The organism is Acidimicrobiia bacterium (assembly GCA_040880805.1).
GTDB lineage: Bacteria > Actinomycetota > Acidimicrobiia > IMCC26256 > DASPTH01 > DASPTH01.
Genome location: JBBDHW010000002.1, coordinates 1 through 52,125, shown reverse-complemented (window position 1 = coordinate 52,125; position 52,125 = coordinate 1). Strand labels below are relative to the sequence as shown.

The window sequence follows — 52,125 nt, the reverse complement described above, 5'->3', positions numbered from 1 at the left end:
CGAGGCAAGGATCCGCCAGCTCGATCAGATGCTCAAGACGGCCGTCGTGGTCGAGAGCGCACCGGGTGAGGTCGTCGGGCCGGGCACGATCGTCGAGATCCGCATGGAGGGCGACGACGAGTCCACGAGCTATCTCGTCGGCTCGATCGAAGAGCGCCACGAGACGCTCGACGTGCTGTCGACATCGTCACCGCTCGGCCGGGCGTTGCTCGGCCACGGCCCCGGAGCCACCGTCGGCTACGAGGGCCCGCGCCGCACCTTCCAGGTCGAGGTCCTGAGCGTGCGCCCGGCCGACTGATCGGGCCGACTGATCGGGCCCCGACTCATCCGGCTTTGGGTGCGCGTCCGTACCCGCCGCCACCCGGCGTCCTGATCCGCAGCACGTCGCCCGCGCGAAGCTGAAGCGTGCACTTGTCGGGCACGCGCCGGGCCTCGAACTCCTCGCCGCCGGGAAGGAGCCAGTTCTCGCCCGTCGCGCCGGGCGCGCCGCCGTCGAGCCCCCACGGTGCCCGGTCGCGTCGTTCGGTCACCAGCGACACCGTCACGTCGTCGAGCATCTCGATCTCGCGGTCGATGCCGTCGCCTCCGATGTACGCCCCGGCACCACCGCTCCCGCGGCGGAGCGAGTAGCGCCGGATACGGAGCGGCAACTCGCGTTCGAGCGCCTCCACCGGAGTGTCCCGCGTATTCGTCATCGCAGTGTGTACGCCGCTCATGCCGTCGGCCCACGGACGCGCACCTTGCCCGCCGCCGATGGTCTCGTAATACACCCATCCATCTCCACCGAGCAGCACGTTGTTCATCGTGCCCTGGTTCGCGGCGCCGACGTGCCCCGGGAGAACCTGCGCGAGCGCGCCGAGGCACACATCGGCGACGCGCTGGCTCACCTCGACGTTCCCGGCGCCGACGGCCACCGGCGCGATGGCCGCCACGACGGTGCCCGGTGGCGCGATCACGCGCACGGGCCGCATCGCGCCCCCATTCGCGGGGATCGTCGGATCCGTCGCGGCGCGCAGCGCAAATGCGACGGCGCTCACAGTCACGGCCTCGACCGCGTTCACGTTTCCCGCGCGCTGAGTATCGGTGCCCGTGAAGTCGAACGACGCGCGATCGCCACGCACCGACAACGCGACCACGATGCGCGTCGGGGACTGCTGCGCCGGCCGGGGGCCGGCCGAGTCGAGCACGTCCTCGAAGCGCCATTCGCCGTCCGGCAAGGCAGCCAGCGCCGCCCGCATCCGGCGTTCGCCGTAGGCGACGATCTCGTCGAGCGGCTCGGCCAAACCCGGCCCTTCGACGCTCAATGCTTCGAGGCCCAATGCTTCGAGAACGGCGCGCATGCGCTCGACGCCGACACGGTTGGCGCCCCGCTGCGCGTCGAGGTCGCCGGAACGCTCGGTTGGTGTGCGCGAGCTCGCGACCAGGATCTCGATGACCGAGTCGTCGAGGCGGACGGGTGGGATGCGAAGCCCCTCCTGATAGATCTCGGTTGCCTCGGGCGGCATCGATCCGGGGGCCATCCCTCCCAGATCGGCGTGGTGTGCACGGTTCGCCACCCAACCGACAAGCTCGCCGTGCACGAAGCACGGGGAGACGAGGGTGACGTCGTTGAGGTGCGTTCCCCCAGCAAACGGGTCGTTGAGCACGATCTCGTCGCCGGGTCGCGGTTCACCGCCGACCGCCGCGATCGCAGCCGCTACCGACGCGGGCATCGAACCGAGATGCACCGGGATGTGCTCCGCCTGCACCAGCAGCTCCCCGGCTGCGGTGAACAATGCTGCGGAGCAGTCGGCGCGCTCCTTGATGTTCGGGCTGTAGGCGGCGCGTCGCAGGACCGCGCCCATCTCCTCCGCAACGCCGGTGAGCCGCGAGATCAGGATCTGGAGCTCGGCGGCGTTCATGCGCGCACCATCACCCACGCGCCGAGCGCGCCAGGCTCGGCGACCCAGCCGTCGGGAACCCACACACTGCAGTCGGGCTCGATCACAACCTCGGGCCCTTTGACGCGCGGGCGCACGACTGCGGGGAGTTGTTCGACGGTCAGCGGCGCGGCGCGCGACGCGCGCGCTCGGAGCGCGACGACCTCCACCGGCGCGTCGGGCCGCGCGAAGCCGTTCCGCCGCTCGTGTTCCGCGGGGAATCCGGCCGGGCGGTGCACGGTGAGCTCGTGGCTCTGACCCTCGTACCGGCAGTCGACGAAGGTCTCGACGAGCTCGGCGCCACCGACCGCCGCCGACGCGTCGCGCCCGAGCGTATCAAGGGCACCGTCGAGACCTGCCACCGACGCGGGAGTCGCCCACGTCTTGACCAGCTCGCGTCGCCGGGGCGCGGACACGAGCCCCACCGCCGAGAACACGCCGGCGTGGGGCGGAATGATCACTGTGCGCATCCCGAGAGCATCGGCCACCCCGCACGCGTGCAGCGGGCCGGCGCCGCCGAAGGCAACGAGCGCGAGGTCGCGCGGATCGACGCCCTGCTCGACCGTCACGACGCGGACGGCGCGCTCCATCGACGCGTCCACCACGGCCACGACACCCTCCGCGGCTACTCCGGCGCCGTCGAGCGCCCGTCGCGCGGCGACGGCATCGATACGGCCGAGCGCGGCAAAGGCGGTCTCGGCCGGAATCCGGCCCAGCACGACGTCGGCGTCGGTCACCGTCGCGTGCTCACCACCAAGCCCGTAGCAAGCCGGACCCGGCCGCGCGCCGGCGCTGCGCGGGCCGACCACGAGCGCGCCGCCGTTGTCGAGCCGCGCGATCGAGCCGCCTCCCGCGCCGATCGTGTGCACCGCGACCGCGGGCAGCCGGATCGGGTACCCGGCGATAGCGAGCGCCGGCGCGGGGTCCGGCGCACCGTCGCGAACGAGGCACACGTCGGTGCTCGTCCCGCCCATGTCGAACGACACCGCATCGGGAAAGCCGCACGCCTCCGCGACGACGGCCGCCGCACGCACGCCGGCAACGGGACCCGACAACAACAGTGAAGCCGGCCGCGTCACCGCGTCCTCGAGCGGTACGAGCCCGCCCGCCGACGTCATCACCAAGACCTCACTTGCCAGCGACCCGAGCCCGAGGAGGTACGCGCGGCAGACCGGGCGGAGCGCGGCGTCCACAACGGTTGTGACCATACGTTCGTACTCGCGGAACTCGGGTGAGACCTCGTGTGAGCACACAACGTCGAGTCCCTGCGCCACAAGCGCTCGCGCGACCGCGCGCTCGTGCGACGAATCGAGATCGGCGTGCAGCAGACACACCGCCACCGCATCGACACCATCGATATCGGGAACGTGGCCGTCGAACGCCTCCACTTCGGAACCCGATCCGTCGAGTCGCCCGCCCACCTCGAAACGCGACTCGCGCGGAACGAGCGGTGGTGATCGATCGACGTGTTGGTCGTAGAGCGAGGGCCGCGCCTGCCGCGCGATCTCGATCACATCCGAGAAGCCTCGCGTCGCGACGAGCGCCACGCGCCCAACATTGTGCTCGAGCAACGCGTTGGTGGCCACCGTCGTCCCGTGCGCCAACAGCTCGTGCTGAAGCCGCGACCCGCGAGATGGCTTCACCGATCGCAAGGGCAGGATCGGCCGGCGTCGACGCGACCTTCACGACCGACCCGTCGTCACCGACCAGGTCGGTAAACGTCCCGCCCGCGTCCACCCCGATGCGCACGGACCAAGGTTCGCACGCGGAGCCAGTCCGCGGAGCCAGTCCGCGGAGCCAGTCCGCGGAGCCAGTCCGCGGAGCAGGTCAGCGGCGCAAGCTCGGAAGGCGCCGGCGGCGCACGCCTTCACGGATCGCGCGGACCACCATGGCCTCCATCGCGTCGTCGAGCTTGCGGCCGTTCCGGTCGGTGAGCTCGAAGCGGTCGACCGCGTTCCCCGCGATGGTGGCGAGCCGCGCCATGTGCACGTTGGCGCGCGCCGACGAGATCCCCGCGGCCAGGTCGTGCAGCAGCCCCCGGTGGTCGGGGCTACGGACCTCGCAGAGCGTGTACCACGGCGACGAGTGGTCGTCGAAGTACAACTCCGCGTCGGGGTTGGGCGGCGACTCGAGAGGCGCATCGAATGCGGTGACGATCGACGACTCGAGCCCCTCCGAATTTGGTGGCGTGGTGCGCGACGACGTCCCGCGCACGCGGAACGAATCGAGTGCGCCGCCGTCGCCCCAGGTCGCGACGACCGCGTCCAGGATGTCGAGGCCGTGGTGCGAGAGCACGCCCGCGACGGTCGCGAGCAAGCCCGGACGATCACGGGACGCAACGTCGATCCCCCACTCACCGTCGTCGAGCGGACGTACGGCGACGCGCGCTCGCCCACGTGCGGGAAGCGGCTCGAGCAGCTTCGCCTGTCGCGCGATGTCGCGTGCTTCCTGCATGAGCAGAAGCTCACGCGGCGCGTGCTGGATCCGCTCGGCCACGGCGCGGCCGTCCTGCGCGAGCCGGAGCGCCTCGGCGCGGCGCCGCTCGATCAGGTTGCGCGCCTCGAGCCCCGTGACTTCAGGTTGCTCGAGCAGGTCGAGCACGAGCTTGTACAGCTCGTCGAGGCGCTCGCGGTCCCACGGTTCGAGGTCACCGAGTGCGAGCGTGAGCAGGTAGAGCGCGCGGGCACGCTCGGGACGCTCGAGGTGCGTGGCGATCGGGTACACCCGCTCCTCGACGAGCCCGTCGACCTCGCGCGCGGCTCCCCGCAGCAGAACCGAATCGCCCACGAGCAACGCGATCTCCTGTTCCGCAGCCGCACCGAGGTCGAGACGGTGAACAATTCGGCGCGCAAGCTCTACCGGTGACGAGTCGTCGCCGGCAGTCTCGAGGATGAGCGCTGCGAGCAACAGCCACTCCGGATGTTCGAGGCGCGCGTGCTCCTCCGCGGCCACGGGATCGGCGTCGATGAGCTCGCGGATGCGTTCGACGAGCGCAAACCGCAGGACATGCGCGGGATCGAGAAGGAACGGATCGTCGCGACGGCGGCGAACCGCGTCGGCAAGCTCGGGAAGCGCACGCTCCAGCACTCCCGTAGTCTCGAGGAACCGCCAGGCACGCGGGTCGCCGTCGACCAGAACGGAGAAGAGCTTCTTCGTGGCCGCGGCATCGAACCGCAACGGCGTGTCACTCCACACTCCGAGCCAATCGAGCAGCTTCGACCCCGGACGGGCACCGCTCGCGATGGCGAGCGCGGCGTCGAACGCGACATGCAACGCGAGCTGCGCCGGAGGATCCGCCGCAAGGTCGATGGCGCCGTCATGGCGCCGCAACCATCCCCCCTCGGGCTCGGGCGCGCTGCTGTCGGCGCGTGCGCTCTGCCCGGCACGGAGTTGGAGGAGACGCCAGCGCAGCAGCGGGGGCGTCACCAAGGTGGTCGCGAGCACCACGAGCAGCAGCGCGGCATAGAGGTTGCCGCCGAGAATGCCCTCGCGCAGGCCGATGGTGGCGAAGATCAGCCCTACCTCACCGCGCGGGATCATCCCGATGCCGATGAGGCGCTTGTCGCCGGGCGCTCCGAGGGCGCCCACCGCAGCCACCACCTTGGCGATCACCGCCACTGCGAGCAGCGCGCCCGCGATCCGGAGCACCTCGGGACGAATGAAGTCGTCCACATTCACGTCGATCCCGATCTGAAGGAAGAACACGGGAATGAAGAGGTGGCCGACAGGCGCGAGCTCGCGCTGGATCCGCTCGGCGGCAGAGCTCCCGGAGAGCGCGAGCCCGGCGACGAACGCGCCCACGATCGGGGCAAGCTGCGCGGCATCGGCCAGCTCCGCCAACGCCAGGGTGAAGGCCAGCGCGAGCGCGACGAGCGTGCCCGCCGACCGCGCGTGCCGGTCGAGGAACTGGAACAATCCCGGTGCGAATCGCGACCCGAGTGCCACGGTGAGCACGAGGAACGCGATCGCGACGAGCAGGATTCCCGCGACGTCGAGCACCGACACGGAACCTTCCGAGACAAGGCGCACGACGACGGTGAGGATCACGAGGCCGAGCACGTCGTCCGCCACCGCGGCGCCGAGCACCGTCCGCGCCTCTACGGTCGCGAGCGCGCGCAGGTCGCTGAACACGCGCGCGGTGATGCCGACGCTCGTCGCCGAGAGCGCGGCGCCGATGAAGAGCGACTGGTTGTCGCTGTGCCCCAGTGCGCTCGCAACGACGAACCCGCCCACCATCGGGACGATCACGCCGATCACGGCGACCGACATCGACGCACGACCGACCGCGCCGAGCTCGCCCAGATCCATCTCCATACCGACCGCGAGCAGGAGCAGGATCACGCCCAGCTCGCCGAGGACGCTCAACGTCTCGTTGGACGAGACGAGAGCGAGCACCGAGGGGCCGATGATCACACCGGCGACGATCTCGCCGACCACCGCAGGCACGTTGATGCGCTCGGCGATCTCCGCCGCGAGCTTCGCCGCGATGAGCACGACGAGGATGTCGAGGAGAACCCCGGTGACGTCCATCGACTACGCCTGATTCAGGCGCCGGCGGGCTCGCGCCCCTCGACCTCTTGCAGTAGGTACCCCCGGGCACGGACGGTGCGCACCTCGAGTCCCAGGGACGAGATGCGACGGCGGAGACGCAGCATGTGCACGTCGAGTGCGTTTCGAGTGGGGCTGGCGCCCGGCCATGCCCGGCGCACGAGCGTGTCACGGCCGACCACCGCGCCGAACCGGTCGACCATCGCTGCAACGAGGGCTCGCTCGACGGGCGATAGCGTCACCCAACGTTTGCGATGCCGGAGCAGCCCGTCGGCGTCGACCGTCGGTGCGGTGACTGCTTTGCCGCGGGCCTGGAGCGTGGCCACGCGCGCACGAAGGTCGCCGTCCGCGGCCGGCAGCCGAATCCAATCCTCGAGGGGATCGATCGAGGAGGGCGCCGCGAGACTCTCGCCCACGAGCAGCAGCCGGGGAGCACCCGTTGCCCGAAGGCTCTCGAGACGCGCCCCTTCTTCGGGCCATCGGATCAACACGACGTCGGCTCGGGGCTGCGCGTTCGCCACCCCGAGACCGTACGGAGCGGTTGTTTCGTGTTCGTTACAGGGAGGTGAAACGGGGCTGTCGTCTGGGAACGAGCGTGAAGCGAGCCGGGGTATCCCCGGCTCGTAGCGAGCGACCAAAGAGAGGAAGGTAACAGTTAGCTTCCCGAACTGTTCGCTATGCTCTCAGCGTGAGCGAGCACACGGAGCAAGACCGGGACATCCTCACCCTGGTTTGGGTCGTGCGTGAGCTGGAACGGGCGTGCGCCGACCTGACCCTTCCCCAGTACCGCCTGCTCGCGCTGATCGTTCGCGGTGAGGAGCGCGCCAGCAGCCTCGCCGGGCAGCTGGCGCTGGCCCGCCCCACGGTGTCGGCCGCGGTCGAGACGCTGGTCACCAACGGCATGGTCGACCGCACGTCGGTCGACGGCGACCGTCGGGCGGTTCGGCTCACCATCACTTCGGCGGGACGCGCGGCGCTCCAGGTCGCGGAGCGCGCGATGCGCGAGAAGCTCGACGCCCTCCTGGCCGACGTCCGCGACACGTCGGTGATCGAGGACGCCCTCGACCAGCTCGCCGGCGCCCTCACCGCGCAAGGCGAACGAGCTCACACCAAGCGAGCCGATGGTATGGGAGTCAGCGCCACACGATGAAGGCGGCGATCGAACCGGGCTGGATCCGGAAGTTGTGGCCATTCCTGGTACGCCACAAGCGTGGAGTCTTGATCGCCTTCGGTGTCGCGATCCTCGGCCAGGTCATCACATCGATCCTGCCGCTCGTACAGCGCGCGATCTTCGACAACACGATCACCACACAGACCGAGCCGGTCGGACCGCTGCTGGTCCTGCTCGTCGGGCTCGCTGCAGTGAACTTCCTCTTCCAGTACATCCGGCGGTACTACGGCGGGCGCTACGGCATCGACGTGCAGAACGACCTGCGCAACGCGTTGTTCGAACGCCTCCAGCGCCTCGACTTCGCACGGCACGACGAACTGCCAACCGGCCAGCTCGTGTCGCGCGCGAGCTCCGACCTCCAGCTCGTGCAGCAACTCCTCAACTTCATGCCGATGCTCACCGGCAACGTCGTCCTCCTCCTGCTGTCGCTGTTCTTCATGCTCTGGATGTCGCCGCTGCTCACCCTGGTGACCGTCTTGACCGTGCCTGCGCTGCTCTTCGTGTCGCTGCGGTTGCGCAAGAAGATGTACCCGGCGCAGTGGGACGCACTCCAGCGTGCCGGTGAGGTTGCCGGCGTGGTCGACGAAGCCGTCAGCGGTGTCCGAGTCGTGAAGGGATTCGGTCAGGAGGACCGCGAGATCGATTCGCTCGCCGACGTCGCCGAGAATCTCTACCAGTCACGCGTCCGCAACATCCGGATCCAGGCGAAGTACTCGTCGCTCCTCGCTGCCATCCCGTCGTTCGGCCAAGTCGGCGTACTGGCGTTCGGCGGTTACCTCGCCATCCAGGGCGAGATCACTCTCGGTACCTTCCTCGCTTTCGCCACCTATCTCGCGCAGTTGCTCGCACCGGTGCGCATGATGGCCAACATCATCGCGGTGTCCCAGCAGACGCGCGCCGCGGCGGAGCGGATCTTCGAGATCCTCGACTCGAACCCGGTGGTGAAGGAGAAGCCGGGCGCGCCGCGGCTCGTCGCCGCAGCGGGCGAGGTCGTCGTCGAGCACGTCAACTACGGCTACCTGCGCTCGGAACCAGTGCTCTCCGACTTCTCGCTGCGTGTCGCCCCCGGCGAGACCGTCGCACTCGTCGGTGTGTCGGGTTCGGGCAAGTCGACGGTGAGCCTGCTGCTCCCGCGCTTCTACGACGTGCAAGAGGGTGCGATCAAGATCGACGGCGTGGATGTGCGCGACGTCACGCTCGATTCGCTCCGGCGAGAGGTCGGGGTCGTCTTCGAGGACGCCTTCCTGTTCTCCGACTCGGTGCGGAACAACATCGCGTACGGGCGCCCCGACGCCACCGACGACGACGTCCGACGCGCTGCGCAGGTCGCCGGCGCGTCCGACTTCATCGCCGCGTTGCCCGACGGATACGACACGGTGGTCGGTGAACGCGGGCTCACACTCTCGGGCGGGCAACGGCAACGCATCGCGATCGCGCGCGCCGTGCTCACCGATCCGCGCGTCCTCGTTCTCGATGACGCGACGTCGTCGATCGACGCGCGCACCGAGGAGCAGATCCACGCAACATTGCGCGAGATCATGGAGCACCGCACCACCATCCTCATTGCGCACCGGCGCTCCACACTTCGCCTCGCCGAGCGGATCGTCGTGATGGAGCGCGGTCACGCGGTCGAGGACGGTACGCACGAGGAGCTCATGGCCACCTCGGCGCGCTACCGCGCCCTGCTTTCGGGACCGGGCGAAGACGCCGAGGCCGACGCGATCGAGGAGCTCGTCGCTGCGGGCGGCGTCACCCCCGACCTCTGGCGCCGCGACGATTCCAACGGCAACGGCGCCCGGGCCTTCGTCTCCGTCGCCCCCGTCCTCGGCGGCGGCGGGCGGGGCGGAGGCGGGGGCGGGGGGGGCGGTGGCATGGGCGCGGGCCGGGCGGGCGCGCTCCAGATCACGCCCGAACTCCTGGCCGCGGTGGAGGCGCTCCCGCCTGCCGACGACCTTCCCGACGTCGACGTCGCGGCGGAGGCGAACAAGCACGAGACCTTCCGGCTCCGGCGCTTCGTTCGCCCCTACCGCAAACAGCTGCTCATCGGCTTCGGCCTCATCGTGGCCGACACGCTCGTCACGCTCGCCGGCCCCCTGCTCGTCCAGCGCGGCCTGCAGAACGGCGTGCTCCAGGGTTCGGAAAAGGTGCTGTTCATCGCGTCCGCGTTCTTCTTCCTCACCGTCACTGCCGACTGGCTGCTCACGTGGACGTACACGCGCTACACGGGCCGCACCGCGGAGCGGCTGCTCTACGCGTTGCGCATCCGGATCTTCTCGCATCTGCAACGGCTCGCGCTCGACTACTACGACCGGGAGATGGCGGGTCGCATCATGACCCGTATGACCACCGACGTCGACGCGTTCTCCAACCTCCTCCAGACCGGCATCATCCAGGCGCTGGTCAGCATCATGAGCTTCGTCGGGGTGCTGATCGTCCTGGCGATCCTGTCGTGGCAGCTCACCCTCGCGGTGATGGCGATCCTTCCACCGCTCATCATCGCGACCGTGTGGTTCCGTCGCGTGTCCTCTCGCGCGTATACGCGTGCGCGCGAAGCCATCTCGAGCGTCAATGCAGAGTTCCAGGAGAACATCTCAGGCGTGCGGGTCGCGCAGGCGTATGTGCGCGAAGACAAGAACATCGACTCGTTCCGCAGCACCACCGGCGAGTACCTGAACGCCCGTGTCACCACGCAGCGAATCCAGTCGTTCTACTTCCCGCTTATCATGTTCCTCTCTACATGCGCGGACGCGATCGTGTTCGGGTACGGCGGCACGCTCGTACAAGACGGCGTTATCACCAGTGCCACCGTGCTCACATTCATCCTGTTCCTCGACCAGTTCTTCGCGCCGATCCAGCAGCTGTCGCAAGTGTTCGACCAATGGCAGTCGGCCCTCGCGTCGATGACGAAGATCAACGAGCTCATGCACACCGAGGTGTCCACGCCCGACGCCGAGCAACCGATCGAGCCTGGCCGCGTCGCCGGCGCGATCACCCTCGAAAACGTGCACTTCGGCTATCCGAACACCGGCGTCGAGATCATGCACGGCATCGACCTCACCGTCACACCGGGCGAGACCGTGGCGCTGGTGGGCGAGACCGGCGCAGGGAAGTCGACGATCGTGAAGCTCGTGGCGCGCTTCTACGACGTCACGTCAGGCCGGGTCCTGATCGACGGCACGCCGATTACCGAGCTCGACCTGCGCGCCTACCGCCGGCGGCTCGGGTACGTGCCGCAGGAACCGTTCCTGTTCTCCGGCACGATCCGCGACAACATCGCCTACGGGCGGCCTGACGCGACCGACGCCGAGGTGGAGCAGGCAGCGACGGCGGTGGGCGCTCACGACTTCGTGGCCGAGTTGCCCGGCGGCTACGTGCATCCGGTCACCGAGCGCGGACGATCACTTTCGGCCGGGCAACGCCAGCTCATCTGCCTGGCGCGCGCGCTGCTCGTCGACCCGTCGATCCTGCTGCTCGACGAGGCAACCGCGAACCTCGACCTGAGCACCGAAGCCCGGGTCCAGCGGGCGATGGGTCTCGTCGCGTCCGGTCGAACCACGTTGCTCATCGCCCACCGGCTTCCCACCGCGCGCGGCGCCGATCGGATCATCGTGGTCGACGGCGGGCAGATCATCGAGCAGGGCGGCCACGACGAGCTGATCGAGCTCGGCGGACGCTACGCCGAGCTCTGGTCTGCGTTCAGCGTGGAACCCACCACCGTCTGAGCGCTCGCAGGTCGTACCAAGCCCGGGATCGCGCTGCCCTCACGGTCGAACGACGCGCCGACGAGACAAGCCACCGTCGACGCGAAGTCGAGGACCGACGCCGGCTCGTCGAGGATCCCGTGCGCGATACCCGGACCGGAAGCAGCCAGCCAACCGCCGTCGCGGTGCTCACCGGGGCGCCACGCGTCGGGCACGACATGGAGCTCGCCGACCCGGGGCGAGCTCGCCGACGCGAGCGCCTGCGTACGGTCCCAGACGACGGAGAGGTCGGCGAAGTCTTCCGGGGCGCCGCCCGGGTACGCCTCGCGAGCGACGATCACGTCCCGCACGAGCCGCCGGCCGGTCCCAGGTTCGACGAGAGCGAGGAACTCGGAGCGCAGCTCGTCGCGCAACGCGTCGAGCTCTGCGCCGGGCGCGACCTTCCCGTAGGGCTCCCGTCCGATCACGTTGACCCGGATCGGCGTGTGGGGCAGGTCGGTGGGGACGCGCCAGAACCGTCGTTGACCGAACTCGCGGTCGCGCGAGTTCGACGCCACGCGCCGGACCCGTGCCGGGATGCGGTCGCGTACCGCGCGCGGGATGCGCGCACGCACCGCGTCGAGGCCGCGCCGCGTCAACGGTAGTTCCGCTCGGGTTGATGCCGGCTCGAGGCGCTCGAGCACCGCGTCGGCGAGTTGCGCACTCGAGTAGTGCCGCCCCATGCCGAGCAATGAAAACGCGATCACGGTGCTCGCGGCGCCTGCCGCGTCGAGAAGCCTGCCCAGTTGCGCGTCGACCGCGCGGTACACGTCTTCGACTCGGTCGAACCGGTCCCAGAGGAGATGTCCTGAGCAATGCGTCTCGGAGAAGACAACGACGATCGCGTCCCAGTGCGCGCGCTGGAGCACATCGATCGCGAAGTCAGTACGAAGTGCAGCGTGCTGGCGGAGGCTCGAGACGAAGTCGTCGTCGGAGCCGGCGTCGTGACAGTCCCACGTGGTCTCGTCACGATCCAGCCAACCGGCGAGTTGCTCGCCCCAGATCGGAGCGGGATGACACGTGGCGAGCAGTTCGTGGGCACCGTGGCTCATCCAATCGGCGACGACGAGGTTCTCCGCGTGTCTGCCGATCGGCGCCTTCGGGACGTCGAGCACGGCGAATCGGTGACCGCGCGCCGCGAGCGTGTCCCAGAACGGATCCCCCCGAATGTCGTCGCGGCTGGACGGCACCCAGTCGTACGTACCCGGGCGGTAGTGACGGTAGAAGTGTCGTCCGTGGCGACCGGGCGTCGTGCCCGTGGCGAACGACGACCACGCGGCGTCGTCGCCCAGGCCGTCGAACGCGTTCACGCTGCCCCACCGCCCCTGCGCACGCAGGCCGGCGATCACGGGCAGGTGACCCTCGTCGGCGAGGCGCGCGACCTCGGTGCGATCCGCGCCGTCGAGACCTACGAGAACGACGTCTGCTCCCACGCTGGACACCTCCTGCGCCGTCGAGATGGTACCGGCGTCGATCGTGGTCGGTGCCCAGCGCTCTTGTTGCGACCCACGCTCTCCCGGCCTGGCAGAATCGACGCATGCAGCAGACGCTTTCCGAGAAGGTCTGGGAGCGCCACGTCGTCCATCGCGCCGACGGCGAGCCCGATCTCCTCTACGTCGACCTGCACCTGGTGCACGAGGTGACGTCGCCGCAAGCCTTCGACGGTCTCCGGATGGCGGGCCGCACGGTGCGCCGTCCCGACCTGACCGTCGCGACGATGGACCACAACGTGCCCACCACCGACATCCACCAACCGGTGCGCGACCCGATCTCGGCGAAGCAGATGCAGGTGCTGGCGCGCAACTGCGAGGAGTTCGGCATCCGGCTGTACGCGATGGGCCAGCCGGGCCAGGGGATCGTGCACGTGATCGGTCCCGAACAGGGCCTCACGCAGCCCGGGATGACGATCGTGTGCGGCGACAGCCACACGTCCACGCACGGCGCGTTCGGCGCGCTCGCGGTCGGAATCGGCACGAGCGAGGTCGAGCACGTGCTCGCCACGCAGACACTCCCGCAATCGCGGCCGTCGACGCTGGCGGTCACCGTCGAGGGTTCGCTGGCGGCAGGTGTCACGGCGAAGGACGTCGTGCTCGCGATCATCAACCGCCTCGGCACGGCCGGCGGTATCGGTTCGGTGATCGAGTACCGGGGTTCTGCGATCCGCGCCTTGTCGATGGAAGGCCGGATGACGGTCTGCAACATGTCGATCGAGGCAGGGGCGCGCGCGGGATTGGTTGCACCCGACGACACGACCTTCGCCTACCTCGAAGGTCGCGACTTCGCGCCGAAGGGCGCCGACTGGGAACGGGCGCTCGACGACTGGCGGTCGCTCGTCACCGATGTCGACGCCACCTTCGACAAGGAGATCGTGCTCGACGCCGCCGGAATCCGGCCGACGGTCACGTGGGGAACGAACCCCGCGCAGTCCGTCGACATCGACGACGTCGTGCCGGCTCCCGAATCGTTCGCCGATCCCGACGCGCGCGAGTCGGCAGTTCGTGCGCTCCGGTACATGGGACTGAAGGCGGGCACCCCCATCCGCGGGATCGAAGTCGATACCGTGTTCATCGGTTCGTGCACCAACTCGCGCATCGAAGACCTGCGTGCCGCGGCGGCAGTGGCGCGCGACCGTACGGTGCGCCCGGGGTTGCGCGCGCTCGTCGTGCCCGGCTCGATGGCGGTGAAAGCTGCCGCAGAGGCCGAGGGGCTCGACGTGGTCTTCCGTGCCGCCGGGTTCGAGTGGCGTGAAGCCGGATGCTCGATGTGCCTGGCGATGAACCCCGACAAGCTCGAGCCGGGCGAACGCTGCGCGTCAACGTCGAACCGCAACTTCGAGGGCCGCCAGGGCAAGGGCGGGCGCACGCATCTCGTATCGCCGGCGATCGCCGCAGCCACCGCGATCGCCGGTCGCTTCACCACGCCGGCCGACCTGGACTGACCATGGAAGCAGTGCGAGAGATCATCGGGCGAGCGGTGCCGCTGGATCGTGCGAACGTCGACACGGACCAGATCATCCCGAGCGATTGGCTGAAGCGCGTCGAGCGCACCGGCTTCGGCGAGGGCCTGTTCTCCGAGTGGCGCGAGAGCTCCGACTTCGTGTTGAACCAGGACCACTACGACGGGGCGCAGGTCCTGGTCGCGGGGCCCAACTTCGGGTGCGGCTCGTCGCGCGAGCACGCACCATGGGCGCTCGAGGACTATGGGTTTCGCGCGGTCATCGCGCCGAGCTTCGCCGACATCTTCCGCAACAACTGCCTGAAGATCGGGCTGCTACCCGTTGCGCTGGCGGCTGACGCCGTTACGCGCATCATGCGTGCGGTGGAGGACGACCCCACGATCGAGATCGTGATCGACGTCCTCGACCGGCGTGTCGCCGTCCCCGCCATCGACCTCGACGAGCCCTTCGAGCTCGAGGACTTCCATCACCACCGCCTCCTCGAAGGCCTCGACGACATCGGCCTGACGTTGCGCCAACACTCCGAGATCTCCGCCTACGAATCGCGCAGGGCGAGCTGGCTCCCGACCTCCTAGCACCGAACCTGCGTCGTTCAGGGTCGTAGAGCGCCCACAGACGACGCAGGTTCGTGTGTGATGATCCGCCGATTCGATCGTCTTCCTCCATGTATGAACACGCACGTCGACGCCGCAATCGCCCGGACCTCCGAAGCGCACCACGGCATCTTCGGACATCACCATCTCGAGGAACTCGGGGTCTCGTTCGGTGAACGTAAGCACCGGTTGCGAACCGGCCGGTGGGAGTCTCTCTATGACTTGGTGTATCGGATCGCGGGCGCCCCAGTGTCGTGGAGAGGTGATCTCCTCGCGGCGTGCTGGGCGGGCGGAACCCGCGCGGTCGCGTCGCATCGGTCGGCGGCGGCGCTCTGGGAGCTACCTGGACGACGCAGAGAGATCGCGGAGATCACGTGTCCTCGCTGGCGCCGAGCCCGGCACGACGGCGTCGAAGTGCACGAGACCACAGCACTCAGCAGTCGTGACGTCTCAACCGTTGATGGCATCCCGGTGACGACGGTCGAACGCACCATCTTCGACCTCGCTGGAGTGTGCAGCCGTTTCACCGTCGACCTGGCCATCGACTCCGCCCTGCGCCGCGACCTGACCGACTTCGACAAGCTGTGCGCAATGCTCCGTCGAGTCGGCAAACGCGGACGCAAGGGAACCAAGGTGCTTCGCGAGTTGCTCGCCGAGCGGGATGCGCAGTACCTCCCCACCGAGAGTGAACGCGAGCAGATGCTCCTGCGCGTCCTGCGCGCTCACGGACTCCCCGAACCCGAGCGTCAATACTCGATCCATAATGACTCCGGACACTTCCTCGCGCGGCCCGATCTCGTCTACAGAGACCTCAAGATCGCCATGGAGTACGACAGCTACCAGTATCACGTCGGTAACCAGGCGCACGTTCGCGACAACAGGCGCCGCAATGCCATCGTCGGTATCGGGTGGCTTCCACTGGTCGCCACCGCCGAAGACGTCCGCTACGGCAGAGGAGACCAGTTCGCCCGGAATGTCAAGAACGCCCGCCGCACCCGCGAACGGGCGTCGCTGAAGGTCGTATAGCGCCCACAGACGACGCAAGTTCGTGGTGGGTTAGGGCTGGAGCATCCTCGTGAGGCGGCGGGTGGCGACGCGGAGGCCGAGCCACGCCATGATCACGAGGTACGCCGCGTTCAGGAACAGCGACCATTCCACGTGGCCGAGGACGAACGACCGCTCGAGCACCACACCCTGGTACAGCGGCGTGACGCGCACGATCACCTGGACCGCGTCGGGATACTGCGACAGCGGGAAGAACACCCCCGAGAACAGGAACATAGGGATGAGCGCGAGGTTCACGTAGTCGAAGTCGATCCACGACCGCATGAACGTCGTACCGCCGATGCCCGCGCCCGCGAACGCGGCAGCGATGAGCAATCCCGCGGGCACGGCAAGCAGTGCCCACCACGAATGCACCAGACCGACGATCACCATCGTCACGAGGAACGCGGCGGAGTAGAGCGCGCCGCGGAGCAGCGCCCAGGTCATCTCCCCGTACGCGACGTCGCGCACTCGTAGCGGCGTCGCCAGCATCGCGTCGAACGTGTGCGCGTACTTGAACTTGAGGAAGAAGTTGAAGGTGGTGTCGAGCACGGCGCCGTTCATCGCCGCGGCTGCCATCAGCCCGGGCGCGACGAACGTCTTGTAGTCGATCGGCTCGCCACCCGGCCCCGGCACCTTCCCCACGAGCCCACCAACGCCGATGCCGATCGACAGGAGATAGAGCGCGGGCTCGATGAGGCCGGTCAAGAAGAGGTACCACTGGCGCCGATACGCGGTGGTGTTGCGCTCCACGACGCGGAGCGCGCCACGCCCGATCCCGCCGGGAACGAGTCGACGCGCCCAGGCCCCCCGAACGGGCGGCACCTCGAGGTCGACGCCGGCGGTCACAGGGTGAGCGTCCGCTTGAAGGTGCGTTGCCCCCGCCACACGCCCCACGCGATGAACAGGAGCAGGACGACGACATGACCGAGGACCGCAGCCCAGCTGTCGACGGTACCTGTGGTCGCGTCCCGGCACAGTTCGACCGCGTGATACAGCGGCGACAGCAGCGCGAACGGCTCGAGCCAGTCGGGGAGCCGACTGATCGGAAAGAACGTTCCCGAGAACAGGAACAGCGGGAACACGACGATGCGCATGACGACGGCGAACGCCGCGTCGCTCTCGCGCTCGATCGCCCATGCGGAGAGAGGCCCCGCGACGGCGAGCGCGCCGAGCACCGTCGCGGGGATCGCGAAGACGCCCCAGAACGATGGCACGCCGCCGAGCATTGCGGCGATCGCGAGGAAGACCGTCGCTGACATCACCGTGCGGACGCCGGTCCACGAGAGCTGTCCGAGATAGACGTCGCCCGACTCGACGGGGGTGGACACCGCCGCGTGGTACGTGCCCATCCACTTCACGCCGCCCATCACGGGCCACAACGACTCGCCCGCGGCCTGCATCACCGCGCTCGCGGCCATCAGGCCGGGCGTGATGAACTCGAGGTAATCGAGGCCGTCGACCGATCCGTGGTGCTTGTTCACGAGATCACCGAGCCCGATACCCATCGCGCCCAAGAAGAGCAGTGGCGCGAACACGTACGAGAACACCGAGCCGCGCCAGAGCCGTCGCCACACCACCCACTCGCGCTCGACCACGCGCACGACGCGCTTCGTCTCCACGTCAGTCCTCGAGCGTCCGGCCGGTGAGGATCAAGAAGACGTCTTCGAGCGTGCCGCGCCGCGCGTACATCGAGTCGGGATGCACGCCGTCGGACGCGACCAGCTCGGAGATTGCATCACCGTCATCGGTGTAGACGAGCACACGATCCGGAAGCGCCTCCACGCGGTGCCCCGCGGCGGTGATGCGCGGGAGCACCTTGTCGCGCGCGTCGCGGTCGAGAAAGCGCAGCTCCACCACCTCTCGCGTCGAGTAACGCGCGACGAGCTCGCGCGGTGAGCCCTCGGCGACGATGCGACCGCCGTCCATGATCACGAGCCGGTCGCAGAGCTGCTCGGCCTCTTCCATGTAGTGCGTCGTGAGCACGGTGGTGACGCCCTGCCGCTTCAGTTGGTAGAAACGCTCCCACAGCAGATGGCGCGCCTGCGGGTCGAGACCCGTCGTCGGCTCGTCGAGGAGCAGTAGCTCCGGCTGGTTCACCAACGCCCGCGCGATCGTGAGCCGGCGCTTCATGCCACCGGACAACGGATCGACACGGTCGCCGCGCCGGTCCGACAGCTGCATGAAGGCGAGCAGCTCCTCGGTCCGCTCGCGGATCACCGCACGCGGCAGGTCGAAGTAGCGCCCATAGATGAGGAGGTTGTCGAACACGGTGAGCTCGGTGTCGAGGCTGTCCTCCTGGGGCACCACACCGAGCCGCGCCCGGATCTTCGACCCATCAACGCTCGGATCGAGCCCGAACACCCGCAGTTCGCCGTCAGTCACGGGTGAGACGCACCCGATCATGCGCATCGTCGACGTCTTCCCGGCCCCGTTCGGCCCGAGGAACCCGAAACACTCCCCTTCCTCCACCGCGAAGTCGACGGCGTCGACCGCGACGAAGTCGTCGAAGCGCTTGGTCAGACCCTTGCCCTCGATCAGCGGTGGCACGAGGCGAGACGCTACCGGCCGCGTGCGCGGGTCCGCCGCTCTGATTCCGTAGTCACCTCGCCGACCAGCCCCGCCACGCCTCGACCGCGATCTCGAGCACCGGGCCCTCCGGACGAAGGGCGCGGTACTGCGCGTACTTCGCGGCAAGCAGGTCGATCGCGCGCGCGCGCGCGGTGCCCGCCTCGAGCACCCTCGCGGTCCCGTCGACGCGGACCCACCAGAGCTGCGTCCAGTCGTCGTCGTAGTGGTCGACCAGCAGGCTGACGGCCGGATACGCGCGCACGTTGTCGAGACGTCGCAGCTGCATCGTGCGCTTCGGCTTGTCGTCGACTGCAGAGACGATCGTGTCGCCGTCGAGGGTGAAGCAGATGGGCACCAAGTGCGGACGGCCGTCGGGTCGCACCGAGCCCAGTCGAGCGAGGGACGCCGACGCGAACCGCCGACGCATCTCGTCGGCGTCCATCAGCCGGCGCGGCGCGCGAGGTAGAGATCCGTGACGTACCGGACCGTCATGGTCCCGCCAGAAGCCTCGATCGTGTCGCGGATCCCGTCGTACAGCCGGGCGCGCACCTCGGTCGGGAGCATCCGGTGACCGGATTGCGTGTCGAGCAGCTCGACATACGTACGAGCGTCGTAGGCGGCATCCCAAGCGCGGTCGACAGCAGTGACGTCGCCGAAGAGCGGTGACGACGCGAGCTCGTCGATGCCGAGTCCACGGGCATCGAGCAGCGGTGACTTCCCCGGCGTGCGGTCGCCGAAACCGGGAGCGACCCGACCGTATACGGCGTCGATGGCCTGGTGTAGCGGCGAGTCGGGCCAGTCGGGTTGGTTCCAGAACAACGCAATCGCCCCACCCGGGTCGAGCAGCGCGTGGGCCTTGGGCAGCCGCACGTCCGCGCGCATCCAGTGCCACGACTGCGCGGCGAGGAGCGCGCGAAACGTCCGGCCTGGTTCGGTCCAGCTCTCGAAGGACGTGGTCTCGACCGTCACCGGTAACGTGACGCAGTTCCGGCGCGCGACGGCGGCCATGCCGGGGTCAGGCTCCAACGCCACTACGCGGAAGCCCCGCGCCGAGAACAGCACGGTGGCCTTGCCCGTCCCACAGCCCACCTCGAGCAGTCGATCACCATCCTGGAGCCCTGCGTAGGCGACGACGTCGTCGACCAGCGAAGCGGGATAGGTCGGACGAGCGCGGTCGTACTGCTCTGCGACCTCGCCGAACACGAGCCGCTGTTCACGGGCCATCAGTCGATCACCGGGCAGTTGCTCACGCGGGCCGCTTGGTCGCCACGATCACACCGCTCGCGAAGTCGAGCTCGGCGGCAACGAGCGCCGGATCGCCCAAGAGCCGCTCGCGCACCGCGGCGAGCGGTTCCAGGTAGCCGTCGTCGGCGTGCAGCGACGGATCCATGTCGTCGACGACGAGCACGCCACCGGGCGCGAGCGCGGCGATCGTGGCGTCGAGCCCGTCGAGTTTGCCTCCAGGCGCGTCGGCGAACACGAGGTCGAGGGGGGCGAATTCCTGTACTGCGTGCGCCCCGTCGTCGCAGACGAATTCGACGTACCCGGGCCACCCTGCCGTCGCGACCGTCGCGAGCATCTCCTGGTTCGTGTCCACCGTGTACACCAAGGCATCAGCGCGCTCACCGAGCCCGTGCACGATCCACGCGAGTCCGACGCCCGCGCCGGTTCCGAGCTCGCAGACCCGTGCATCCGACGGCGCGGCGGCGGCGAGTGCCGCCAGCAGCGCGCCCACGCCGGGCTCACTCGACAGGTCGAAGCCGAGCTCGGTCGCTCGCCGGCGGGCCTGGCCGACGATCGCCGGCTCGTCGGTCAGGGTCCCACCTCTTCGACCTGGCGACGGTCCGGCCGCTCGCGCAACCGCACGATCTTGTTGACCGCGCTGAGGTAGGCGCGCGCCGAGGCCTCGACAACATCGGTGGCGACACCACGGCCGGAGGCCTTGATCCCGTCGGTCTCGAGCTGTATCACCACGTCGCCGAGCGCATCCCCGCCGCCGGTGACCGACGACACCTTGAAATCGAGCACTGTCCCCGAGATGCCGGTTGCGCGTGAGATGGCGTCGATGGCGGCGTCGATCATCCCGTTGCCCGAACCCTCGCTCTCGATCTTTTCGCTACCATCGGTGAGCACGACGGTCGCGCTCGGCGTGGCGACAGTCCCGCCGCGCAACTCGAGACTCACGATGGTGTACCGGTGCACGACGCCCAGTCCGAGCTCCTCGGCGACGATCGCCTCGAGGTCGGCCTCCGTAATCTGCACCTTGCGGTCGGCTAGCTCCTTGAACCGCACGAAGGCCTGGTTCAGCGCGTCGCCCTGTACGTGCAGACCGATCTTCTCGAGCGTGTCCGTGAACGCGTGACGGCCCGAGTGCTTGCCGAGCACGATCTGCGCCGCCTCCTGCCCGACCGTGGACGCGTCGATGATCTCGTAGGTCTCGCGATCCTCGAGCACGCCGTGCTGATGGATACCGGCTTCGTGCGCGAACGCGTTGCGGCCGATGATCGCCTTGTTGTACTGCACTGGGTATCCGGTGAGCCGCGCGACGAGGCGCGACGTACGCGCCAGCTCTTCGGTACAGACGGTCGTCTCGACGTTGCCGAAGTAGTCACTGCGCGTGCGCAACGCCATCACGACTTCCTCGAGCGCGGCGTTGCCGGCGCGCTCGCCAAGGCCGTTGATCGCACACTCAACCTGGCGCGCACCGGCTGCGACGCCCGCCAACGAGTTCGCGACCGCGAGGCCGAGATCATTGTGGCAATGCGTCGACACAATGAACTCGCCGCGGACGCGCTCGATCACGTAGCGGATGAGCTCGGCGTACTCCTCGGGTACGCCGTATCCGACGGTGTCAGGGATGTTCAGGGTGGTCGCGCCGTTGTCGACAGCGAGCTGGCACACCTCGACGAGAAAGTCGGCGTCGGAGCGACTGCCGTCCTCGGGTGAGAACTCGACGTCCTTGCAGTAGCCGGAGGCGCGCCCGACCGCCGCCGCCGTCTCCTTCTTCACCTGGTCCTCGGTCATTCGGAGCTTCTTCTTCATGTGGATCGCCGACGTCGCGATGAAGATGTGGATACGGGGCTTCTCCGCGTGGCGCACGGCCTCCCAGGCCCGGTCGACGTCTTGGAAAGCGGTGCGCGAGAGACCCGCGATCGTGGTGGCCTGCACGGCCTTGGCGATGGCCTCGACCGCCTCGAAGTCACCCTGGCTCGCGATCGGGAAGCCGGCCTCGATCACGTCGGCCCCGAGTCGGGCGAGCTGCTCTGCGATCTCGAGCTTCTCCCCCACGTCGAGGGAGATCCCCGGCGACTGCTCGCCGTCTCGCAGGGTCGTATCGAAGATCTTCACATGCTCGGGCATGAGACGCTCGCTTCCTCGTGTTCTCGGGCAACGAAAAGCCTCCCCGGCCCAAAAGGCACGAGGAGGCGTCCGCGAGCACTGGGGGGTGCTCGCAGCTAGATAAGGAGCAGGCTCTGGGTGCGCAGTTCTTTCGTCATGGAATAGTCAGTCTGCCAGGCGCGAGCGCGTCGAGTCAACTCATTCGGCGATCACGTGGGAGAATCATGGCGATGAAGACCTTCCTCAAGCGTCTGCTCGGTCTCGGCGCGCTCAGCGCCGCCGGCTATGCCGTGTGGCGCGCCTACGAGCGCCGCAAGATCGACACCGGCGTCACGTGGGACCCCCAGCCCTTCCCGTACCCGCCGCAACCGCACAACGCGGTTCCCACTCCGAGCAACGAGCCCCCGAAACCGGATACTTCGTGGGTCGAGGCTGACGGCGGTACGTGCCCGGCCTCGCATCCCGTGAAGGCGAAGCTGGCGAGCGGGATCTTCCACGTGCCGGGCGGAGCGAACTACGACCGCACGAACGCCGATCGTTGCTACATCTCCCCGGAAGCCGCGGAGATCGACGGCCTGCGCCCCGCCAAGCGCTGACGTCGCTAGGTCAGTTCGATCGCCTGCGCGTCGACGACGCCGTCCTGCGCCCGCACCTGTTCCACGACCTCTGCCGACACCGGCGTGGACGTAGAGAGCACCATCAACGCCGCGTCTCCCGTAGGCCCGCGGCCCACCTTGAGCTCGTCGATGTTGATGCCGTTGTCGATGCCGACGATCGTCGTAACGCGGCCGATCATGCCGGGCTTGTCGGCATTGTGGACCACGAGCATGTAACTGGACGGCGGGATGTCGACGATGTGGTCGTCGATCGCGACGATCCGCGGCGCGTCCTGCTTGCCGTACAGCGTGCCCGCGACGTGCGTGCTCCGGTTGGCGGTGTGCCCGCGGAGCTCGATGAGGTTCACGTAGTCGCGTGCCTCCGACGAAGTCGTCTCGCGCACGACCAGACCGCGCTCAGACGCGAGTTGCGGCGCATTCACGAACGTCACCGGTTCGTCGGTGGCGGGGCCGAGCACGCCCTTCAGGATCGCGAGCGTCAGGACGCGACAGTCGTACCCGGCGATCTCCCCCTCGTAGCTGATCTCGAGGGTGTCGACGAGCCCCCCGGCCAACGCGGTGAACAGCCCTCCGAGCCGCTCCGCCAGCGGCATGAACGGCTGCACCGTCGCGCTCGCTTCCGCCGCAGCGAGGTTCACCGCGAACGGAACGAACTCTCCGCGCAGCGCAAGCAGGACCTGCTCGGCAATGGTCTGACCCGCCTTGTCCTGCGCCTCGCTCGTCGACGCGCCGAGGTGGGGTGTGACCACCACGGAGTCGAGCTCGAACAGCGGCGAGGTGGTGAGTGGTTCCGTCTCGAACACGTCGAGCGCGGCACCGGCGACTCTCCCCTCGCGGATCGCGTCGGTGAGCGCGTTCTCGTCGATGAGCCCGCCGCGGGCGGTGTTGATGATGCGCAACGTGGGCTTGGCGTGACGGAGGACGTCGCCCGAGATCAGCCCGATCGTCTCGGGGGTCTTGCGTTCGAGCACCGTCACGAAGTCGGCTTGGCGGAACAGCTCCTCCAGCGAGCCGACCAGCGTGACCCCGAGCTGCCGGGCGCGCTCCTCGCTCACGTAGTTCTCGCGGGCGATGATCTGCATGCCGAACGCGTGAGCGCGCTGGGCGACGAGCACGCCGATCCGACCCAGCCCGACGATGCCGAGCGTCTTGCCGTTCAGCTCGACGCCCTCCCACTTGTCCTTGTTCCACTCACCGTGGTGGAGATCGCGGTTGGCCTGCGGGATGTTGCGGGCAATCGCGAGGAGCATCGCCATCGTGTGTTCCGCGTTCGCGAGGGCGATGGAGTTCGGCGCGTTCACCACCATGACGCCGCGGCGGGTGGCGGTTTCGATGTCGATGTTGTCGACACCGATCCCGGCCCTGCCGACCACGATCAGCTCGTCGCCGGCCTCGAGCACCTCCGCCGTCACCTGCGTGGCGCTGCGGATCACCAGCGCCGACGCCCCACGTACCGCGTCGAGCACCTCCTTCGGCGAAAGCCCGAGCCGCACGTCGACCTCCAGCCCTGCGGCCGACATCGCTTCCAGCCCGCTCTCCGCGAGCCGTTCGGTAACGAGAACGCGTTGCATCAAACCGACACTAGACGTCGGTGCTGCGCCCACCGAGCAGCTTGGCGATGCGCTCGACTCCCTCCACCAGCGCGGCGTCGCCCAACGCGAACGAGAGCCGGGCGTACCCCGGCGCACCGAACGCCTCTCCGGGCACCACCGCGACCTTGGCCTCATCGAGCAGGAGCTCACACAGTTCGAGGCTGGAGGTGGGCGTGCCACCCGCGAGCTCGCGCCCGAGCACCCCTTCGAACGACGGGAAGCAGTAGAAGGCACCTTCCGGTTCGAGGCAGGTGACGCCGGGAATCGCCACGAGCATCTCGTGCATGACGCGGCCGCGCCGCTCGAAGGCGGCCCGCATCTCCGCCACGGCCGCGAGGTCGCCGCCCACCGCCGCGAGCGCGGCGCGCTGCGAGACGTTGGCGACATTCGATGTCTGGTGCGACTGCAGGTTCACCGCGGCGACGCTCACGTCGGGCGGCGCGATGAGCCAGCCGACACGCCACCCGGTCATCGCGTACGTCTTGGCGACGCCGTTGAGCACCACGCACGTGTCGGCGAGCTCGGGGACGAGGACCGGCATCGACGTGAATCGATGGTTGCCGTACGTGAGGTGCTCGTAGATCTCGTCGGTGATCACCCAGACACCGCGTTCGACGGCCCACCGACCGATCGCATCGACTTCTTCGGGTGGGTATACCGCGCCGGTCGGGTTGCTCGGTGAAACGAACAGCAGCGCCTTGGTGCGGGGCGTCCATGCCGCGTCGAGCTGCTCGACGGCGACACGGAACCCCGTGGCTTCCGTGGTGGGCAACACCACCGGAATGCCGTCTGCGAGCGCGATCGACTCCGGATAGGTCGTCCAGTAGGGCGCCGGAAGCAACACTTCGTCGCCGGGGTCGAGGAGCGTCTGGAACGCGTTGTACACCGCGTGCTTCCCGCCGTTCGTGACGACGACCTGCTGCGGCTCGACGACATACCCCGAGTCGCGCAGCGTCTTGGCCGCGATCGCGGCACGGAGTTGCGGCAAACCGCCCGTGGGCGTGTAGTGATGGTCGCTGATACGCCGACACGCAGCGAGCGCGGCGTCCACGATGTGCGCGGGCGTGGGGAAGTCGGGCTCCCCGGCACCGAACCCGATCACGTCCTCGCCTGCTGCCTGGAGCGCCTTGGCCTTCGCGTCGACCGCGAGCGTGGCGGACTCGGTGATGGCGGCGACACGACGCGAGATTCGGCTCATGCACCCATCGTGGCACGCGGGTCGACGATTCCCCACCCGTTTTGTGCCGAATCGGACGCGGCGACGAGCGAGCGGAGCGAGCCGAGTCGCTCGCCAGGAGCGAGCGTGCGCGGCGCAGGTACCCTGCGCCGCAGCGAGCGACGAATGATCAGGACGCCAGGACGGCGGCGGGATCCCAGTTCGCGAGATCAGCGAGGCGCGGGTCGTTGGAGAAGACCTCCACCACCGGGATCTGGAGCCCGAGGCGACGCTGGACGACCCGCGTGTCGTTCTCCTGGTTCCAGAGTTGCAGCGTGACCGCGACCCCGCTCTCCCCCGCGCGCGCCGTGCGGCCCGAGCGGTGGAGGTACGCCTTGTGATCCTCGGCGGGGTCGTAGTGCACCACCACGTCGACCGCATCGACATGAATGCCGCGCGCGGCAACATCGGTGGCGACGAGCACGGAAACCTTGCCGGCGATGAAGTCGGCCAGCGCCCGCTCGCGCGCCCCCTGGCGCAGGTCGCCGTGGATTGCCAGCGAGCGCACACCTTCGCGCTGGAGCTGGGTCACGAGCCGGTCGGCGCCGCGCTTCGTGCGCACGAAGACGAGCGTGCGTTCCACGCCGCGTGCGATCGACGCGAGAACCTTGACCTTGTCCATCTGGTGGACGAGGAGGAACCGGTGCTCCATCTCTTCGACCGTGGGTTCGGTCTCCGCGACCGAGTGCTGCACGGGATCGTCCATGTAGCGCTCGACGAGCCGCTTGACCGCGCCGTCGAGCGTGGCGGAGAAGAGCATCGTCTGATGCGGCTGCTGCATCCGGTAGAGGATCTTCTGCACTTGCGGCATGAAACCCATGTCGGCCATCCGGTCGGCCTCGTCGATGACGAGCACCTCGACTTCGCCGACCGAGAGCTCGCCCCGCTCCATCAGGTCGATCAGCCGGCCCGGCGTGCCGACGACGACGTCGACGCCCTTGCGCAACGCCTCGACCTGTGGGTCCATCGACACGCCGCCGTACACGGCCTTGACCTTGCGGTCGCTCACCTTTCCGAGCACGCGCAGCGCGGTGGTTACCTGGTTGGCCAGCTCACGAGTCGGCACGAGCACGAGCGCACGGGGGTGACCCGGTCCGGCCTGGCCGATACGGCAGAGGAGCGGCAGCCCGAAAGCCAGGGTCTTGCCCGAGCCGGTCTTGGCCTTGCCGCAGATGTCGAGCCCCGCGAGGGCGTCGGTGATCGTGAGCGACTGAATCGGGAATGGTTCGTCGATACCCTCACGCGCGAGGGCGGTGACGAGGTCGGCCGGGAGGCCGAGCCCCGCAAAGGTCGTGCTCATCGGGGAAGTGCTCGCTTTCGTCGTCGTTGTGGGGGTCTTGATGGTGCCCGCCGCGGCTGATCGCAAGGGCGGTGGGTCGATACTCGGTGCTGCACCATCGAGACGGCATCGACGCGAAGGACGAAGCGGTGAGGATTGACCCGCGAGCGAAGGTCTTGGCTCGCTGTTGTCAGGATAGCCGCTGTTTGGCGCCCCTGAGAGACACCTGAGGGGTCGCGCCGCGGCACATGGCGCCACCCGGCACAATTCAGCCTATGCGCCTCCTGGTCGTCGAGGACGAGGAACACCTCGCGGCTGCGATCGCCGACGGCCTCACTGCCGAAGGCTTCGACGTCGACGTCGTGCACAACGGTCATGACGGACTCTGGCGCGGCCGGGAAGGGTCGTACGACGCGATCGTGCTCGACGTGCTCCTGCCCGGGATGCACGGCTACAAGGTATGTCGAACGTTGCGCGACGAAGGTGTGTGGACGCCGATCCTGATCCTCACCGCGAAGGACGGCGAGTACGACGAAGCTGAGGCGCTCGACACCGGCGCCGACGATTTCCTCTCGAAGCCCTTCTCGTTCGTCGTGCTGCTGGCTCGGTTGCGCGCACTCATCCGCCGTGGCGCGCCACCTCGACCCAACGTGCTGAGGGTCGGGACGCTCGAGCTCGATCCCGGCTCCCGGCGCGCGCGACGGAACGGCACCGACATCCGGCTGACCGCGCGCGAGTTCGCGCTGCTCGAGTTCCTGATGCGCAAGGACGGCAACGTCGCGTCGAAAGCCGACATCCTCGACCACGTGTGGGGTATCGACTTCCAGGGCGATCCAAACGTCGTCGAGGTCTATGTCGGCTACTTGCGCAAGAAGATCGACCAGCCGTTCGGCACCGAGAGCATCGAGACCGTCCGCGGCGCCGGATACCGCCTGGTCGGCGACGAATGATGGCCATCGAAGTCACGGCCACCCGCCGCGCATGGTGGCCACGTACCGTGCGCGTGCGCCTCACGTTCGTGGCGACGCTCGTGTTCGCGATCGCGTTGAGCGCCGCTGCGTTCGGCCTTGTGAAGGTCGTCCACAGCAATCTGGTGAACAAGATCGAATCGACACAGGACGCGCAACTCGAGGAGCTCGCGGCAGCACTCGAACAGAACGATGCGCAAGCCAACGAGTACCAGCGCGCCTATGTACTCGGTATCGACGGCCGATTCCACCCGGTCCGGGTTCCGCCGCCTCATCGCGAGGGCTACCTCGATTCGCGTGTGGTGATCCAGACCGCCGCCGGGAACGTCACGGTCGTCGCGCAACGGTCACTGGCCGAAGTGGACAGCACCACCGAGAAGCTCACGCACATCATGTGGTTCGCGGTGCCGGCACTCGTTGCCCTTGTGGCTCTGGCCGTGTGGTACCTCGCGGGGCGCGCGTTGCGACCGGTCGAAGCGATCCGCGTGGAGGCCGAGTCGATCACGGGCTCCACGATCCATCGGCGCGTGCCCGAACCCGATACCGACGACGAAGTCGGCCGCCTTGCGCGCACGATGAATGCGATGCTCGGACGACTCGAGGAATCATCGCAACGCCAGCGTCAGTTCGTGTCGGACGCGTCCCATGAGCTGCGCAGCCCGCTCGCGTCGATCCGAACGAACGTGGAAGTCGCGCTGCGCAACACGGATCGCGCCGACTGGGCCGCCGTCGCCGGGCGAGTGCTTGCCGAAGACGCGCGGATGGAAGACACCGTGTCCGAGCTGCTCGAGCTCGCGCGCATCGACGAGATCGAAGGCGGGACCCCGGTCGAGTCATTGCCCGAGGTAGACCTCGACGAGCTGGTGCTCGACGAGGCCCTGCGCGGCCACCACGTGCCGATCGACACAACCCGGGTGTCCGCGGGGCGCGTCCATGGGCGTCGGGAGCAGCTGTCGCGGATGACGCGGAACGTGCTCGACAACGCCGATCGGCACGCTCGCACGCAGGTCGCGATCGAGCTCCACAACGACAGCGAGTCGGGCATCGTCGAGCTCGTCGTCGACGACGACGGACCCGGCATCCCGCCCGAAGACCGCGAGCGCGTGTTCGACCGCTTCACCCGTCTCGACGACGGCCGCGCACGCGATTCCGGTGGCCTGGGTCTCGGGCTCTCGATGGTCAGGGCCATCGCCGAGCAGCACGGCGGCACAATCACGATCGACGATGCACCGCTCGGCGGCGCGCGGGTCACGGTGAGATTGCCCGCGGTCTGAGAGACTGCGCTTCCCCATGCCGACCTTCACGCTCGTCAGCTTCAACGCGCATGGGGGGCTCCGACCGAGGCGCCACGGGGTATGCGCACCGTACGACCTGACGGCGGTGCTCCGCGGCTTCGACGCCGACGTCATCGTGGTGCAGGAGACGTGGTGGCCCGACGACGGCCCGGCGGACGTCCACGTCGCGGCCGCCGACCTCGGCGCCGAGGTGTTCGAGCTCCCGTTCGGGCGGGGCACGTTGCACCCGTGGCCGCACGTGCCGCGCGACGGGAGCGGTCAGGGAACCGTGGGGCTCTCGATCATCAGCAAGCTGCCCGCGCGTTTGGTCGCGCGTCTGCCCGTCGGGCGCGTGGTGGCCGACCCCGCGCCCGAGCGGGGCGCCCTCCATATCGAGCTCGATGTCGCGGGCAACGCGGTCGAGCTCGTCGGGCTGCATCTGACCTCGCGATTGCCCCACGGCCCACCCATCCAGCTCCGTAACCTGGCGCGCCAGCTCCCCGTGCCGGGCCGGCCGGCCGTCGTCGCGGGTGACTGCAACTTCTGGGGCCCCGCGGTGCGCACGTTCCTGCCGGGATGGCATCGCGCCGTGCGCGGGCGCACATGGCCGGCGAGCATGCCGCACAGCCAGATCGACCACATCCTCGTGCGCCCCGAGATCGGCGTCGTGGACAGCGCAGTGCTCGCAGACGTCGGCTCCGACCACCGCCCCGTGCGAGCAACGCTTTCTGTCGGCTAGAGGCGAGCGACCGCGGCGCAGGTACCTGAACATGGTTCGCTCACTGCGGACCGGGATACCCGGTCCGCAGCCGTTCGCTCGCGTGCGGCGCAGCGGCGAAGTCGGGTAGACCTAGCTCCATGCCGACAACTGTGCGAGGAGTGGTGTCGCTCGCGAAGGGCGCGCCGGTCGAGATCCGAGATGTCGTCGTACCCGATCCCGGTTCGGGCGAAGCACGCGTGCGCGTGCAGGCGTGCGGTGTGTGCCACACCGACCTGCACTACCGCGAGGGCACGATCAACGACGAGTTCCCGTTTCTCCTCGGTCACGAGGCGGCGGGGATCGTCGAAGCGGTCGGACCCGATGTGCGCGATCTCGCGCCCGGCGACTTCGTGATCCTGAACTGGCGCGCGGTGTGTGGTGCGTGCCGTGCGTGCCGCCGTGGCCGCCCGTGGTACTGCTTCGCGACCCACAACGCCACGCAGAAGATGACGCTCGGCGACGGCACTCCGCTCACGCCCGCGCTCGGCATCGGCGCGTTCGCGGAGCAGACCCTCGTCGCGGCGGGCCAAGCCACCAAGGTCGACTCCCGCGCACGGCCAGAGGCCGCCGGATTGCTGGGCTGCGGGGTGATGGCCGGCCTCGGCGCGGCGATGTACACCGGCGGCGTCGGACGCGGCGACACCGTCGCGGTGTTCGGATGCGGCGGCGTCGGCAATGCCGCCGTTGCGGGTGCCCGGCTCGCGGGCGCGACCGTCGTCATCGGCGTCGACGTGGACGACCGCAAGCTCGCGCTGGCGCGCGCGTTCGGCGCGACGCACACCGTCAACTCGCGTGAGACCAATGCAGTCGAAGCGATCCAGGCGCTCACCGACGGCAACGGTGCCGACGTGTGCATCGAGGCAGTCGGGCGCCCGGAGGTACTCGAGCAGGCGTTCTACGCGCGCGACCTCGCGGGGACCGTCGTGCAGGTTGGTGTGCCCGACCCGGCGATGCGCATCGAGCTGCCGATGATCGACTTCTTCGGGCGGGGCGGGGCGCTCAAGCCGTCGTGGTACGGCGATTGCCTACCGTCGCGCGACTTTCCGATGCTGATCGATCTCTATCTGGCGGGTCGGCTCGACCTCGATCGGTTCGTGAGCGAGACGATCGCGCTCGACGAAGTGGAGGAGGCGTTCCACAAGATGGAGCGCGGCGAGGTGCTCCGCTCGGTCGTCGTCCTCTAGGAGCGAACGGCCGCGAGCCGCGTATCCCGGCTCGTAATGAGCGACCCGTCGTCAGGCACTCATGGGCAACGGGGATCAGCCGGGAACGCCCGCAGCCGTCGTGCCGTCGTTGCGCACCATGAACGGCTTGCCGCCGATGATGGTGACTGCCCGCCAACGGTCGGCGAAGAGCTGCCCTCTCGGATTGCGGTACCACGGAAGCTGTTGCGTCGACCAGACGCCCCCCCACGCGTCGGCCACGAAGTACCCGAAGCCGGTTCCCCAACCCGAGAGGATCACGATGTCGCGCGCCACATCGAGATCGAAGTGGGGAGTGGTGCCCGACCCCACGCGTCCCGTCGTCGCGCTGCCGTACTTGTACACGGTCCCCATGCCGTCGAGGACCAAGTAACCGGCGCCGTCGGGCATCGCCGCGATGGCGCGCGCATTGTCGGGCAACGCCGGCGATCCGAGGTCGGCGAGCGCGCCGCTCGCTGCGCTCCCCCACTTCGACACGGTCCCGTCGGCAAGGAGCACGAGGTAGCCCTTCCCGTCGGGCGTGATCGCGATCGAGCGCGAACGGTCGTTGCCGGGCGAGTACGGGAAACCGAGCGTCCCGAGCGTCGACGGGGCGGCGGCCGACCCGTACTTGTGCACCGTGCCGACACCGGTGAGCACGACGTATCCGTTGTCGTCGGGCATCACCGCAATGTCACGCGCGAGATCCCAGTCGAAGCGCGGCGCACCGAAGGAGGGCGCACGGTTGTACGCGAGCACCGTTCCGTCGCCGTTCAGCACGTAGTAGCCACCCCACGAGTTTCCCGCGACCGCGCGACCGGGTTGGCGGAGCCCCACTGGGCACGGACCGACCTCGGTGAGCCGACCGAACAGCAGCCCGTCGGGTGGGCACTGGCCGGGTTGCCCGCTCGACGTCAGCATCTCGTTGTAGACCCGCAGCACGACGGTGGCGTAGTTGGGCGCGCTCGCCCAGTTCCCGTTCCCCATGTTGTTCCAGAGCGGCGCGCGGCCCTTCGCGAAGAAGTGGTCGAAGTTGTACGCCGCGGTTGTGGGATTACTGCCCCACAGCTCGGGTACGGGCGCATCGGGGATCGTGGTCGTGCGCGACAGAATGTCGGCGTAGTTCCGCAGGAGTTGTATCTGCGCGCGTACGCCGCTCGACGCACTACTGAATTGGAAGCCGTTGCCGCACGAGTTGCACGCGCCGATTCCCGCGAAATTGTTGTTCCACGGCTTCACGATCCCGTAGTCCGGGAAGTTGAACCATCCGGTCTCGACGATCGACTGCGCGAACGCGATGTCGGCTCGCACCGCGTACCGGTTGCCCTCGTCGACGAAGATCTGCGCGAGCTGCTCCAGCGTCGCGCCCTCAGCCCGGTACGGGAGGCTCGCGGGTGCGTGAGACCGGTAGAACGCGACCAGTTCGCCGGCGGTCAGGCGCGATTGCCCCATCATCGGGACACCCGGCGATCCCGGCGAGCCGTCGGACGGCACACAACCGGCGAGCGCGACGACCGCGACGAGAACAAGGGCAGTGAGGGGGCGGAACCGCATCTCGCGAGTCATCGGAACACCTGTACGAATAGTTGAGGCGAGAGCAGTTGAGGCTCAAGGTACCCTCGGTCGATCGTGAACGAGAGGGCCAGCGTGATCGACGTGATCGACTACCGGGCCGGGAACGCGCCGAGCGTGATGTACGCGCTCGAGCACCTCGGCCTGCCGTGCCGTCTCGCGGGAACCGCTGGCGATTTGAGGCGGTCTGACCGTTTGATCCTTCCCGGCGTCGGCGCGGCCCGCGCGACGCTGGCGTCACTCGTTGAACAAGACCTCGTCGACGCGCTGTCGGCCCGCGTGCTCGGCGATCGGGTGCCGTTCCTCGGCATCTGCATCGGTCTTCAGGTGCTCTTCGAGTACAGCGAGGAGGGCGACACGCCGTGCCTCGGTTGGGTGCCGGGCGCGGTGCGGCGGTTCCCCGACGATCGCCGCGTCCCCCAGATCGGCTGGAACTCGGTGCGCTTCGCGCGTGAGCACCCGGTGACGCGTGGACTGTCCGACGGCGGGTACTTCTACTTCGTGAACTCGTACTACTGCGCGCCGACCGACTCGAACGACGTGCTCGGGATCACCGACTACGGCGACGAGTTCTGCTCGGTGGTCGCACGCGACAACGTCTTCGCGACACAGTTCCACGCGGAGAAGAGTGGCCCGCTGGGGCTCGCCCTCCTTCGCGGCTTCGCGCAGTGGGATCCCCCGTGCTGACGAAGCGACTCATCGCGTGCTTCGACGTGATCGCGGGTCGCGTCACGAAGGCACAACAATTCCAGGACAACATCGACGTCGCTCCGGCCGAGGACCTCGCGGCGCGTCTCTACGACGACCAGATCGACGAGATCGTCTTCTACGACATCACGGCCAGCGCCGAGAAGCGCAAGATCGATCTCGAGACCGTGCGCCGCGTCGCCCACCATGTGTTCGTGCCGTTCACGGTAGGCGGAGGGATCCGGTCGGTCGACGACATGTTCGAGGTGCTGAAGGCGGGCGCGGAGAAGATCAGCGTCGACTCCATGGCGGTCCGCAATCCGGAGATCCTGCGCGAGGGCGCGGAAGCCTTCGGCCGGCAGTGCATCGTGCTCAGCACCCAGGTGAAGCACGTCGGCGTACGCGCGGGGTTCCCGAGCAGGTACGAGGTGTTCATCGACGGCGCCCGGCTCGCCACGGGGCTCGACGCGCTCGACTGGGTCCGCCGCGGTGAGGAGCTCGGGGCGGGCGAGATCGTGGTGAACAGCATCGACCGCGACGGCACCGCGTCGGGCTACGACCTCGACATCACGAGCGCGGTGGCCAATTCGGTGAACGTGCCGGTGATCGCGTCCGGCGGGGCAGGCACCGTCGACCACATCGCCGAGGGCCTCACCGCGGGCGGCGCGTCGGCGGCCATCATCAGCTCGATCCTCTACTCGCCGCGGTTCGAGCGCAACCTCGGAGTCCGCGAGCTGAAGGACGGCCTGCGCGAGCGCGGCGTGCTGATTCGCCCCTACCTCGACTGAGCCGCGGCGTTCTCTTCCCATTCGACAACCGGGGCGTCTGCCCAGAGGCGGTCGAGGTCGTAGTACTCGCGCGTCTCGGTCTGGAACACGTGGACGATCACGTCGCCGAAATCCATCAGGACCCACGTGGCGTCGTCGAGACCCTCGATCGAGCGTGGTCCAACGCTGCCCGACGCCTTGAGCGCGACCTCCACCTCCTCGGCGATCGTCTTCACCTGGCGAGGGTTGGTCGCGCTGACGAGCACGAACATCTCGGTGATGGAGATGATCTCGCCGATGTCGAGCACGACGATCTCCGTGCCCTTCTTGTCGGAGGCGGCCCGAGCCGCGATCGCCGCTCGCCGGGACGCGTCGGGAGCCTGCGCGGTCAACCGGCGGGCATCCGGGTCGTCATCGGTCGCCAGTGTAGAGCCCGTGCGCGTCGATGGCATGCACGACGGCCGGCGGGATCAGGCCGTCGACCGGCCGGCCGCTCGCCAACCGATCGCGTAGGTCCGTCGACGACACGTCGAGGCGTGGGATCGGGACGCGCTCGACCTTCCATCCCGAGCCGGGTGGCTCCGCGTACGCGTCACCCAGGCGTTCGACGACCACGATCGTCGCAAGCTTGCGCGTGTCGTCGAGCCGTCGCCACGTCGACATGTTGGCAACCGCGTCGGCGCCGAGCACGAGGAACAGTTCGCGGTGCGCGCCCGCAAGAGCTTCAAGTGTGTCGGCGGTGACCGATGCACCCTCCCGCTCCACCTCGATCGCGGAGGCTTCGACGCCGTTGACGCCATCAGCGGCTGCCTCCACGAGCATCAGGCGGTCGCGCGCGGAGGCGATCACGTTGCCGCGCTTCTGCCACGGGTCGCCGGCGACGACGAGCAGTACCCGGTCGAGTCCGAGCGCGGCGCGCGTTTCCGTCGCGACGACGATGTGCGCGACATGCACGGGATCGAACGTGCCACCGAACACTCCCAGCCGTTCCACACGGGGAGTGTACGGGTATGCCGTGTCTTCACCGGCCCGAAACATGCACGTCATCTCGGTCCGTACCATCGTGTCGTGCACACGCTCCACGTCCTCGTTCGGGTCTGGCTCCCCGACCGCCCCGGCGCGCTCGGGCTCGTCGCGTCGCGGATCGGATCGGTCGACGGCGACATCGTCGGGATCGACGTGCTCGAGCACGGAAACGGCGTGGCAGTCGACGAGTTCGCGGTGGAACTGGCCGATCCGGCCGCCGTCCCGATCCTCGTTCGCGAGATCGAAGAGGTCGACGGGGTCAGCGTCGAGGAGGTGCGCGAGGTCGAGCACTTCCCGGATCCGCGGCTCGACGCGCTGGAGTCGGCCGCGCGGCTCTGCTCGGCGCCCACGGTCACCGTGTTGCACGAAACGCTGGTCGTGGAGATCCGCGCCGAGTTTCTCGCCGACTGGAGCGCGCTCCTCACGACCGGCACCGTGCTCGCGTCGAGCGGTGATTACGTGCCCGATTCGTGCGTGCTCGAGGCGCTCCACAGCGGCACCGCCGCGTCGCCGCTGGTCGCGGGCGGCACCACGGGACCCGACGACCTCGCGGTGGCAACGCTCGCCAACCATGGGGTCACGCTGCTCGTGGGACGCGACGGTCATCCCTTCCGTCGGCGCGAGCGCGCCCAGCTCCTCGCGCTCGCAGGGATCGCCGATCGAGCCTGGACGATGCTCGACGGATAGCGAACTTGCGTCGCTCGTGGTTGCTCTACGACCTTGAACGACGCAGGTTCGGGGGGGGTCAGCCTTCGGCGACGGTTTCTACGAACTTCTGGAGCTGGCGGAGGTTGCGACACTCGAAGACGCCGTCGCAGTAGCGCCCGTACTCCGACACGATCGAGTCGCCGGTGTCCCAGTAGCTACGCGGTTCGGGATCGAGCCAGTAGACGTGGCGGCCGCGCTTGCGCAACTCGTCGACCACCCAGGTCTGCGACGCGTGGTAGTTGTTGCGCGCGTCGCCGAGCAGGATGATCGACGTCTTCGGCGTGATCTCCGAGTAGTGCCGCTGGTGGAACACCTCGAAGGCGTGTCCGTAGTCGGAGTGGCCGTCGACCCACACCACGTCGGCCTCGGTGTTGACCCGGTGCACCGCTTCCAACACGTCGTCGGACTCGTGGAAGAAGCGGGTGACCTCGTCGATGCCGTCTATGAACACCCACGACCGGACTTTGGAGAACTGGGCCGCCATCGCGTACACGAACATGAGCGTGAAGCGGGCAAAGCTTGCCACCGAGCCCGAGATGTCGGCCACCACCATCACTTCGGGCTTCGACGGGTGGGGGTTCCGGAACTTTGGCTCGGCCGGAACGCCTCCGTACGAGAGCGACGCGCGCACCGTCTTGCGGAAGTCGAGGTGCCCGCGGTTCCGTCGACGGCGGCGCTGCGCGAGCCGCGCCGCCAACGCGCGCGTGAGCGGGTACACCGCGTGCTGCAACGCCAGCATCTCGTCGCGTGAGGCGTGCATGAATTCGATGTCTTCAGGGAGTGGCTTGCGCAGTGTGCGGGCCATCGCCTCCACGCCACGGTCGGCGACGAGCAAACGGCGGATCTCCTCCTCGACGAGCTCGCGCAGCTCCTTCAAGCGCGAGTCGACCTCCTCGCGGGCGAGTCGCTCGGCAAGTTGCCCCTCGCCGACCTCTCCTTGGTCGCGCGACAACCCCATGAGCTTCATCGCGAGGTCGTCGAGGTCGAGCATACGAAGCGTGCGATACAGGTAGTAGGTGCCGCCGACGGGGCGGCCGGGTTCCATACCCGCGAATTGCTGCACGGCGATCGCGGCCAACCGGCGCAGCTCGTCGCGATCCATGTTCATCAGCGCGGCGAGGAGCATCGCCGCGAGCTCCTCACGCGACACCGGCGAACCAGAGCCGTCGCCCGCGCCCATCTGGCCCTCGCCCGACATGTCGATCTCCTCGCCGCCGCCCTCCGCGCCGTCCCCGTCCTCGTCGGGGATGCCGTGACTGAACAGCGAGAAGTAGACGTCGAAGACGGTGTCGAAGGCCTTCTGGTGACGATGGTGCTTGACCAGCGTCGTGCTGAGCACGCCCTTGAAGAGCTCGCGGTCGTCGATGTGCACGTGCTCGATCGCGCGCATCGCGTCGAGGTTCTCGGTCATCGAGACCGGGAGCCCGGCGGCGCGCAGCTCGTGGACGAATCCCTGGAGGACGTCGAGGAGCGTGGGGGCAGCAGTCGGCGGCATGGGCGTCAGACGGCTGCCTCGGGCTCGGGGACCTCGAGCTCCTTGCGCGCCTTGGCGATGTCGGACTGGTACTTGAGCAGCACGTGCAGCGTCTCGCCGATCACTGCGGGATCGATCTGCGGCTTGCCGAGATAGAGCAGCGTGCGCGCCCAGTCGATCGTCTCCGAGATCGACGGCGCTTTCTTGAGCTCGAGCGATCGGATCGACCGTACGACGCGCGCGATCTGTTCGGCGAGCGCCTCGTCGACTTCGGGTACGCGCACGCGCACGATGTCCTTCTCGCGCTCGAGGCTCGGGTAGTCGATGTGCAGATAGAGGCAGCGACGCTTCAAGGCTTCCGACAGCTCGCGCGTGTTGTTCGACGTGAGGATCACGATCGGCCGCTCTTGCGCGCCCACGATCGTGCCCAGCTCGGGGATCGACACCTGGAAGTCGGACAGCACCTCGAGGAGGAGCGCCTCGGTCTCGATCTCAACCCGGTCGACCTCGTCGATGAGGAGCACGACCGGCTCCTCCGACCGGATTGCCTCGAGCAGCGGCCGCGTGAGGAGGAACGGCTCGCTGAAGATGTCGGACTCCACCTCTGACCAGTCGGTCTCGTGCTCGCGATCGACCTGGATCCGCAGGAGCTGCTTCTTGTAGTTCCACTCGTAGAGCGCCTTCGCCTCGTCGAGCCCCTCGTAGCACTGGAGACGGATGAGCCGCGCGTGGGTGACGGTTGCGATCGCCTTCGCCAGCTCGGTCTTGCCGACACCGGCGGGCCCCTCGACGAGCACCGGCTTCTCGAGGCGGTCGGCGAGGAAAACCACGCCGGCGATGCCCGCGTCGCACAGATAGTCGGCCCCGCGCAGCCGTGTGATCACGTCATCGACACTCTCGAAACGCTCTGCCATCTCTCCCGCTCTACTGCTCTCTCGCTACGAGCCGGGGTACCCGGCTCGCTCACGCTCGTTCGCGTGTTTCTAGTTCCTGATCTGGCCGTCGCCCCAAACGACGTACTTGTAAGTGGTGAGCTCGCGGAGCGCCATCGGGCCGCGCGCATGCAGCTTCTGGGTGGAGATCCCGATCTCGGCACCGAAACCGAACTCGGCGCCGTCGGCAAAGCGAGTGGACGCGTTCACCATCACCGTGCCCGCGTCGACCTCGTTGGTGAACCGCCGCGCCGCGCCGAGGTCGCGAGTGAGGATCGCCTCCGTGTGCCCCGAGCCGAATCGATTCACGTGGTCGATCGCCGCGTCGAGCGAGGGCACCACCGCGACGGCAAGCTTCAGCGCGAGGAACTCGGTCGCGTAGTCGTCGTCGGTGGCTTCGCCCATGGCGGACCAGCGGCGGCGCGCGCCCGCGTCGCCTACGAGCTCGACGTTCTGTTCCGCGAGCACCTCGCACACGCGTGGCAAGAACGCATCGGCCGCGGACTCGTGGACGATCAGTGACTCGGCAGCATTGCAGACACTCGGGCGGCTCGTCTTCGCGTTCACGACGATGTCGAGAGCGCGATCGAGATCGGCTGACGCATCCACATAGATCTGGCAGTTGCCGTCACCGTCGATGATCACCGGGACCGTCGCGTGCTCGCGAACGCTCTGGATGAGCGCGTGGCCTCCACGCGGAATGAGACAATCGACCGTGTCGAGCTGCATCAAGTCGACGGCCGTCTCGTGGCGCACGTCGTCGACCAGTACGACACAGTCGGCCGGGAGCCCGGCCTTGGTGGCCGCGTCGCGCAGTACCTCGACGATCGTGATGTTCGACCGCAAGGCGGTCGCGGAGCCGCGCAAGAGCGCCGCGTTGCCCGACTTGAGACAGATGCCGGCCGCATCACTCGTGACGTTCGGCCTGTTCTCGAAAATGATCGCGACCACACCCAGCGGTACGCGGACCCGTTCGATCTGCAGCCCGTTCGGGCGCTGCCAGCCGTCGAGCACCTCGCCCACCGGGTCAGGGAGCAGCGCGACGCCACGAAGGCCCTCGGCCATCCCCGCCAGACGCGCGTCGGTGAGGCGAAGACGATCGAGCGGTCCGGACTCCATGCCGGCTGCGGCCGCGTCATCGAGATCGGCGGCGTTGGCGGTGAGGATCTCGCCGGCGCGATCGATGAGCAGATCGGCCGCTGCGGCGAGGGCCGCGTTCTTCTCGGCCGTGGACGCGCGAGCAAGACGCGTCGCCGCGGTCTTCGCTCGCCGCCCCAACTCCGACACGACGGCGGGCACGGACATCGCAGGCAGTGTAATCGGGGCGTATTTCGCGCCGTTCCGCAAAGGAGACGCGCGAGGAGGGGAAGCTTGGAGACCTTCGGGAGGGGCGAGACCGCGCCGCCAACTCGAGCCGCGCTGCCGAACGGCGCAGCGGCCGGAGGCGACCCAGTCTCGCCTTCTCCCGCTCCTCGCCGGCCGCCGAAGCCCTCGCCCGAGGACTCTCCCCCCGTCGGTCGGCGACGAGTTACGGGGGTGAGTGTGACGGACGCCACCGCCGCGCGCAAGAGCACGCGTGCGCGTTTCCCTCTCGCGAGCAGTGGGGCGCACGCTCGGTGGCGGATGAGCCCCTCCTCGTGGCGGAGACGGAGGCGAGCGAGTGTCAGCGAGCCGGGTATCCCGGCTCGCTGCGAGCGAGCAATAGTGCAGGAGATCAGGGCAGAACGACAAGGTCGTCACGGTGCACGACCTCGTGCGGAAGTCCCTCCTGCAGCTCGCCGGTGTGGCGGCCGGCGACCGACCGCAGCGACGCCGCCGAGTAGCGAACGAGTCCCTTCGCGAACGGCCGGCCGTCGGCGCCGACGATCTCGACCGCGTCGTCGGCATCGAACGCGCCTTCAACCTCGCGCACGCCGGCGGGCAGGAGCGACCGGTTGTCCGCGCACAGCGCCCGGCGCGCGCCGTCGTCGACGACGATGCGCCCGGCCGCGTCGCGCGCGAACGCGATCCACAACTTGCGGCTCGGGAGTCGCTCCGGCTTCGGACGGACTGCAGTGCCGACCGCGCGGCCTTCGATCGCGTCGACAACCACGTCGGGTACGTCGGCGCCCGCGATCACCGCGCGCACACCGGACCATGCGGCGATCTTCGCCGCGGCGAGCTTGCTCGCCATCCCGCCGCTGCCGCGCTCGGTACCGGTGCCGCCGGCAACCGCCTCCAACGCGGAGTCGACCTCGACGATCTCCTCGATCAGCGACGCGCCCTCGTCCAAACGCGGATCGGCGGTGAAGAGCCCGGGCGTGTCGGTGAGCAACACGAGCACGTCGGCTTGCACGAGGTGGGACACGAGCGCGGCGAGCCGGTCATTGTCGCCGTAGCGGATCTCGTCGTCGGCGACCGTGTCGTTCTCGTTGACCACCGGGACAACACCGAGGTCGAGTAGCCGTCGCAGCGTGTCGCGGGCATGGAGATACTGCGACCGCACACCGAAGTCGTGTGGAGTGAGGAGCACCTGACCGGCGAGCAGATCGTGCTGCCCGAAGATCGCGCCGATGCGTTCCATCAGGCGCGGTTGTCCGACGGCGGCGATTGCCTGTAATAGGCCGACATCGGTCGGGCGCGTCCGGAATCCGAGCGCCGGAAGCCCGGACGCGATCGCTCCCGAGCACACGAGCACGACCTCGTGGCCGCGGGCACGGCCCGTCGCGACTTCGCGGCAGAGCTTCAGCAGTGCGGCGTCGTCGAGCTCGCCGCCGGCCGAAGTAATAGACGACGTACCGATCTTGACGACGGCGGTCGACATCAGGAGATGCCCTCCTGATACTCGAGCTCCACCGGCCCGACGCGTACGACATCACCCTCACGTGCGCCCGCGCGGGCGAGCGCGCGCTCGACGCCCATGCGGCGCAGGCGGACCTGCACGTACTCGATTGCTTCCTCGTTCGTGAGGTCGGCCATCGCGACCACTCGCTCCGCGCTGCGTCCCGACACGCGCCACGCACCGGCGTCGTCACGAACCACCGTGAATCCCTCCTCCGCCGGTCGCAGTACCACGAACGGCTCGGTCTCGGGTTCCGGTTCCGCGGCGCGCGCCTCGTCGACGAGCGAGCCGAGGCGTCCGAGAAACGCGTCGAGTCCGCTCCGGGTGACGGCCGACACGGTGAACGAGTCAGGGTCGTGCAGCTCCGACGTCGCGATGTCGGCTTTGCTCCCGACGACGAGACGGGGACGCTCGAGCAGCTCTGGGCGATACTGCTCGAGCTCGTCGAGCAGGACGCGCTCCTGGTCCTCCGGTAAGCGCCCGTCCACGCTCGCAAGGTCGAGGAGCAGCACGAGCACGCGAGCGCGCTCGACGTGGCGGAGGAACGTGTGGCCAAGCCCCTTGCCGGCAGCCGCACCTTCGATGAGGCCCGGGAGGTCGGCGAGCACGAACTCGTGATCTTGGAACCGCACGACACCGAGGTGCGGCTCGAGCGTGGTGAACGGGTAGTCGGCGATCTTCGGCTTCGCCGCGCTCACCGCCGAGATCAGGGTGGACTTCCCTGCGTTGGGGAACCCGACGAGAGCGGCGTCGGCGACCAGCTTCACCTCGAGCCGCAGCCAGCGCTCCTCGCCATACTCCCCCTGCTCGGCGAAGCCCGGCGCGCGGCGCGCGTTCGACAAGAAGCGCGCGTTGCCACGCCCCCCGCGGCCGCCGTGCGCGGCAAGGAAGCGGTCGCCGTGGTGCACGAGGTCGGCGAGCAGCTCGCCGTCGCGCGCCCGCACGATGGTGCCTTCGGGGACCGTCACGACGAGGTCGTCGCCGGTTGCGCCGTGGCGCTGCTTGCCGGTGCCGTGCTTGCCCGAGGGCGCTCGCCGGTGTGGATGGTCGCGGAACGAGAGCAGTGACGCGACGTTGCGGTCGGCGACGAAGTGGACGTCACCACCCGAGCCGCCGTCGCCGCCATCGGGACCGCCCTTCGGCGTGTGCGCCTCGCGGCGGAACGACACCACGCCCGCGCCGCCATCGCCGCCGCGCACGTTCACCTGGACCTCGTCGACAAAGTTGCCCGGCACAGCTCAAGGATACGGAGTAACCGCTTCTGGCACGTGACTGTTGTTCTATTGTGCAGAGACGTTATCCTCGAACCCGAGCGCCGACCGGAGGGAGACGCGATGCAGCACCGTCGAGGAACTGCCGTGCGCCTCGTGACACTCGCGGTCGTTACCCTGGCGGCGGGCGCGACGCTCGGAGGCCACGCCCGGGCCGGCGTCGAGCGCCCGCCGGGCGTCGGGAAGCCCACGCCCGGTTCGGGGATCGGCACCGCAGCCGCGCTCGACAACCCGAAGTGCAACACGGGGGAGGCGTTCGGGCCCTTCGGACGATTCGACACCACCACCGTGGGCGGGGGATCCGAGGGACCGGTCTGCGTGAAGCCGTGGCCCGAGGGCGCCGCTAACGGCGGCGCGACATCGCAGGGAGTCACGGCCGACAGGATCAAGGTGGTGTTCGTCACCCCCGATCCGCGCCAGGCAGCCAACTCGAGTGCCGGTCCGAAGAACCGCGTTGACAACTCGAAGGGAACCGACGCCGACGCGTTCCACGACCTGCTGCTCGCACGCATGAGGTGGTACGAGACATGGGGCCGCGACATCGAAGTGAAGTTCGTTGCGTCGACCGGCGACGACGAGGCCGCCCAGCGCGCCGACGCGGTCACGATCAAGGCGGAGAAGCCGTTCGCCGTCATCGGAGGTGGCGACGTCCTCGACGCGGAGCTGGCTAAGGCGAAGATCCTGGTGTTCGGCCCGTCGACCACCACCGCGAAGGCGCTCGCGCAGGCTCCGTACCGGTGGGGACAGACCGACGCCCAGGCCACCGCGATCAATGCGGGCGAGGTGATCGGCAAGCAGCTCGTGAACAAGAAGGCGCAGTTCGCGGGCAGCGAAGATCTCGGCAGGCAGACGCGCACGTTCGCCGCGGTCTATCTCGAGAACGCCATCGACATCGCCGGGTTCAGGGGTCAGCTCAGACGGTACGGCGGAAAGCTCACCGGGGCCTACCCCTACCAGGGCCCGGGTAGCACGGTCGGCGACGACGCCGTGGCGCAGGAAGCGGCACCGGTGATCGTCACCAAGATGAAGCAGGCCGGCGTGAACAACGTGATCTTGTTCACGGATGTCGCCATGACAAGAGCGGTGTTGGACAACGCGACGAAACAGGAATGGTTTCCCGAGTGGTTCATGACCGGCATGGTGTACCAAGACTTCGCGCTGCTGGCGCGCTCGTACGACACGCAGCAGTTCGCGCATGCGTTCGGGATCACGAACTTCTTCCCGTACACCCTGCCCGAACCGACTCCTCCACCAGGGCAGAAGACCAACGCCACGCTCGCCGACCAGCTCAACTGGTACTGGGGCGAGAAGCGCGGCACCGAGAACACCATCGCCTCGTCCCAACTTCTCTGGTTGCTACGAGGGACCCACGCGGCCGGGCCGAACCTCACGCCGAAGACGTTCCGGCAGGGCCTGTTCTCCACACCGGCGAGTGGCGGCGCGGCGTCGAACGATCCCGTCAGCTTCCTCGAGGGCTTCGGCAAGACGCCCGGATTGCCCTACGACGAGTACATGCTGCTCGGCCTCGACTACGCGCCGGTCTGGTGGGACACGGAGACGACGGGTCCCACGCAGGTCCTCGGGAACGAGGGCAAGGGCGTCGAGTGGTTCCTCAACAACGCCCGGCGCTACCACGCCGGCACCTGGCCGACGAAGCGCTTGCAGTGGTTCGACAAGTCGGCGTCCGTGATGCAGTTCGACACCAGCCCGACGCCTCTACCCAAGTACGCCGGTGACTGCAACGATTGCCCGAGCCATGGCGGACCTGGCCAGTCGGGCACGCCCAGTCCCGAAGGGTTCATTGCGAAGGCAAACGGCAGCGGATCAGTTGCGCTCTCGTAAACCGACAGCGCGCGCGCAGAAGCGCCAGAGATGTTCCGCGTCTCTGTCGGCCGAGCCGCCGGCGCGCAGGTGTTGACCGACGCCTGCCATCACGAGTTGGAGCAGCAGCGGCGCGTCGCGCGGGTCGACGGGCTCTACGACACCGGCAGCGACTGCGGCGTCGAGCTCCGCGGCAAACAACGCGACGAGGGGCTCGAGCGCGGCGGAGACCGCGACCGGTGTACTCGCGCCCAGCCTGTCGACTTCGCCGCTCATCGCGGCCATGAAGGACACCCCGCCGCGATCGATAGACGCGCGAAAGAGGCCGGTGACCATCAGCTCGAGCCGCTTCTTCGGGTCGGATTCCGGACCCACGTGGTCCCGCAGCCACGCCGCGCCCGCTTGCACGCGATCGGCGAACACCGCGAGCAGCAGCTCGTCCTTGCTCGGGAAGTACCGGTAGATCGTCCGCAGCGACACCCGCGCTCGCGCCGCAACCTGCTCGAGGGTGAACTCGCCGGTGGGCGCCTCGTCCCAGACGACCCACGCCGCCTCCACGATCCGCTCCGCTTGCGCGACGGCGCGCTCGCCGGCTCGACGACCGATGGGCTCGGCGGACCTGGCCGCCACCGTCTCGCGCCAGTCCTGCGCGGTCTCGGGAATGCTCACGCGCTGCATTGTGCCATCCAACGGCGACTCCACTGGCCAAAGGCTGGCCGAGGTCACGACAGTCGAGTGCTGTTATCATCGACACATGCGTTACTCGCCCAAAAAGGACAGGCAAGTGGCTCGTCTCCTCGTGATCTCCGCCGACACCCACACCGGTGCCCCGCAGGCCGAGTACCTGCCGTACCTCGACCCCGAGTACCGGCAGCCGTTCGAGACCGCGCTCGCGGCCGACGCCGAGGCTGCAGCCGCCGACGACTTGCCCGACCTCGCCGACCGTCTGTTCACGCAAGAGGTGCAGAGCCAGGCCAAGGAGGAGCGAGGCCACGCGGTCGAGAGCACCGTGATCGGAAACGCGTCGACCGGCTCGTGGGACCCGACGCTTCGGCTGAAGGAACTCGAGGCCGACGGCTGCGTCGGCGACGTGCTCTTCCCCGGCGGGCTGCAGAAGGTCAACGACAGCCCCCCGTTCGCGGAGAGCCAGCGCGCCGGGCTGCGTGCCGCCGGCCTGCACGCCTACAACCGCTGGCTCGCCGACCTGTGCTCCCACGACCCGGCCCGCCACGCGGGCGTGGCGCTCGTCGACCTCGACAACATCGACCGCGCAGTCGAGGAGATCCGCTGGGCGAAAGACGCAGGACTGCGCGGCGGAATCTTGCTGCCGGCGAGCACCGGTGAGCTGCCGCCGTACAACCATCCGCGTTACGAGCCGATCTGGCAGACGTGCGCGGAGCTCGAGCAGCCCGTCAACGTCCATTCGGGCGACAGCCCGGTGTACGACTTCGACCTACCGGGCGCGATGGGCATCTTCATGACCGAAGTGCTGTGGTTCGCGCACCGGCCGCTCTGGTACCTGCTCTGGGCCGGGGTCTTCGAACGTCACCCGACACTGAAGTTCGCCCTGGTCGAACAGGGTGCGACGTGGGTGCCCGACGTGCTCGACACGATGGACATGATCCACGGCATGGATCACTTCACCTACTTGCGTGACGACCTACCGCTGAAGCCGATCGAGTACTGGCACCGGCAATGCTTTGTGAACGGGGGGCTCGGCGACCGCCGCGTGCACGACCAGGTCGGGATCGACAACCTCATGTGGGGTTCCGACTACCCGCACTTCGAAGGAACGTGGCCGCACAGCAAGGACCGAATCGCCGATGGCATCGTAGGGATGCCGCGCGCCGACGTCGACAAGGTCCTGGGCGGCAACGCCGCTCGCGTCTACGGCTTCGACCTGGACCAGCTCGCCCCGATCGCCGCCGGGGTCGGCCCGGAAGTCGCCTAACTCGACGGAATGATGTCGACGAGTTTGCGGCCTTTGCGGTAGCCGAACTTCACGACACCGTGCGACTTGGCGAACAGCGTGTCGTCGCAGCCCTTGCCCACGTTCTCACCGGGATGGAACCTCGTGCCGCGCTGACGCACGATGATCGTGCCCGCATGCACCGACGTTCCGCTGTAGACCTTCACACCGAGGCGTTGCGCGTTGGAGTCGCGGCCGTTTCGTGACGATGCCGCGCCCTTCTTCTTCGACATCAGTCCTCCTCACCGGGCTCGGGAGCGTCATCGGCCGCGGCCGCGGCCGGCGTTGACCGTGACCGTGCCCGGCCCTTGTTGATCGCGGTGATCTCGAGCACCGACAGATCCTGGCGGTGGCCGTAGCGCCGGCGGTTGTTGCTCTTGGGCTTGTAGATGAACCCGTCGATCTTCGGGCCGCGCGTCGCGCCGACGACCTTGGCCTTCACGACGGCGTTCGCCAACTCGTGGCGTGTGGCCAGGACCTTGTCGCCGTCGACGAGCAGGACGGGCGTGAGCTCGAGCTGGGCACCGTCGTCGGCACCCACGAGCTCGACCTCCAGCCGCTCGCCCTTCTCGACCCGGTACTGCTTGCCGCCGGTCTTGATCACTGCGTACATGGCGCGGGAAACCCCTCAGAACGTGCCAGGAAGGCCCGAACTCTAGTCCATCGATCGGAGCAGCGACTCGTCGAGCAAGAAGCCCCGGCCGTGGCAGGTGGGGCAGGTCTCGCTGAACGACTCGACGAGCCCCTCCGAGATCCGCTTCCGCGTCATCTCGACGAGGCCGAGCTCCGACATGTCGAAGGCCTGAGTGCGGGTCTTGTCGCGCCCGAGAGCGTCACGGAACACGCGCATCACCTCGTCGCGGTTGTTCCTGATCTCCATGTCGATGAAGTCGATCACGATGATCCCGCCGATGTCGCGCAGCCGGAGCTGGCGGGCGACCTCCTCGGCCGCCTCGAGGTTGTTGCGGAACACGGTCTCCTCGAGGTTCGTGCGGCCGACGTTCTTGCCCGTGTTCACGTCGATCACGGTGAGCGCTTCGGTGCGCTCGATCACGAGCGAACCACCCGACGGCAGCCACACCTTCCGGTCGAGCGCCTTCATGAGCTGCTCGGAGATGTGGGACCGCTCGAAGATCGGGAGTCCCTCCTCCTCGACGTCGTAGAACTCCACGCGATCGGCGAGCTCGGGTGCGATGGCCTCGACGTACGAGCGCGTCTCCTCGTAGAGGGCCCGGTCGTCGATGACGATCCCTCGGTACTCCTTCGTGAACTCTTCCCGGATCAAGCGGAGCACGAGATCGGGCTCCTGGTAGAGCAGCTTCGCCGCCTTCGACTTCGCCGCGAGCGCCGAGATCTGCTCCCACTGGTTGCGCAACCGCTGCACGTCGCGCTCGAGCTCCTCGCGGGTCGCACCCTCGGCCGCGGTGCGCACGATCAGCCCCGCGTCGGCAGGACGCAGCGCATCGAGGATTCGGCGGAGTCGCTTGCGCTCGTCGTCGGGCAGGCGCTTCGAGATCCCGTAGGTCTCGGGCTCACCCGGCACCATCACGAGGAACCGACCGGCGAGGCTCACCTCTTGCGTGAGACGCGCGCCCTTGTGCGCGATCGGGTTCTTCGTGACCTGCACGACGACCGACTGCCCGTTCTTGAGCATGCGCTCGATCTTCGGCCTGCCGCCACCGTCCACGTCGCTGGCGTCGAACGCGACGTCGCCGCGGTACAGCACGCCGTTTTTCGGTGTGCTGATATCGACGAAGGCGGCTTCCATACCGGGGAGCACGTTCTGTACGCGGCCGAGGTAGATGTTGCCGTCGATCGACTCGTTGCCCGTAGGTGTCGCGAGGGTGTGCTCGACGAGGTTCCGGCCCTCCAGGACCGCGATGTGGGTGTGTCCGCCTTCGAGCACGTGCACGCACATGAGGTAGCGGCCCGCCGGGCGCCCCTTGCGGGTGCGGCCGCGGCGGCGCTCGAGGACGTCGTCGTCGAGATCGAGCGCGGGCGGCTCCCCCATGCCGAGATCGGCGCGGATGACGTCATCGACGGGGGCCGCGCCTCCGGTGGCCTTGGGGACGTTCCCGTTCCCGCCGCCGTTCCCGTCGCCGTTCCCGTCGCCGGTTCCGGTCCCGCGTCCGCGGCCGCGGCCGCCCCCGCGGCGGCGACGCTTCTTCCCTGGGCCGGCGACGGCCGCCGGGGCCGGAGCCGGCCGGGTGTCGCCGATCCTCGGCCGCGCCTCGCCGGGCGCGGGCCGGCTCTCGCCGATCCTGCTCTCACCAATTTGGGGTACGAGGGGCGGTGCCGGGAGCCCGGCCTCCTCCCGCGCGACGTCGGCGACGTCTTCGGTGGTGAGGCCACGATCGGCCGCTGCGTCGGTGTAGTCGTGCGGAACGAACCCGGCGGGACGCGCGGCCTCGTCGGAGCCGGCAGTTACGGACGCAGGCTTCTTGCGACGGTTGCGTCCGCCGCGCGAGCCGCGCCGACGACGTGGGCGAGGCGGCTGGTCGCCGTCGGGGCTGTTGGTGCGCTCACCGGGCACGCCATCGGCTGAGGACGCGCTCGGCGTGTCCACGGGGCTGGAAGCCTCTTCGGCCTCCGGGATGGTGTCGTCGGACATCGATTCCTTCTCTCATGATGCGCGCGCCTCCTGGGCGCGCGCGAGCACGTCGGCTTCCAGCGGTTCCAACCGCGCGCCGTCGCGCTCGATCCATTGTGCAGTTCGGAGCACGCGGCGCTCGGTGAGGACGATGCCGTCTCCGGAGAGGGCGTCGAGCACCTCACGGGGACGGGCGCCGCGGGATTGCGTTGACAGCGTGAGCTCGAGTGCGGGGAGACCCTCTTCGTCGCAGCTGAGCTCAATGGTGCGAATGGCAGGTTTGATGTCGTCGGTGCTCTCGCGGCCCTTGCGGGTACGCGTGACCGGAAGCGCGGGGCTCGCAAGCGCACGGCCGACAGCCAGTTGCAGCCGATCGGTACCGACGATCCGGTCGTCGGCATCGCACGCGGTGAGCCGGTACTCGACGAGGGTCACCGACTCCTGGAGGGCGGGGGCGCGGTCGACGAGCCCGGCCGCACCGGTGACCTCTATGCCCTCGGGCAGTGCGTCGGAAATCGGGCCCGGCAAACCCTCGGCGTCGATCACCTCGCGCAACTCGAAGTCGAGGTACTCGGCGTCGCTCTCGTGACCGACCGAGAGCGCGAGACCGAAGCTCACCTTGGGGCGCGGCGCGAAGCCGAGGGTGAACGCGAGCGGAAGCTGCTCGATGCGGAACGCCCGCTCGAAGGCGCGGGCGACATCGCGGTGCGACACGAACCGCACCTTCCCACGCTTCGTGAAGCGCAGCCGCACCGGGAAGCCTTCCGAGCCCTTCATTGGGCGGTGCCCTTCATCTGGGGCCCCCGATCGTCACGGGCACGGGCATGGCAACCGTGCCCGCACCGAACGAGAGGCCCTGGCCGGTGCCCTGGCTGCCCCCGGCCGGTGGCACGCCGGAGGCCACCACGTGCTCGAGGGCGTATCCGGTGCACACCCCGCAGTCGTAGCACGGCGTCCACCGGCAGTCGGGGAGCCCGTGCTCGTGCAGGGCCGCCTGCCAGTCGTCCCACAGGAAGTCGCGGTGCAGGCCGGCCGCGATGTGGTCCCACGGCAGGATCTCGTCGCGGGTGCGGTGTCTCGTGACGTACCAGTCGGGATCGAGGCCCTCGGCGGCCATCGCGTCGAGCCAGCGCGCCAGGTCGAAGCGTTCGCTCCACTCCTGGAACGTGCCTCCGTGCCGCCACACGCGTTCGATCACGCGTCCGATCCGCCGGTCACCCCGGCTCGCGATGCCCTCGGCAAACGTGGCTGCGGGGTCGTGCCACCGGATCTGCGCACCCGACCGTCTGAGCGAGTCGCGCAGCAGATTCACCTTCCGCTGCAACTCCGCAACGGAGTTCTGGCCGAACCACTGGAAGGGCGTGTGCGGCTTGGGCACGAACCCACCGACCGACGCCGTGCAACTGGCTTTCTTGGTGTACTTCCGGCCGATGGCGACGACCTCACGCGCGAGTTCCGCGATGCCGAGGGTGTCGGCGTCGGCCTCGGTGGGGACGCCGGTGAGGAAGTAGAGCTTCACTCGCTGCCAGCCCTGAGAGAACGCGCCGTCGACCGCGGCGTAGAGATCGTCGTCGGTGATGAGCTTGTTGATCACCTGCCGGATCCGCCACGTTCCGCCTTCGGGCGCGAACGTGAGCCCGGTGCGTCGAATCTTCTGGATCTCGCTCGCGATCCCAACCGTGAACGCGTCGACCCGCAGCGACGGCAGCGAGAGGCTGACGTTGCCACAGCCCTCCTGCTCGTTCACGAGCCCCGCGACCAACCCGTCGATGCCCGAGAAGTCGGCGGTGGACAGCGACGTGAGCGCGACTTCGTCGTAACCAGTGCGGCGAAGGCCGTCGCGCACCATCGTTCGAACCTGCTCCGCCGGCCGCTCGCGCACGGGACGTGTGATCATCCCTGCCTGACAGAAGCGGCAGCCGCGCGTGCATCCGCGGAACACTTCGACGTTCAGCCGGTCGTGCACCACCTCGATCAACGGAACGAGCTGCTGCTTCGGATACGGCCACTCGGCGAGATCGGCGACGGTGCGCTTTTCGACGCGCTCGGCCACGTCGGGGAAGCGGGGACGGATCGAACGAATGAACTCGCCGTCGTAGTCGACCTCGTACATCGCGGGGACGTACACGCCGGGGATCGTCGCGAGCTCGCGCAGCACGCCCTCCCGAGTGGTGCGACCGGAGCGCTTCCACTCCCCGACGATCTCGCTGATCTCGCCGACGGCCTCCTCGCCGTCGCCGATCACGAACGCGTCGACGAAGTCGGCCATCGGCTCGGGGTTGAACGCGCAGTGCCCTCCGGCGACGACGATCGGATGCTGCGGGCGGCGTTCCTCGGCACGAACCGGAATCCCCGCGAGGTCGAGGCACTCGAGCACGTTCGTGTACACGAGCTCGGCCGCGAGCCCGAACGCCACGACGTCGAACGCGCCGGCGTCGTGATGGGTGTCGACCGAGAAGAGCGGCACAGACGCCTTTCGCATCTCCTCGGTCATGTCGATCCAGGGTGCGTAGGCGCGTTCGGCAACCGCGTCGTCGCGTTCGTTCAGGATCTCGTAGAGGATCTGGAGCCCCTGGTTGGGTAGGCCGATTTCGTAGGTGTCGGGATAGACGAGGAGCCAGGCAATGAGGTGCTGCCGATGTTCCGGCTGGACGCTCCCCCGCTCCATCCCGATGTAGCGAGCGGGCTTCTCGACCCTGGCCAAGAGGGGCTCCACCCGTGGCCACAGGTTTGACATCTGGAGTCCAGCCTACCAGTCCCAAAATCCTTGGTCGCTCGCTACGGGCGGGGGATACCCCCGCCCGCTTGACGCAGCGAGCGACCAAAGAGAGGCGGTACTACGTTGCCGCGATGCGTGGGCTCACGGACAAAGTTGCAGTGGTCGCCGGTGGCGCGGGCGGGATCGGTACCGCGTCGTCCGTCCGACTCGCCGAAGAGGGAGTTGCGGTTGTCGTCGGCGACGTGAACGCGGACGCGGCGCGCGCGGTCGCGGCGCAGATCACCGAAGCCGGTGGTCGCGCCGTCGACGTCGCGTTCGACATCACCGACGAGGAGTCGGTCGCCCGGCTGATCGCTGCGGCCGTCGACGAATATGGCGGCCTCGACCTGCTGCATTGCAACGCGGCCGCACTCGACCCTGACACGATCGGCCATGACACCGACGTCGAGACGGTGTCGCTCGACATCTTCGACCGCACGCTCGCGGTCAACCTCCGCGGTCACGTGTTGTGCACGCGGCACGCGCTCCCCCGGCTCGTCGCGCGCGGAGGCGGCGCGATCGTCTACACCGCGTCCGCGGCGGCCTTCATCGGCGAACCGCAACGGCCCTCGTACGCGATCGCGAAGAGCGGCCTGACCGCGCTCACTCGGCACGTCGCCTCGCGATGGGGGAAGGAAGGCATCCGGGCGAACGCGGTCGCGCCGGGTCTGATCCTCACCCCCGCCGTGCTGGCGGGGACGATGGCCAACCACGTGCTCGCACGGGTGCCGCACACGCGGTTGGGTGAGCCCACGGACATCGCCGCGGCCGTCGCGTTCCTGATGTCCGACGACGCCGAGTGGGTCAACGGCCAGGTGCTCAGCGTCGACGGCGGCTCAACAATGAGGTAAGCAGGTCCGGCGCTCGCGGCGACGTAGCGAGCGGAGCGAGCGGAGGAACGCCAGCGAGCGAACAGCCGCGAGGCGGGTATCCCGCCTCGCAGAGAGCGAGCGAATGATCA

Annotated in this window: 46 protein-coding genes; 17 read left to right on the top strand and 29 right to left on the bottom strand. The window is 68.6% G+C overall.

From position 1 onward, the window contains the following. The coding region (locus WD271_00550; GenBank protein MEX1006317.1) for a GreA/GreB family elongation factor at positions 1-298 on the top strand (298 nt) is incomplete at its 5' end. A gap of 25 nt (positions 299-323) precedes the next feature. On the opposite strand, the gene WD271_00545 is transcribed toward WD271_00550, so the two are convergent. The 4 genes from WD271_00545 to WD271_00530 form a co-directional block, all read right to left on the bottom strand. Then, on the bottom strand, positions 324-1,901 hold the full coding sequence (locus tag WD271_00545) for a hydantoinase B/oxoprolinase family protein (GenBank protein MEX1006316.1): 1,578 nt from the start codon (positions 1,899-1,901) through the stop codon (positions 324-326). Further along, positions 1,898-3,562, bottom strand: a complete 1,665-nt coding sequence (locus WD271_00540) for a hydantoinase/oxoprolinase family protein (GenBank protein MEX1006315.1) — start codon at positions 3,560-3,562, stop codon at positions 1,898-1,900. Before WD271_00540 ends, WD271_00545 begins: the two co-directional genes overlap by 4 nt. 184 nt (positions 3,563-3,746) lie before the next feature. Beyond that, complete coding sequence (locus WD271_00535) at positions 3,747-6,449, bottom strand: cation:proton antiporter (protein ID MEX1006314.1); 2,703 nt, start codon at positions 6,447-6,449, stop codon at positions 3,747-3,749. A 14-nt stretch (positions 6,450-6,463) separates the two neighbouring features. Beyond that, positions 6,464-6,988, bottom strand: a complete 525-nt coding sequence (locus WD271_00530; protein ID MEX1006313.1) for a helix-turn-helix domain-containing protein — start codon at positions 6,986-6,988, stop codon at positions 6,464-6,466. A 167-nt stretch (positions 6,989-7,155) separates the two neighbouring features. Here WD271_00530 and WD271_00525 point away from each other — a divergent pair, with 167 nt between their 5' ends. Continuing rightward, entirely contained in the window at positions 7,156-7,617 is a 462-nt protein-coding gene (locus WD271_00525; protein ID MEX1006312.1) for a MarR family transcriptional regulator, read from the top strand. Further along, positions 7,614-11,360, top strand: a complete 3,747-nt coding sequence (locus WD271_00520) for an ABC transporter ATP-binding protein (GenBank protein MEX1006311.1) — start codon at positions 7,614-7,616, stop codon at positions 11,358-11,360. Before WD271_00525 ends, WD271_00520 begins: the two co-directional genes overlap by 4 nt. On the opposite strand, the gene WD271_00515 is transcribed toward WD271_00520, so the two are convergent. Beyond that, positions 11,312-12,811 (bottom strand): alkaline phosphatase family protein, encoded by a 1,500-nt coding sequence (locus WD271_00515; GenBank protein ID MEX1006310.1) that lies wholly within the window; start codon positions 12,809-12,811, stop codon positions 11,312-11,314. The genes WD271_00520 and WD271_00515 overlap by 49 nt on opposite strands. 104 nt (positions 12,812-12,915) lie before the next feature. On the opposite strand from WD271_00515, the gene leuC reads away from it, so the two are divergent. The 3 genes from leuC to WD271_00500 all read left to right on the top strand — a co-directional run bounded on the left by leuC (position 12,916) and on the right by WD271_00500 (position 15,953). After that, on the top strand, positions 12,916-14,316 hold the full coding sequence (leuC, locus tag WD271_00510; GenBank protein ID MEX1006309.1) for a 3-isopropylmalate dehydratase large subunit: 1,401 nt from the start codon (positions 12,916-12,918) through the stop codon (positions 14,314-14,316). A 2-nt stretch (positions 14,317-14,318) separates the two neighbouring features. Next, on the top strand, positions 14,319-14,909 hold the full coding sequence (leuD, locus tag WD271_00505) for a 3-isopropylmalate dehydratase small subunit (protein MEX1006308.1): 591 nt from the start codon (positions 14,319-14,321) through the stop codon (positions 14,907-14,909). Between the two features lie 93 nt (positions 14,910-15,002). Next, positions 15,003-15,953: a hypothetical protein gene (locus WD271_00500; GenBank protein ID MEX1006307.1), complete on the top strand. Its 951-nt coding sequence runs from the start codon at positions 15,003-15,005 to the stop codon at positions 15,951-15,953. Between the two features lie 30 nt (positions 15,954-15,983). On the opposite strand, the gene WD271_00495 is transcribed toward WD271_00500, so the two are convergent. The 7 genes from WD271_00495 to WD271_00465 form a co-directional block, all read right to left on the bottom strand. Further along, positions 15,984-16,820 carry an ABC transporter permease gene (locus WD271_00495; GenBank protein ID MEX1006306.1) on the bottom strand — a complete coding sequence of 279 codons (837 nt, stop codon included), beginning with the start codon at positions 16,818-16,820 and terminating at the stop codon, positions 15,984-15,986. Further along, positions 16,817-17,593: an ABC transporter permease gene (locus WD271_00490; protein ID MEX1006305.1), complete on the bottom strand. Its 777-nt coding sequence runs from the start codon at positions 17,591-17,593 to the stop codon at positions 16,817-16,819. The genes WD271_00495 and WD271_00490 overlap by 4 nt, the downstream gene beginning before the upstream one ends. Position 17,594: 1 nt before the next feature. Further along, positions 17,595-18,521 (bottom strand): ABC transporter ATP-binding protein, encoded by a 927-nt coding sequence (locus WD271_00485; protein ID MEX1006304.1) that lies wholly within the window; start codon positions 18,519-18,521, stop codon positions 17,595-17,597. Between the two features lie 52 nt (positions 18,522-18,573). Beyond that, on the bottom strand, positions 18,574-18,984 hold the full coding sequence (locus tag WD271_00480) for a TIGR03668 family PPOX class F420-dependent oxidoreductase (GenBank protein ID MEX1006303.1): 411 nt from the start codon (positions 18,982-18,984) through the stop codon (positions 18,574-18,576). After that, complete coding sequence (locus tag WD271_00475) at positions 18,984-19,766, bottom strand: class I SAM-dependent methyltransferase (GenBank protein MEX1006302.1); 783 nt, start codon at positions 19,764-19,766, stop codon at positions 18,984-18,986. Before WD271_00475 ends, WD271_00480 begins: the two co-directional genes overlap by 1 nt. Before the next feature lie 22 nt (positions 19,767-19,788). Continuing rightward, entirely contained in the window at positions 19,789-20,277 is a 489-nt protein-coding gene (locus tag WD271_00470; GenBank protein MEX1006301.1) for a class I SAM-dependent methyltransferase, read from the bottom strand. Between the two features lie 77 nt (positions 20,278-20,354). Next, entirely contained in the window at positions 20,355-21,902 is a 1,548-nt protein-coding gene (locus tag WD271_00465; GenBank protein MEX1006300.1) for a 2-isopropylmalate synthase, read from the bottom strand. Between the two features lie 209 nt (positions 21,903-22,111). On the opposite strand from WD271_00465, the gene WD271_00460 reads away from it, so the two are divergent. Continuing rightward, complete coding sequence (locus tag WD271_00460) at positions 22,112-22,477, top strand: hypothetical protein (GenBank protein MEX1006299.1); 366 nt, start codon at positions 22,112-22,114, stop codon at positions 22,475-22,477. A 5-nt stretch (positions 22,478-22,482) separates the two neighbouring features. On the opposite strand, the gene serA is transcribed toward WD271_00460, so the two are convergent. The 3 genes from serA to WD271_00445 all read right to left on the bottom strand — a co-directional run bounded on the left by serA (position 22,483) and on the right by WD271_00445 (position 26,606). Then, positions 22,483-24,069, bottom strand: coding sequence for a phosphoglycerate dehydrogenase (serA, locus tag WD271_00455; protein ID MEX1006298.1), 1,587 nt, complete (start codon positions 24,067-24,069; stop codon positions 22,483-22,485). 10 nt (positions 24,070-24,079) lie between these two features. Further along, positions 24,080-25,288, bottom strand: coding sequence for a pyridoxal phosphate-dependent aminotransferase (locus WD271_00450; GenBank protein ID MEX1006297.1), 1,209 nt, complete (start codon positions 25,286-25,288; stop codon positions 24,080-24,082). 148 nt (positions 25,289-25,436) lie between these two features. Beyond that, positions 25,437-26,606 (bottom strand): DEAD/DEAH box helicase, encoded by a 1,170-nt coding sequence (locus WD271_00445; protein ID MEX1006296.1) that lies wholly within the window; start codon positions 26,604-26,606, stop codon positions 25,437-25,439. A gap of 254 nt (positions 26,607-26,860) precedes the next feature. On the opposite strand from WD271_00445, the gene WD271_00440 reads away from it, so the two are divergent. The 4 genes from WD271_00440 (at position 26,861) to WD271_00425 (ending at position 30,771) form a co-directional block, all read left to right on the top strand. Next, positions 26,861-27,535 (top strand): response regulator transcription factor, encoded by a 675-nt coding sequence (locus WD271_00440; GenBank protein ID MEX1006295.1) that lies wholly within the window; start codon positions 26,861-26,863, stop codon positions 27,533-27,535. Then, entirely contained in the window at positions 27,535-28,827 is a 1,293-nt protein-coding gene (locus WD271_00435; GenBank protein ID MEX1006294.1) for a HAMP domain-containing sensor histidine kinase, read from the top strand. Before WD271_00440 ends, WD271_00435 begins: the two co-directional genes overlap by 1 nt. Positions 28,828-28,843: 16 nt before the next feature. Beyond that, positions 28,844-29,566, top strand: coding sequence for an endonuclease/exonuclease/phosphatase family protein (locus tag WD271_00430; protein MEX1006293.1), 723 nt, complete (start codon positions 28,844-28,846; stop codon positions 29,564-29,566). Between the two features lie 119 nt (positions 29,567-29,685). Next, positions 29,686-30,771: an S-(hydroxymethyl)mycothiol dehydrogenase gene (locus WD271_00425; GenBank protein MEX1006292.1), complete on the top strand. Its 1,086-nt coding sequence runs from the start codon at positions 29,686-29,688 to the stop codon at positions 30,769-30,771. A gap of 75 nt (positions 30,772-30,846) precedes the next feature. On the opposite strand, the gene WD271_00420 is transcribed toward WD271_00425, so the two are convergent. Then, positions 30,847-32,334, bottom strand: a complete 1,488-nt coding sequence (locus WD271_00420) for a glucosaminidase domain-containing protein (protein MEX1006291.1) — start codon at positions 32,332-32,334, stop codon at positions 30,847-30,849. A 63-nt stretch (positions 32,335-32,397) separates the two neighbouring features. Here WD271_00420 and hisH point away from each other — a divergent pair, with 63 nt between their 5' ends. Both hisH and WD271_00410 read left to right on the top strand, forming a co-directional pair. Continuing rightward, entirely contained in the window at positions 32,398-33,027 is a 630-nt protein-coding gene (gene hisH, locus WD271_00415) for an imidazole glycerol phosphate synthase subunit HisH (protein ID MEX1006290.1), read from the top strand. Beyond that, positions 33,021-33,815 carry a HisA/HisF-related TIM barrel protein gene (locus tag WD271_00410; protein ID MEX1006289.1) on the top strand — a complete coding sequence of 265 codons (795 nt, stop codon included), beginning with the start codon at positions 33,021-33,023 and terminating at the stop codon, positions 33,813-33,815. The genes hisH and WD271_00410 overlap by 7 nt, the downstream gene beginning before the upstream one ends. Here the strand turns inward: WD271_00410 and rsfS are convergent. Together rsfS and nadD are read right to left on the bottom strand one after the other, a co-directional pair. After that, entirely contained in the window at positions 33,803-34,186 is a 384-nt protein-coding gene (gene rsfS / locus WD271_00405) for a ribosome silencing factor (protein ID MEX1006288.1), read from the bottom strand. The genes WD271_00410 and rsfS overlap by 13 nt on opposite strands. A gap of 19 nt (positions 34,187-34,205) precedes the next feature. Continuing rightward, on the bottom strand, positions 34,206-34,787 hold the full coding sequence (nadD, locus tag WD271_00400) for a nicotinate-nucleotide adenylyltransferase (protein ID MEX1006287.1): 582 nt from the start codon (positions 34,785-34,787) through the stop codon (positions 34,206-34,208). A 75-nt stretch (positions 34,788-34,862) separates the two neighbouring features. Here nadD and WD271_00395 point away from each other — a divergent pair, with 75 nt between their 5' ends. Beyond that, entirely contained in the window at positions 34,863-35,507 is a 645-nt protein-coding gene (locus WD271_00395; protein ID MEX1006286.1) for a hypothetical protein, read from the top strand. Between the two features lie 58 nt (positions 35,508-35,565). Here WD271_00395 and WD271_00390 read toward each other — a convergent pair whose 3' ends face one another. From WD271_00390 to obgE, 5 genes are all read right to left on the bottom strand, one after another. After that, positions 35,566-37,023 (bottom strand): VWA domain-containing protein, encoded by a 1,458-nt coding sequence (locus WD271_00390; protein ID MEX1006285.1) that lies wholly within the window; start codon positions 37,021-37,023, stop codon positions 35,566-35,568. A 5-nt stretch (positions 37,024-37,028) separates the two neighbouring features. Continuing rightward, the gene (locus WD271_00385; protein ID MEX1006284.1) at positions 37,029-37,916 is read right to left on the bottom strand and encodes a MoxR family ATPase; all 888 of its coding nucleotides are present in this window, start codon (positions 37,914-37,916) and stop codon (positions 37,029-37,031) included. 69 nt (positions 37,917-37,985) lie between these two features. Beyond that, positions 37,986-39,239, bottom strand: coding sequence for a glutamate-5-semialdehyde dehydrogenase (locus tag WD271_00380; GenBank protein ID MEX1006283.1), 1,254 nt, complete (start codon positions 39,237-39,239; stop codon positions 37,986-37,988). A gap of 409 nt (positions 39,240-39,648) precedes the next feature. Further along, on the bottom strand, positions 39,649-40,737 hold the full coding sequence (gene proB, locus WD271_00375; protein MEX1006282.1) for a glutamate 5-kinase: 1,089 nt from the start codon (positions 40,735-40,737) through the stop codon (positions 39,649-39,651). After that, on the bottom strand, positions 40,737-41,990 hold the full coding sequence (gene obgE, locus WD271_00370) for a GTPase ObgE (protein MEX1006281.1): 1,254 nt from the start codon (positions 41,988-41,990) through the stop codon (positions 40,737-40,739). Before obgE ends, proB begins: the two co-directional genes overlap by 1 nt. A 123-nt stretch (positions 41,991-42,113) precedes the next feature. Between obgE and WD271_00365 the strand changes: the two genes are divergently transcribed. Beyond that, a complete protein-coding gene (locus tag WD271_00365) occupies positions 42,114-43,868 on the top strand; it encodes a hypothetical protein (protein ID MEX1006280.1) in 1,755 nt (584 codons plus the stop codon). On the opposite strand, the gene WD271_00360 is transcribed toward WD271_00365, so the two are convergent. Further along, positions 43,851-44,516, bottom strand: a complete 666-nt coding sequence (locus WD271_00360; protein ID MEX1006279.1) for a TetR/AcrR family transcriptional regulator — start codon at positions 44,514-44,516, stop codon at positions 43,851-43,853. The two genes, WD271_00365 and WD271_00360, sit on opposite strands and share 18 nt — an antisense overlap. Positions 44,517-44,631: 115 nt before the next feature. Between WD271_00360 and WD271_00355 the strand changes: the two genes are divergently transcribed. Then, positions 44,632-45,798, top strand: a complete 1,167-nt coding sequence (locus WD271_00355) for an amidohydrolase family protein (protein MEX1006278.1) — start codon at positions 44,632-44,634, stop codon at positions 45,796-45,798. On the opposite strand, the gene rpmA is transcribed toward WD271_00355, so the two are convergent. The 5 genes from rpmA to WD271_00330 are packed head-to-tail and all read right to left on the bottom strand — an operon-like array spanning position 45,795 to position 51,110. Continuing rightward, positions 45,795-46,049, bottom strand: coding sequence for a 50S ribosomal protein L27 (rpmA, locus tag WD271_00350; GenBank protein ID MEX1006277.1), 255 nt, complete (start codon positions 46,047-46,049; stop codon positions 45,795-45,797). The two genes, WD271_00355 and rpmA, sit on opposite strands and share 4 nt — an antisense overlap. Further along, a complete protein-coding gene (gene rplU, locus WD271_00345) occupies positions 46,049-46,429 on the bottom strand; it encodes a 50S ribosomal protein L21 (GenBank protein ID MEX1006276.1) in 381 nt (126 codons plus the stop codon). The genes rpmA and rplU overlap by 1 nt, the downstream gene beginning before the upstream one ends. A 42-nt stretch (positions 46,430-46,471) precedes the next feature. After that, positions 46,472-48,427 carry an Rne/Rng family ribonuclease gene (locus WD271_00340; protein MEX1006275.1) on the bottom strand — a complete coding sequence of 652 codons (1,956 nt, stop codon included), beginning with the start codon at positions 48,425-48,427 and terminating at the stop codon, positions 46,472-46,474. Between the two features lie 12 nt (positions 48,428-48,439). Then, entirely contained in the window at positions 48,440-49,183 is a 744-nt protein-coding gene (locus tag WD271_00335) for a TIGR03936 family radical SAM-associated protein (GenBank protein MEX1006274.1), read from the bottom strand. A 13-nt stretch (positions 49,184-49,196) separates the two neighbouring features. Continuing rightward, on the bottom strand, positions 49,197-51,110 hold the full coding sequence (locus WD271_00330; GenBank protein MEX1006273.1) for a TIGR03960 family B12-binding radical SAM protein: 1,914 nt from the start codon (positions 51,108-51,110) through the stop codon (positions 49,197-49,199). Positions 51,111-51,256: 146 nt separating this feature from the next. Here WD271_00330 and WD271_00325 point away from each other — a divergent pair, with 146 nt between their 5' ends. Continuing rightward, positions 51,257-52,015: an SDR family oxidoreductase gene (locus WD271_00325; protein ID MEX1006272.1), complete on the top strand. Its 759-nt coding sequence runs from the start codon at positions 51,257-51,259 to the stop codon at positions 52,013-52,015. The last annotated feature ends 110 nt before the right edge of the window (positions 52,016-52,125 follow it).

Coding starts and splice junctions, on each gene's coding strand:
- WD271_00475 (MEX1006302.1), bottom strand. CDS start 19,766: ATGGCCCGTGAACAGCGGCTCGTGTTCGGCGAGGTCGCAGAGCAGTAC.
- rplU (MEX1006276.1), bottom strand. CDS start 46,429: ATGTACGCAGTGATCAAGACCGGCGGCAAGCAGTACCGGGTCGAGAAG.
- WD271_00430 (MEX1006293.1), top strand. CDS start 28,844: ATGCCGACCTTCACGCTCGTCAGCTTCAACGCGCATGGGGGGCTCCGA.
- WD271_00390 (MEX1006285.1), bottom strand. CDS start 37,023: ATGCCGCCGACTGCTGCCCCCACGCTCCTCGACGTCCTCCAGGGATTC.
- rpmA (MEX1006277.1), bottom strand. CDS start 46,049: ATGTCGAAGAAGAAGGGCGCGGCATCGTCACGAAACGGCCGCGACTCC.
- WD271_00325 (MEX1006272.1), top strand. CDS start 51,257: ATGCGTGGGCTCACGGACAAAGTTGCAGTGGTCGCCGGTGGCGCGGGC.
- WD271_00500 (MEX1006307.1), top strand. CDS start 15,003: ATGAACACGCACGTCGACGCCGCAATCGCCCGGACCTCCGAAGCGCAC.
- WD271_00425 (MEX1006292.1), top strand. CDS start 29,686: ATGCCGACAACTGTGCGAGGAGTGGTGTCGCTCGCGAAGGGCGCGCCG.
- WD271_00480 (MEX1006303.1), bottom strand. CDS start 18,984: ATGGACGCCGACGAGATGCGTCGGCGGTTCGCGTCGGCGTCCCTCGCT.
- WD271_00420 (MEX1006291.1), bottom strand. CDS start 32,334: ATGACTCGCGAGATGCGGTTCCGCCCCCTCACTGCCCTTGTTCTCGTC.
- WD271_00340 (MEX1006275.1), bottom strand. CDS start 48,427: ATGTCCGACGACACCATCCCGGAGGCCGAAGAGGCTTCCAGCCCCGTG.
- WD271_00545 (MEX1006316.1), bottom strand. CDS start 1,901: ATGAACGCCGCCGAGCTCCAGATCCTGATCTCGCGGCTCACCGGCGTT.
- WD271_00520 (MEX1006311.1), top strand. CDS start 7,614: ATGAAGGCGGCGATCGAACCGGGCTGGATCCGGAAGTTGTGGCCATTC.
- WD271_00450 (MEX1006297.1), bottom strand. CDS start 25,288: ATGAGCCGAATCTCGCGTCGTGTCGCCGCCATCACCGAGTCCGCCACG.
- WD271_00535 (MEX1006314.1), bottom strand. CDS start 6,449: ATGGACGTCACCGGGGTTCTCCTCGACATCCTCGTCGTGCTCATCGCG.
- WD271_00435 (MEX1006294.1), top strand. CDS start 27,535: ATGGCCATCGAAGTCACGGCCACCCGCCGCGCATGGTGGCCACGTACC.
- WD271_00465 (MEX1006300.1), bottom strand. CDS start 21,902: ATGCCCGAGCATGTGAAGATCTTCGATACGACCCTGCGAGACGGCGAG.
- leuD (MEX1006308.1), top strand. CDS start 14,319: ATGGAAGCAGTGCGAGAGATCATCGGGCGAGCGGTGCCGCTGGATCGT.
- WD271_00445 (MEX1006296.1), bottom strand. CDS start 26,606: ATGAGCACGACCTTTGCGGGGCTCGGCCTCCCGGCCGACCTCGTCACC.
- WD271_00380 (MEX1006283.1), bottom strand. CDS start 39,239: ATGTCCGTGCCCGCCGTCGTGTCGGAGTTGGGGCGGCGAGCGAAGACC.
- WD271_00385 (MEX1006284.1), bottom strand. CDS start 37,916: ATGGCAGAGCGTTTCGAGAGTGTCGATGACGTGATCACACGGCTGCGC.
- WD271_00335 (MEX1006274.1), bottom strand. CDS start 49,183: ATGAAGGGCTCGGAAGGCTTCCCGGTGCGGCTGCGCTTCACGAAGCGT.
- serA (MEX1006298.1), bottom strand. CDS start 24,069: ATGCAACGCGTTCTCGTTACCGAACGGCTCGCGGAGAGCGGGCTGGAA.
- WD271_00460 (MEX1006299.1), top strand. CDS start 22,112: ATGAAGACCTTCCTCAAGCGTCTGCTCGGTCTCGGCGCGCTCAGCGCC.
- WD271_00440 (MEX1006295.1), top strand. CDS start 26,861: ATGCGCCTCCTGGTCGTCGAGGACGAGGAACACCTCGCGGCTGCGATC.
- leuC (MEX1006309.1), top strand. CDS start 12,916: ATGCAGCAGACGCTTTCCGAGAAGGTCTGGGAGCGCCACGTCGTCCAT.
- proB (MEX1006282.1), bottom strand. CDS start 40,737: ATGTCGACCGCCGTCGTCAAGATCGGTACGTCGTCTATTACTTCGGCC.